Below are 57,177 nucleotides of genomic sequence, written 5' to 3'. Positions count from 1 at the left end.
TCGGCAGGTCCCTGCGGATCTTCAAGAGTGAGGTCAAGGAGATGCAGAACGACGGCAACACGTCCGCGAGCCCTGCGTCCGACCCGGCTCCGTCCGCCCAGCTGCCGTCCGCGCCGCTCGATGCCACGGTCGTGGAGACCCCGCAGCAGCCCCGCACCGAGCCGAAGTCGGCCTAGTTCACGTTTCACGAGCATCCGGGGTGAGTCGATCGCCCCGGATCACTGCTGACCAAGGCTAGGGCCCATAGTGCGAATTCCGTTCGACCCGCGTCGGAGCAGGCGCAGGACAAATCCAGACGGCACGATGTCGCTCGTCGACCATCTCTACGAGCTGCGCACGCGTCTGCTCATCGCCGTCGGCGCGATCGTGGTCACGACGCTGATCGGTTTCGTCTGGTACTCGACGTCGATCTTCGGGATCGAGAGTCTCGGCAATGTCTTGACCGGGCCGTATTGTTCCCTGCCGGCGTCGAGTCGCGCGGACTTCAGCCCAGCCGGTAGTCCCGACGACATGTGTCGACTGCTCGCGACGGGTCCGTTCGAACAGTTCATGCTGCGTCTGAAGGTCGCAATGACCGCCGGCATCGTTCTCGCGTGCCCCGTCTGGCTGTATCAGCTGTGGCGGTTCATCACTCCGGGCCTGTACGCCAAGGAACGCAAGTACGCGGTCAGCTTCGTCGTCGCGGCGTCGGCCCTGTTCGTCACGGGCGCGGTCCTCGCCTACCTCGTCGTGGCACAGGCCCTGCACTTCCTGCTGTCCATCGGCGACAACGTCCAGGTCACCGCGCTCAGCGGTTCGCAGTACTTCGGCTTCGTGATCAACGTTCTGATCATCTTCGGCGTCAGCTTCGAGATTCCGCTGCTGATCGTCGCGCTCAACTTCGTGGGTGTGGTCTCGTACGCGAAGCTCAAGGCGTGGCGTCGTGGCCTGATCTTCTCGCTGTTCGTCTTCGCGGCCGTCGCGACCCCGGGCCAGGACCCGTTCACGATGATCGCCCTGGCGGCCGCGCTCACCGTGCTGCTGGAGCTGTCGATCCAGATCTCCCGCGTGCACGACGGGCGCAAGGCACGGCGTGAGGCCGAGGACCTCGCTGCGCTGTCGGACGAGGAGGCCTCCTCCATCACGGCACCCACGTCGATCGACAACGTGTCGCCGGTGCAGCCGTCCGCGGCACCGAAGGCGACTTCCGCGCAGGACTACTCGGACACGTTGTGAGGTCACGAACTCAACTCGATGCGTTCTCGGAGCAACTGAGCTTTCCGCTCGATCCGTTCCAGATCGAGGCGTGCGCGGCACTCGAGGCCGGTCACGGCGTGCTCGTCTGCGCGCCGACCGGCGCCGGCAAGACCGTCGTCGGTGAGTTCGCCGTGCACCTGGCCCTCGACGCGGGACGCAAGTGCTTCTACACGACGCCGATCAAGGCGCTGAGCAACCAGAAGTTCGCCGAGTTGAGCGAGCGTCACGGCAAGGATGCCGTCGGCCTCCTGACCGGCGACACCAGCATCAACTCCGACGCGCCGATCGTGGTCATGACGACCGAGGTGCTCCGCAACATGATCTACGCGGAGTCACCGACGCTGCGCGGGCTCTCCCACGTCGTGATGGACGAGGTGCACTTCCTCGCCGACCGCTTCCGCGGCGCCGTGTGGGAGGAAGTCATCCTCCACCTGCCGGGCGACGTGCGACTGGTGAGCCTGTCGGCGACCGTCAGCAACGCCGAGGAGTTCGGTGCGTGGATGGAGACGGTGCGCGGCGACACGACGATCGTGGTGGACGAGACCCGCCCGATCCCGCTGTGGCAGCACATCATGGTCGGTCGCCGGCTGTTCGATCTGTTCGACGCCAAGGCGACGCCGACCGGTGGACGCGAGATGGTCGTCGACCCGGATCTCGTGCGCCATGTGAAGCAGCGCCTCGCGCTCGATCGCATGAACTCGTGGGAGCCGCGCGGGCGCGGTCGTTCGAGCGACCACCGTCCGCTGCCGCGGCCGGAGGTGATCGCCCGCCTCGACGAGGAGGGGTTGCTGCCCGCGATCACGTTCATCTTCAGTCGCGCGGGCTGTGAGGCGGCTCTCGCGCAGTGTGTTCGGTCCCGGCTGCGGTTGACGACGCCGGAACAGACCGCGCAGATCCGCGAGATCGTCGACAGGCACACGCGGGACCTGCCGCGTGCGGACCTCGAGGTCCTCGGCTACTGGGGGTGGCGCGAAGCGCTCGAGCGGGGATTCGCAGCGCATCACGCCGGGATGTTGCCGGCGTTCCGGGAGACCGTCGAGGAACTGTTCGTCAACGGCCTCGTCCGGGCCGTGTTCGCGACCGAGACCCTGGCGCTGGGCATCAACATGCCCGCCCGCTCGGTCGTGCTCGAGCGGCTCGTCAAGTACAACGGTGACACCCATGCGGAGCTCACTCCCGGCGAGTACACGCAGCTGACCGGCCGGGCCGGCCGTCGCGGCATCGACGTCGAGGGGCACGCGGTCGTGCTGTGGCAGCCGGGCGTCGAGCCGACCGACGTCGCGGGACTCGCGTCCACGCGCACGTTCCCGCTGCGCAGCTCGTTCCGGCCCGGATACAACATGTCGATCAACCTCATCGACCGAATGGGGTCGGCGGAGTCGCGGGCGCTGCTCGAGCGCTCCTTCGCGCAGTTCCAGGCGGATCGGTCGGTCGTCGGGCTCACGCGAGGGATCGAACGCAACGAGGCGGCCCTCGCGGAACTGCGGGACCGTCTGGGCGGCGTCGACGGCGAGTACTTCGAGTACGTGCACATCCGGGAACGGCTGCGCAGCCGGGAGCGCCAGCTCGAGCGGCAGAAGCGGACCGACCGGCGAGGTGCGGCGGTGGAGTCCCTGAACTCGCTGCGCCGTGGCGACGTCATCGCTATCCCGGTGGGGAAGCGGTCGGGTCTCGCGGTGGTGCTGGAGACCGACCTGGATCGCGGAGATCCGCGGCCGCTGGTGCTCACGGAGGAGAAATGGGCGGGCCGGGTCAGCGCCGCGGACTTCCCGGTGCCCGCACGGTCGCTGGGACGCATGCGGCTGCCCCGGCACGTCGATCACCGTACGGCGCGGGTGCGGCGGGACCTGGCGTCGGCTCTGCGCAGTACCGGCATCACCCCGCCGCGGAGGCTCAAGCGCGACAAGGGCGGTCGGGAGGACCCCGAGGTTGTCGAGCTCCGCAAGGCGTTGCGCGCGCACCCGTGCCATTCGCAGCCGGACCGTGAGCAGCTGAGCCGCATCGGCGAGCGATACAACAGGCTCGCTCGGGAGACGGAATCCATGCGGCAGAAGGTGGCTGCCACCACCAACTCGCTGGCGCGGACGTTCGACCGGATCGTCGCGCTGCTCACCGAGCGCGGGTTCATCGCCACCGGCGAGAACCCGAAGGCCACCGAGGATGGTCAGCGACTCGGCCGGATCTACTGCGAGAGCGACCTTCTCGTCGCGGAGTGCCTGCGTCGTGGGGTGTGGAGCGGTCTGTCGCCGGCGGAACTCGCGGCCGTCGTCTCGTCGGTCGTGTACGAATCGCGGCAGGACGCCGACGCTCCCGACCGGGGCCCGACGGTGCCGATCCGCCGAGCACTCGCGGACACGGCCCGGGTGTGGGGCGAGTTGCGGTCCGACGAGATCCGCCACAAGCTGCCGCTCACTCGCGAGCCGGATCCGGGCTTCGTGACCGCGGTGTACCAGTGGGCCAGTGAGGAATCGCTGGTGGATGCGCTGCTCGCGGCGGGTTCCGGCGGCAAGGAACTGTCGGCCGGCGACTTCGTGCGGTGGTGCCGCCAGGTGATCGATCTGCTGGACCAGGTGCATTCGACGTCGTCGGATCCGAGTGTCGCGAAGGCTGCCGCCCGGGCGGTCGGGGCGATCCGACGCGGCGTGGTCGCGGTAGCTGCGACCTGACGGTCGTCCCGACCGTCGGGTACCGACGAGGGCGGGCGAATGCGTAATGTGGCGGTGATATCTGACAAGGGAGGGGACTGGTCGTGGGCCTGACAGACGGCTTGGCGGGCGGGACCAGAGCGCACCAGTCGAGGAGGCAGTGTTCATGAACGCTCCGCAGGGACCCAACGACGCCAACCAGGCGTGGGCTCCGTCGCCGGAACAGTCCGACAATCCGGCTGCGCCGGCAGCACAGCCGGAAACGCAGGCGATGCCGACGGTGCCGACCGCACAGGCGGCACCGGAATCGCACGACCCGAATCCGTACGGGGCCAACCCGTACGCGAACGCCGGGTACCCGGCGCCGGAGCAGGGGCAGATGCCCGGCCAGTACAACCAGTACGGCCAGCCGTACCCCGGTGCGCCGGCAGCGCCCCAGTCCGCGCCCGCCGCGCAGTGGGGTGGTGCGGCGCAACAGTGGGGACAGCAGGCGCCGGGCCAGCAGGCCCAGCCCGCTCAGCAGGCGTGGAACGCCCAGCCCGCCGGTGCGCCGCAGCCGGGTTCGGCGCCGCAGTGGGGTGCACCCGCCCCGGGACAGCCGCAGTGGGGGGGAACGCCCCAGGGCGGATACCCCCAGGCCGGTGGGTATCCGCAGCAGGGGTACCCCACCCAGCAGTACGGTGCCCCGCAGCAGAACCAGTGGGGTGCACCCGTGCCCCCCGCGTCGGCGCCGTCCGCTGACAACAAGAAGGTCCTGATGTGGGTGGGGATCCTCGTCGCCGCTGTCGTGGTCGTCGGCGGAATCCTGTTCGCGGTGGGATCGTTCGGCAGCAAGACGCTCGACCAGGGTGCCGCGCAGAAGGGCGTCGAGCAGATCGTCACCGAGTCGTACGGTGCTCGCGCGGTCACCGGCGTCAGCTGCCCGTCCGGGCAGAAGGTCGAGAAGGGCGCGTCGTTCGAGTGCTCGCTGACCGTCGACGGCACCCCCAAGAAGGTGACCGTGACGTTCACCGACGACGAGGGCACCTACGAGGTCAGCCGCCCGAACTAGGCTGTCGCCGAGGCGTTCACGGGCGTTCGGTTGCCATCGCGGCCAGCAGGCGGGCAACCGAACGCTCGACACCGAGGTTCGCCGCGATGCCGGCGAGTCGCTCGGGGTCGGCCGGGGCGGTGGGCAGGGTATCGGCGCGGGACAGTTGCACCTTCGAGTCGGTCACGACCCGCACGACAGGCAGGGCCGCGTCGATGTAGTCGTCGGCCGCGGCGAGTTTCGCCCGGACCCCCTTCGCGACATCGCTGGCCGGGTCGAGCGCCGCGGCGCGCAGCCCCTCGAGCGAGCCGTGTCGCAGCAGCAGCGTCGACGCGGTCTTCTCGCCGACGCCCTTGACGCCGGGTAGGCCGTCGGACGAATCACCGCGCAGCAGAGCGAGCTCGGCGTACGCCTCGCCCGCGCGATCCGCGGGGACACCGTATTTCTCGGCGACCTCGGCGGGGCCGAACAACTCGGCCTTGGCCAGGCCCCGACCCACGTACAGCACGCGCACCGGAACGGGCTTGTCGGTCACGACCTGCAGCAGGTCGCGGTCGCCGCTGACCACCACGACCGGGTCCGTCTTCTCCTGTGCGGCAAGTGTTCCGAGCACGTCGTCGGCCTCGAATCCCTCGGCGCCTGCGGTCGCGATGCCGGCCGCTGCGAGGACGTCCATGATCATGTCGACCTGCGGCGTGAGGGTGTCGGGCACCTCCTCGGCCGATCCGTCGGACTCCTCGGCCACCCGGTGGGCCTTGTACGAGGGCACGGCGTCCACCCGGAACTGGGGGCGCCAGTCCAGGTCGAGGCACACCGCGAGCCGCGACGGCTGGGTGCGGGTGATCAGCGCGGCCACCATGTCGGTGAACCCGCGCACCGCGTTGACCGGGCGCCCGTCGGGCGCGGTCATCGACTCGGGGAGCGCATAGAACGCCCGGAACCACAGACTCGCACCGTCCAACAGCAGCAAAGGCCCACTCATGCGCACCATCCTGCCAAACGGCACTAGCCTGGATCCATGAGTTCCCACAGCGCCGGTTCCTCCGGCCCAGAAGCATCTCGGTTCCCGACGGCGGTGTACGCCGACCGACTGGCCAGAGCCGCGCAGTTCGCGGAGCGTGCTGGGCTCGACGGCCTGCTCATCACGCCGGGACCTGATCTGCGCTACCTGATCGGGTCGCGTGCCGACTCGTTCGAGCGGTTGACCTGCCTGGTCGTGCCGTCCGACGGGAATGCGCCGTCGGTCGTGCTGCCGCGGCTCGAGCTTGCGTCGCTGGGGGATTCGGCCGTGGCCGACCTGGGGCTGCCGGTGCACGACTGGGTCGACGGCGTCGACCCGTACGAGCTGGTGTCGTCGCTGCTCCCGGAGTCCCCGCGGACTGCGGTCACCGACGCGATGCCGGCGCTGCACCTGGTTCCGCTGGCCCGCCGGTTCGGCACCGTGCCGGTGCTCGCCACCGGTGTGCTGCGAGAACTGCGGATGATCAAGGACGACGCCGAGGTCGACGCCCTGCGCCGCGCGGGTGCCGCGATCGACCGGGTGCACGCCCGGATGGGCGAATGGCTGCGCCCGGGACGCACCGAGGCCGAGGTCGCGGCCGACATCACCGACGCGATCCTGGCGGAGGGCCACTCCGAGGCGGCGTTCGTCATCGTCGGGTCCGGTCCGCACGGCGCCGACCCGCACCACGAGGTCTCCGATCGCGTCATCGAGTCGGGCGACATCGTCGTGATCGACATCGGCGGCCCGGTCGAACCCGGCTACAACTCGGACTCCACCCGCACGTACAGCCTGGGCGAGCCCGATGCGGAGGTCGCGGAGCAGATCGCGGTGCTCGAGGCGGCACAGCGCGCGGCCGTCGAGGCGGTTCGTCCCGGCGTGACCGCGGAATCCGTGGACGCCGCGGCGCGCGACGTCCTCGCCGAGGCAGGGCTGGCAGACGTGTTCGTCCACCGCACCGGGCACGGTATCGGGCTGTCGGTGCACGAGGAGCCGTACATCGTCGCCGGCAACACCGTCGCACTCGAGCCGGGGATGGCGTTCAGCATCGAACCGGGAATCTACTTCCGTGGGCGGTGGGGCGCCCGGATCGAGGACATCGTCGTGGTGACGGCCGACGGGTGCGAGCCGATGAACCTTCGCCCACACGGGCTGACGGTTCTCCCTGCGTGACACGCCCTCCGGTCGGTCAGACGATGAAGTTGCCGAACGTCGGGTTCGTCTGACACAGGGGCAGGCTGCCCAGGTCGATCGTCCCGAACACGGCGGCTCGAATGTTCCCGTGGCCGGTGTACACCGTCGTCGAGTAGTACGGGTAGGCCCCTTCGAGGGGCGCGATGCCCGTCGCCCCCGTGTCGAGGTTGATCCAGGCGACGGTCACCTGCCCGGCAGCGGGGATCGGCGGTGCTGCGGGGAACGTCTCGAATCGGAGCTCACCGGGCCCGATCGGTGGCTTCTGTTCGGGCCCGGACTGTCCGCTGGCCGCGGTCAACGACATCAGGCTGCCCTGGTTGGCGCAACCGATCGTCAAGGCCGGGGGCCCGAACGGGTGCGGTGGCAGTGCATTCGCCGTCGCCGGTGCAGCCAGCGCGGCGACGACGGTCACCGGAACGGCCCATCGCAGGAACCGACGTGGACCGGATCGGTGCGTCGTCGGCAGGTGTGTCTGTCGAGGTGTCATGACCATCCCCACTCGCGTGCGCTGGTGACGTCCTCACACGGTACCGCCGTCGATGACGCCGAATCCACACTCGGTTCGGCCGAATATCGGTGTAAACCAGACGATTTCACCGATCGACGAGAATCGCCGACCCCATGACGCGCTCGACGGCGATCTCGATGACCACACGGGTCGGGTTCTCCCGAGGGGTGCGGTAGCGGGCGGCGTAGCGCTGCTCGGCATCGGTCACCGAGGCCCGATCCGACAGGACGCGGGCGGGACCCTCGAGCGTGATCCAGCGGCCCCCGTCGACCTGGCTCACCGCGCCGTACCCTCCGCGGTCGGCGTTGCGGGCCTTCTGCGACGCGTCGTTCGTGATGACCCGGACGATTCGGCGCTCCGGATCCCACGTGAAGCCCACCGCGACGACGTGCGGGGTGCCGTCCTTGCGCAACGTCGTCAGGGTCGCCAGGTGCCGTTCTGTGAGGAACGAGGTGGCCTCGGCGGTCAGGTGGGAGGCGTCGGACGGGATTCGGGGCATGCCCCGACGGTACTCGAGCGCTCCGAATCCAGGACACTGGAGTCATGAGTGACACGGAGTACGCCCCTGGATCGGTGGTGCTGCTGGGTGGTCGCAGCGAGATCGGCTTGGAGATTGTGCAGCGGTTGGCGCCGGGCCGCGTCGTCGTCCTCGCCGCGCGCCGCCGTGGTGACCTGGAACGGGAGTGCCAGATGGTGCTCGACGCCGATGCGACCGAGGTGCATTGCGTCGAGTTCGATGCCGATCGCGTCGCCGACCATCCGGCGGTGCTGTCGGCGATCGCCGAGCAGCACGGTCCCATCGGGGTTGCCGTGCTGGCGTTCGGTGTCCTGGGTGATCAGGCCCGCGCCGAGCAGGACGCCGGCCACGCGCTCGCGGTGGTCCACACCGACTACGTCGCGCAGGTCAGCGTCCTGACCCACCTCGCAAACCTGATGCGGGCGCACGGGGCCGGGCAGATCGTGGTGTTCTCGTCCATCGCCGGTGTCCGGGTGCGTCGCGCCAACTACGTGTACGGCTCCGCGAAGGCCGGCCTGGACGGCTTCGCGAGCGGCCTTGCAGACGCCCTGCACGGCAGCGGCGTCCGCTTGTTGCTGGTACGCCCGGGATTCGTGATCGGGCGGATGACGGAGGGCATGAAGCCGGCACCGTTCTCCAGCACGCCCCAGCAGGTGGCGGACGCGGTCGCGCACGGGCTGCGGAGCGGGCGGGAACAGGTGGCCGTGCCGGGCGTGCTGCGGCTGGTGTTCATCGCGATGCGGCTGATGCCGCATTTCGTCTGGCGGCGGCTGCCCAGGTGATCGAACGTGTGACCGATGAGATCTTCGTGGTGGGAATCGGCGCCGACGGATGGCTCGGCCTCTCGCCCCGTGCCCAGGCCGCCATCCGGGAGGCCGAGGTGCTGATGGGATCGACGCGCCAACTGTCGCTGGTCCCGGAGTCGCCGGCGCTGCGGGTGCCGTGGCCGTCGCCGATGGTGCCGGCGCTGCCCGGCCTGTTCGACGAGCACCGCGAGCGCCGTGTGTGCGTGCTCGCGAGCGGCGATCCGATGTTCCACGGTGTCGGCGTCACGCTCGGCCGGGTCCTCGGCCCGGAGCGGTTGCGGGTGATCGCGCACCCGTCGTCGGTGTCGCTGGCGTGCGCGCGCCTCGGTTGGGCGCTGCACGAGACGCCGACGGTGAGCCTGGTGGGGCGTCCCGTCGCGACGCTCGCCGCGAGCCTGATCGACGGCCAACGGCTGCTGGTCCTCAGCACCGACGAGCACACCCCGACCGCGGTCGCGGAGTTTCTGCGCGACCGCGGCTTCGGCGACACCGCGATGGCGGTCCTCGAGCAGCTGGGTGGTCCCGAGGAGAACGTCGCCCGGGGCGAGGCCGGGACCTGGGATCGGGCTCCGGGGGATCCGCTCAACGTGATCGCGCTCGAGCTGCGGGCGACGCCGTCGGCCCGGCGGCTCACCCGGACGCCCGGTCTGCCGGACAGTGCGTTCCAGGGGGACGGGCAGATGACCAAGCACGAGGTGCGGGCGTTGACCCTGTCGGCGCTGGCGCCGGCGCCCGGCGAGCTGTTGTGGGATGTCGGAGGTGGTTCCGGCACCATCGGCATCGAGTGGATGCGCACCGATCCGCGTTGCCGCGCGGTCGCGTTCGAGCGGGAGGACCGCCGCGTAGCGCAGATCACCGACAATGCCGCTCGGCTGGGCGTTCCCGCGTTGCGGGTGCTCGGTTCGGCACCCGCCGCGTTCTCCGACGAGGTGTCGCTTCCCGACGCGATCTTCGTCGGCGGCGGTGTCACGCAGGACGGCATGCTCGACGCCTGCTGGGAGCGCCTGCGGACGGGCGGACGGATGGTCGTCAACGCCGTCACCGCGGAATCGGAGGCGCTGGTCCTGCAATGGCATTCGCGGCTCGGCGGCGAGCTGCGCAAGTTCCAGGTCTATCGAGGCGAGCCGCTCGGCGGGTTCACCGCGTGGCGACCGCAGCTGCCGGTCGCCCAATGGTCGGTCGTCAAGCAGCACAGCACCGAAAGGGAATCGCAATGACAGTCCATTTCATCGGCGCCGGGCCCGGTGCCCCGGACCTGATCACGCTGCGGGCCTCGCGCATCATCGCCGAGAGCCCGGTGTGCCTGTACGCGGGCAGCCTCGTGCCAGCCGAACTCCTCACGCTGTGCCCGGACGACGCGGACGTGATCGACACCGCCCGCATGAGCCTCGACGAGATCATCGAGCAGATCATCGCCGCAGACGCGGCCGGGCTCGACGTCGCGCGGCTGCACTCCGGCGATCCGTCGATCTATTCGGCGGTGGCCGAGCAGGTGCGACGGCTCGATGCCGCCGGCGTCGCCTACGACATCGTGCCCGGCGTTCCGGCGTTCACCGCGGCCGCCGCCGCGCTCGGACGTGAGCTGACCGTGCCTGGGGTGTCCCAATCGATCGTGCTGACCCGGGTCTCGACGCTGTCGACGGCGATGCCGCCGGGAGAGGACCTGCGTTCACTCGGGCGCAGCGGCGCCACGATGGTGGTCCATCTCGGCGCGCACCGCATCGAGCAGATCGTCGAGGAACTGTCCGAGAACTACGGGTCCGACTGTCCGGCAGCGGTGGTCGCGTTCGCGAGCCGGCCCGACGAGGTGGTGCTGCGCGGCACCCTCGCGACCCTGGTCGACCAGGTGCACGCCGCCGGAATCACCAAGACCGCGGTGGTTGTCGTCGGTCGTGTCCTCGCGGCCGAGGGATTCCCGGACAGCTACCTGTATTCGGCGACGCGCGCCCGCACGACCCATTGAGCCCCCCGATACGGAGAGTTCTGGTCCTCGGCGGTACCCGCGAGGCGCGGATGCTCGCCGCGCGCCTCGATCCGGATCCGACGGTCGAGGTGATCTCCTCACTGGCCGGCCGAGTGCGTGAGCCGGTGCTCCCCGTCGGGGAGGTCCGGATCGGTGGCTTCGGCGGTGTGAACGGGCTCGCACAGTGGTTGCGGGACAACAGCATCGACGCCGTCGTCGACGTGACCCACCCGTTCGCAGCCCGGATCACGGCGAACGCTGCCGCCGCGACGAGGCAGATGGGCGTTCCGCTGTTGGTCCTGCGACGCGCGGAATGGAGCGCCGGCGCGGGCGATCGCTGGCACGTCGTTCCGGATCTCGGATCGGCCGCAGCTACTGTTTCGCGGCTGGGGGAGAGGGCGTTCCTCACGATCGGCCGGCAGGGCGTCGATGCGTTCGCCGACTGTCCGGGATGGTTCCTGATCCGCGCGATCGACCCGCCCCAGGTGTCGATGCCCCCACGGTCCGAGTTGCTCCTCGCCCGTGGACCGTTCACGGTCGACGACGAGATCGCGCTCATGAGAGACCGCGGGATCGACGTCGTCGTGACGAAGAACAGCGGGGGAGCGCTCACGTCGGCGAAACTCGATGCGGCCCGCGAGCTGGGAATCCCGGTGGTGATGGTTGCTCGGACACCGATCCCGGATGGGGTGGCGTCGATGTCGGACCTCGAAGCTACGGTCCTTTGGGTCTCGCAGATCGAGAAGCGTCGACACCCCGAAAGGACACGCACGTGAGCACGGAGGACATCGATACCGAGGGCGTCGCGCGCACCACTGGTCATTTCGGCGGCGTCGACTTCGAGGGTTTCTGGGACGACGGCGACTACTCGCGGGACAACTACGTCGAGCCTGCACCGAGCGACGAACTTATCGCGTCGATCGAAGCGGAGCTGGGCGGGTACCGGCTGCCCGACTCTTATGTGGAGTTGGCGCGGATGCACAACGGCGGCATGGTCGATCGAGCCTGCTATCCGATGGACGAGCCGACGAGCTGGGCCGAGGGCCATATCCAGATCACCGGGCTGTACGCGCTCGGCCGCACCGCGACCTGGTCGTTGTGCGGCGAGCTCGGATCGACGTTCAAGCGGGAGGAATGGGGGTATCCGGACATCGGTGTCGGTATCGCCGACACCCCCAGCGCGGGGCACGAACAGATCATGCTCGACTACCGCGAGTGCGGCCCGCGCGGGGAGCCGCGCGTCGTGCACGTCGATCAGGAGGACGACTACCGCATCACCCTCGTCGCCAAAGACTTCGCGACCTTCGTCCGGGGCCTGGTGAGCGAGGACGAGTTCGACGACAGCGAGGAGATGCTGCAGGCCGACCTCGAGGTCGTTCGGCAGGGCACCTTCTCTCCGATTCTCCGCCGCGCCTTGGAAGCGGCGAACCTTCCCGACGGCGAAGCGTTGATCCGTGGGCTCGCCGAGCGGATCGTGACGACCAAGGGTTTCTTCGCGCTCCACTCCGACGGGGACTCGTGGCTGATGTACGACGCCATGTTCTGGCTGTATTCCCACCTGGCCACCGCGGCGTCGTTCGAGGACTTCGTGAACCGGGCCGAGGGGCAAACCGACTACGAACGGCCCTGCTACACCCTGATGATCACCACCTCGTTCGTCGCGGACCCGTACGGCTTCTGCACTGGCGGATACGCAGAGGGGTTCCTGCGCGACTGGTGGGACGCGAAGGTGGAGCGCGGGAATCTCGTAGCTGTCGACGGTGGGTTCCGGTTCGACTCGGAGTATGCGACGCAGCTTCTCCGGGTGCTGCGGGCCTTCGCGGGCTGAGGAGATCTACCGCGGCATCAGCGCGCAGACCGGTTTGCTCAGGCGCTCGACCCGGAATGGTCAGACTTGGTAGTCGGGCGAATCGCCCAACCGCAGTGGTTCGTCGGCATATTTACCCAGCCCAGTAACGAGTGTTGAATGCGCAATCTGCGTGAACAGTTCGACCTCATCGGCTCGAACTGGCCGAGTTAGTCATCGTGGAACCCGGCTTGGTCATCCCACGGGGATTTTGGATCTGAGTATCCAGAACTGCTAGGTTGCTGAGCATGGGCAGACCACGGACGTTCGACGAGATCGCGGTGCTCGATGCCGCGGCCGCCGAGTTCCGGGTACACGGCTTCGCCGACACCTCGACCGAGCAGCTTTGTGAGGCAGCCGGCGTCCGACGCAGTAGCCTCTACAACGCCTTCACCTCCAAGGACGAGCTGTTCGTGCGCGCTTTGGAGCACTACATCGACACGATCCGCGAGCGGCAGACCGCACTCCTCGGCGACGACGGGCTCCGCGGCGCAGACCGGCTGCGGGCGCTGGTCGACCTCATCATCACTGAGGAGCAGGTGGCTGCCCACCAGGGTCACGCCGCCGGCTGCATGGTGGTGCAGAGCCTCATGAATCCCGACCTGCGCGAGCGGGATGAGCGCATCGCCCGCATCCTCGCCCGTGACCTGTACGAGCGGAGTTCGCTTCTGGCTGAGGCCATCCGTGTCGGCCAGGTAGACGGAAGCATTCCTGAGGGCGTCGATCCGGATGACGGCGCACTACTGGTCAGCACCGTCATCTCCGGGATCCGGGTCACTGCGCAGGCCGGCGTTGATGCCGAGGCCCTGCGTCGGATCGCACTCGCCGGACTCCATGCCCTCTTGAGCTAGATCCCCACCCCACCTGTCATGTCCGGGGGCTTTCGCACGTCCTCGTTTTGGATTATCAATCACAGAAAGCATTCGATATGACCCCGCCAACAAGGCACACTCCTACCAGGGCAATCCCGCTAGCGGTGTACATCCTCGCTGCAGGCATCTTCGCGATGGTGACCAGCGAGTTCGCCGTCGCCGGACTCATGCCACAGCTCGCCGATGGCCTGGGCGCGGGAATCGAGCAGATCGGCTACCTTGTCACGATTTTCGCTGTCGCGATGACGGTCGGCGGGCCGATCCTGACCATGTTGCTGTTGCGGATCCCGCCGAAGAATGCGCTGTTGACGATCATCGCCGTCTTCCTCGTCGGCAACGTCATCGCGGCACTGGCCACGACGTACGCGGTCATGACGGTCGCCCGGATCATCAGTGGCGTCGCCTCGGCGGCGTTCTTCGGCATTGCGGTGTCACTGTGCGCACGACTGGTGGACGAACGGATGCGCGGCCGAGCGAACGGTGTCGCGATGAACGGCCTGATGCTCGGTACCCTGCTCGGTACCCTGCTCGGACTGCCACCAGCGACGTTCGTCGGCGGACAATTGGGCTGGCAGGCTGCTTTTTGGACAATCTCATTGCTCACCGTGATCGCCGCGATCCTCACCCTCGCGTTCGTCCAGAACCCCGCCGACGACACTCCAGAAGAAGCGCCACGGTCGATGCGCGATGAGCTCACGGTCCTGCGAAGGCCGCAGCTCCAGTTGGCACTCATTTCCAGCACACTGATCATCGGGGCTACGTTCTCCGTGTTCAGCTTCTTCACTCCGATCCTCACCGAGATCGCAGGCTTTCCAGAGAACCTGGTCCCGCTGCTCCTGCTCGCCTACGGCGCCGCGACCCTGATCGGCAACATGGTCGTCGCCCGTTTGGCCGACCGGCACACCATCTCGACTCTGCTGGCTGGCACCGGCCTCAACGTCTTCTTCCTGACAGGACTCGGACTATTCACCGATGTCCCGCCGCTGGCGCTGTTGTTCATGCTCGGGATCGGCCTGGTCGGCGTGACGATGAACCCCGCAATGGCCGTTCGGGTGCAGCGAGCCGGCAGCACCACACCGCTGGTCAACACGATCCACGCATCGTTTATCACCTTCGGCGTCATCCTCGGTTCCGCGATCGGATCGGCCCTGATCCCGGCCCACGGGCTCCGTGCTCCCATCGCCCTGGGCCTCACCCTCGCGGTCGTCGCGGTCCTGGCGATCCTGCCTGCCCTCACGAGCGAGTATCTGCGCAGCGAACAAGGCGAGGAAGTCCACGCCAGGGACGGCGAGGGGGTCGAGGCGCGATGACACGCGCCAACGCGCCTCTCTCCATCGAGGGCCGACGACGCCTCGTCGAACGCTGCAAAGACCGTCCCATCGCTCACGTAGCGGCGGAGATGGGCAGCTCATGAGCGTGTGCATCCAAGTGGGTCAACCGTTGGCGGCAGCACGGTGAACTCGGCCTGCTCGACCGATCATCGCCCGCCGACCCGGGCACATGGTCCACATCGACGTCAAGAAGGTAGGGCGAATCCCCGGGTCTCCGGCCTCACGTCGCCGAGGTCCTCGTCTCGGGGAAGTACCTGACCTTCGCTCGCGCGATCGGGGAGTCGTCGGGTTCCGCACGTACCCCAGGGGGTGGGGAGGGGAGGAGCGCTTTCGCTACGGCCTCGACCGCGTCGCGGCCGGCCATCCCGTCGAGACGAGGTAGGGGCGTCCTTCAGAAGGGAAGAGCGGAGTACCCCAGCGCCCGCACCGTCGGCCATTCCAGCGATTCCTGCCGATTCGCTACGCACGCGGACTCTCGTCCCAGGCGCCAACATCCGTGCAGAAGTACGTCCGGGACGGAACAGAAGGAATTCCGGAACCTTCCCCGGTACCTCCCATTGACGGGACGACACCTCGGACTCACCTCTCCATCAACTCAATTCGCCGCACAGACGAGAGGGGCCGGGTTGAATACCCGTGACGGAAGGGGATCGACCCATGGATCGGGTGTGCATTGTGGGGGCAGGGCCGGCGGGGCTGTCGGCGGCTCGTGCCTTCAGGGGACTCGGAATCGAGTACGACCAGTTCGAGCGGCACAGCGACGTAGGGGGAATCTGGGATCTCGACAATCCCGGGACGCCGATGTACGAGTCGGCGCACTTTATCTCGTCACGCACGATGTCCGGGTTCCACGACTTCCCGATGCCGGACTCTTTCCCGGACTACCCGGGCAACCGGTTGATCCTCGACTACACGCGCAGTTTCGCGCGCACCTACGGGCTGTACGACGGTATCCGCTTCGACACGTCGGTCGACGAGGTGGTGCCGGACGGCGACGGGTGGTCGGTGCGACTATCGACGGGGGAGCGCCGCGGCTACCGCGCGGTGGTGTGCGCGACCGGTGTGACGTGGCGGCCGCGAATTCCGGTGCATCCGGGCAACTTCGACGGTGAGGTTCGGCACGCGGTGACGTACCGCGGGATCGACGAGTTCCGCGGCAAGCGCGTGCTCATCGTCGGTCTCGGCAACTCGGGTGCCGACATCGCCTGCGACGCAGCGGCGTCGGCGTCCGAGACGTACGTCAGCGTGCGGCGCGGCTACCACATCATCCCCAAGCACATCCTCGGGACGCCGACCGATGTATTCGCCGAGAAGGGCCCGCGACTGCCGCTGGCGGTCGAGCGTCCGCTGCTGACGGGAATGCTGCGGTTGCTACAGGGTGATCTGACGCGGTTGGGCCTGCCGCGCCCCGACCACAAGCTGCTCGAGTCGCACCCGCTGCTCAACAGTCAACTGGTTCACCATCTCCAGCACGGTGACGTCTCGATCGTCCCCGACGTGTCGCGACTGGCCGGCCCACGCGTCGAGTTCACCGACGGTTCGAGCCGTGAGATTGATCTGGTGCTGTACGCCACCGGGTACGACTGGGCGATTCCGTATGCGCCGGACGACTGTTTCGACTGGGCGCACGGGCGTCCCCGGCTCTATCTGACGGCGTTCAACCCGAGGCAGCGGAACCTGTTCGGTGTCGGCTATCTGGAGACCAACTCCAGCGCCTACACGCTGTTCGATCAGGTGACGAACGTCCTCGCCCAGTACCTCCACGATCAGCGGCACAACCCGGCGAGGGCGGCGGCGTTCGATCGCAAGATGGCCACCGATCGTCCCGACCTGAGCGGCGGGATCTCGTTCATCGGCACCGACCGACACAGCGCGTACGTCGACGCGCACGCGTTCCGCGACTACCTGGCACGCGTCCGCGCCGAGTTCGGCTGGTCGGCGCTGGAGCCGGGGATGTTCGATCCCATGAAGGTCACGGCGTGAGCCGGGCAGTCGTCACGGGCGCGGGCGGAGCGATCGGGTCTGCGATCTGCCGAGGTCTCGCGGCGCGCGGCCACGACATTCTCGCGGTGGACGTCGACGGCGCGGGTCTCGCGGCGCTCGCGGACACGTCGCCGGCCCGGATCGCTCCGCACCCCTGCGATCTGACCGATCCCATGGAGCTCGCGGCGCTGGTGTCGGCGGTGGGAGCCGACTGCGATCTGCTCGTCCACGTCGCCGGCGTCGTCGTGACGACGCCGTTCGAGAAGCTCACCGACGCCGAGGCGGACCGCGAGCTCGGCGTGAACCTGCTGGCACCCGTGCATCTGACCCGCGCGCTGTACCCGGTCCTCCAGGAGTCCCGGGGCCACGTCGTCGCGATCGTGTCGATCGGCGGGATGCTGCCGCTCGGGGAGAGCCCCGGATACAGCGCGTCGAAGTTCGGTCTGCGCGGCTTTCTGCTGGCGCTGGCAGCCCGCACGCGCGAGACCGGGGTCCGGGTGAGCATCGTCAACCCAGGTTCGGTGGACACGCCGATGCTGCGGCACGAGGCCGCGACCGGGGGATCGGCGCTGAACTTCCTCAGCACGCCTCTCGCGCCGCAACAGATCGCCGACCGGGTGCTCGGGCTGGTGGACCGCCCGCGCGTCGAGACGAACGTGCCCCGGACCGACGGCTGGATGGTGAAGACCGGAATGCTGATGCCGGGCCTGACGCTCCGGGCGCTCCCGTGGATCGCGCGGCTGGCCCAGCGGAACCTGCGCCGGTACCAGGAGCGACACGGCCTCTCGTCCGTCGCGGACTAGCCGCCGTCGACACCGATCGGGGTCATACTGATCGAGTGAATGCCGAGAGGCGGTTCAAGGTGTCGGATGTTCCGGCCGCGGCGTGGGCGTACGTCCGTCGTGCACCGGGCACGTTCGTGTGGCTGACGATCCTGTTCGTGACCAGCATCGTGATGAATCACCTGTCGCCGACCGAGCTCAACGACGTCCTGGGTAGCCGGTCGACCAATCTCCACCACCTGCAAGAGGACCCGGTCCACGTCCTGATCACCAGCGCGCTCTGGCTGGCGGGTGGTTCGTGGCTGAGCTACTTCGTGTTGTTCAACCTCTTCCATGTCCCCGTCGAGCGGTGGCTCGGGACGGTGCGGTGGCTGACCGTGGCCGTGGTCGCGCACGTCGGCGCGACGTACATCAGCGAGGGCGTGCTGTACCTGGCGATCAACCATCACCGGGCGCCGGAGTCCGCGGTGAACACCCTCGACGTCGGAGTGAGTTACGCGCTGGCCGGTGTCACGGCCGTCCTCGCCTACCGGATCGCGCCGCCGTGGCGGTACCTCTACGTGATCGGTGTCCTGGTCGTCTACGGTCTGCCGCTCTTCGGCGGTCTGACCTTCACCGACATCGGCCACTTCACCGCGACGCTGATCGGTTTCGCCTGCTACCCGCTCACCCGGGCGCGGCCGGGAACCTGGAATCCGGAGGAGTGGGCGAGCTCGATCCGTGCACGTGTCATAGCTCGCCGGTAGCGTGCCGTCCATGAGCGAACCGGTGAAGGGTCCCGCGTCCTACTTTCCGTCGATCGAGAAGACGTACGGCAAGCCGATCAGTGAGTGGCAGAGCCTGATTCGTTCGTCGGATCTGACCAAGCACATGGAGTTGGTGAACTGGCTCAAGACCGAGCACGGACTCGGTCACGGGCACGCCAACGCCCTCGTCGCGCACACGTTGAAGGAGGACGCGGCCGGCTGATCCGCCGCGCACCCGTTCTAGGTGCTGGCGATGTCGAGTCCGTGGAGTCGCTTTGCGGTGGGTGACTTCTCGACGGTGTCGGGGGTGGGTTCCGTGCCGAAGATGCGGTCGGCGGTGCCGGAAGTGGTGACGGTGAACCAGTAGTGCTCGTTGCGGTAGTGGTGGTTGCGGTGATGCCGCCACGTCGCCTTGTACAGCGCGGTCTTCGGCTTGTAGTCGGTGTGGATGAGGAAATGCGTCCACTCGTACGCCAGTCCCAGCGCCGTGATGACGATAAGGAACGTCAGCCCGAGTTCGATGCGGGGGAAGGCGAACGCCGTGATCGCGAGCAGCAGCGGCACCAGCCACACGAACACCGGCGCGGGAATGAAGTCCAGCGGGATGTTCCGCGGATCCCCGTGGTGTGCGCGGTGTTTGCGCGCGAGCAGCGGGTCGACGGTCAAGCCGGCCACGCGCTTGGGGCGCCAGTGCAGGACGAAGACGTGAATGATCCACTCGAGGACCGGGAACAGCGCGAGCATCACGAGCGGGACCAGCGCGTCGGGCCAGGTCGAGACGCCCACGGCAATCCGGGCCGTGACGGCGCCCGCAAACAGCGCGCCGATGACCCACGGACTCGGATGGCGGACGAACTCGCGTGCGGCACCGCCGAGAGTGACGTCGCGGCCGAACGCGGACGAGGTGTGACGGGTGCTGGTCATGTGCCCTCCTCGGACGCGGCCCGCGCGGCGGCGAGCGCGCCGCCCAGGAGTGTGGTCGCAGGCTCGAGCAGGTTGTGCGCCGCGGCGAACGCACCCTCGGGATCCCGACGTCGGATTGCCGCGACGACAGACCGGTAGCGGTCGATCTCGTTCACCTCGGCGGCCATCACCACCGCGAGCGCGTCGAGCATCGGTTCGTACGCGGTGCGCAGGGTGTTGAACATGAGCCGGAACGTGATCGAGTCGGCGCTGTCGACGATCAGATCCCAGAAATCGAGGGCAATGCGTTGCCGGACCACGGGGTCGTCGGTGGCGGCGAGCGCGTCGACGGCGTCGTCCAGGGTGTCCGCGGTGCTCTCGGGTGCGCGCTGCGCTGCGAGTTCCGCAACCTTCGGCCCGTTCCAGAGTCGGGCCTCGAGGATGCTGTGCGCCACCGCCGGATCGATTTCACCGCCCCGAACGAGCAATCGTGGCAGCAGATCGAGGCCCCCACGGCGTCGCAGGTCGTTGACGACCGTCGCGCCGCCCTGCCGGACGTCGACCAGGCCCATCGCGGCGATGCGGTTCAGCGCCTCTCGCACGGCGGGCCGTGAGACGCCGAGCGCCTCGGCCATCCGCCGCTCGCTCAGCAGCGTCTCACCGGGCTCGACGACGCCGCCGATCACACGGTCGAGGAGCTGATCGAATACGTCGTCGGGGATCGACCTGCGGCGCACCGGAGTGAGATCCATGTCACATAAGCTAGGTCGGGGTTCGCCAGCTGGTCAAGTGGTCAGACCAGTTTGGTCATTGGGAACGGTACCGTTGAGCGCCGCCCACCGGTCCGTCCCGGCGCAGCAGTCGATCCAGTACCGCACGAGCGGCGCTGCCGCTCACCGTGCGCGGAAGCGCGGGTTCGGGGTGCCGGGTCTCGATCGCGGGCGGGATGGGGCGCGCGGTCCAGTTCGTGGGCCACGGTGCGGCCGTGAACGTCGTCGGTTGGTCGAGATGCTGGACCGTGCCGCCGTGACCGCCGAAGGATGTGCGCACCGAGGAGTGGTCGGCAGCGACGTCGACCTCGAGGGAACCGTCGACCACCGACAGCACCCACCGGTCCATTTCCTCGAGCAGTTCGGCGGACCCGCGATCGCACGCGTCGCATCCACAATCGGGAATCTCTGCCAACCGCACCGCCGGGTCGCCCGCCGCGACCGTGACGGTGAAGATGTGGTCGCTGTCCACCGGTGTGTGCCTCGTCAACACCAGCGGCACCGCGCCGTCGGCGGCAGGAGAGAGGACGGTGTCGGTCCCGCCAGAATCGAAGGGCCGCAAGGCCCAGTCCACGTGCGCTGCTTCTCGCGCCCAGCCGCGGTCGAGCAGAACCCTCGTCCACGCCCGCGCGCGGGCCACCACGATCAGGAACTTCTCCGGGTTGCTGACTCGCTCGTACTCCGCCTCGTCCGGCGCGGCGCCGTCCCAGTACGGGTTCGGCCACCCCGGCGTGGCCGAACCGGTGACCGCGAACGCCGCGTCGACGTCGTCGAGCAGTTCGCGGATCTCACGCGAGAGCACCGATGCGTCTCCACCCCAGCCGGATTCGTGCATGCAGCGAACACCGTCGTTGTAGCGCTCCCACCACGACGTTCCCGGATCAGCAGCCACCGCTGGGACGCTACCCGTCGTCCGCAGACCCCGACAATCGCAGTTGTCTGGAAGCGCGTCTGTGACGTTCCGTCGGCGGAGAGATGGCATCGTCGACTTCATGAGCGACACGACGGGAACGGTGCGGGAGTGGAACGACGTCGAGGGGTGGGGTGTCATCGACTCCGCCGCGACCCCCGGCGGGTGCTGGGCGTTCTTCAGCGCCATCGACGGTACGGGATTCCGAACCTTGACGGTGGGTGACACCGTCGTCTTCGACTGGGAACAGGTGACCGATCAGGACGGCTACCGGTACCGAGCCATCCGAGTCGCGCAGCCCGGACAGTGACATCGCGGCGGGATTCGACTGCGACCTGTCGGCCGTCAGGGTGTGATGTACCCATGGATCGTTCAGCGGCGGACGGACGCGATTGGGACGAGCGCGGCCTTCTCATGGTTCCCGAAGTCGATGCCGGGCAGTGGATCGTGAACCGGGTGCACGGCTTCGATCACACGATCGCATCGCTGCTTCCGCCGGACTACCCGGCATACGCACGCATCTTCCATCCGGCAGCGACGGCCGGCGGCCGGACCGTGCGCTGGGCTGACGTTGCGGCCGCGAACGGTACTGCGGCGCATCCGGTCATGGAATGGGGCTCGATCGTCGGCTCTTGGGACACCCTGGGTCAGCCCGGAGTGTGGGATGACGATCCAACCCAGGGATCGCTGCCGCCGGCGACCGCCCGCGCTCTGACCACGATCCTGAGGCGTTTCACCGGCACATCCGCAACCTGCTGGTTCGGGCACTGGGAGGGCTCCGGTCACGTCTGCGCACCATCCGACTACCAACGGCTTCCTATGCCGGGGCGGGATATGGTCCTGTTCGCGGGAACCCTGGACATGGCGGACACCCAGTTCGGCGCGACACGACGGTTTCCGGTAGGGATGAGCGCACACCTGTGGTGGCCCGACGACCGCGCCTGGTGCGTGGCAACGGACGTCGACCTGATGACCACCTACCTCGGTGCTTCCGAAGATTGCATTGACGCGGTCCTTGCCGACGCGGATCTGGAAGCCCTTCCGGCGCGAACCGACCAATCGCTGACCTGGGACGGCGATACCGTCAACCCGCTTCCGACCGAGCCCGACAGCTGATCCGCGCCTACCACCACCGAACGGGAGTTCACGGCACGCGATCAGACCGTAAGCGTGTCGTGAACTCCCGTAAGGGGTGGCGCCGTACCGTCAGGCCGGGTAGTGCCGCGGCGTGAACACCGTTGTCCCGGTCGCGCTCTCGACGACGGTCGTCTGCGACGACCCGACGATCAGCAGGCACCGCATGTCGACGTCCGCGGGATCGAGATCGGCGAGTCGCACGATCTTGATCGACTCCTGCGGCCCGGCGATGTCGCGGCCGATGATCACCGGGGTGTCGGGGGAGCGGTGCTCGAGCACCAGGTCGCGCATCGCGGCGACCTGCCACGTGCGGGACTTGGACGCCGGGTTGTAGACGGCGAACGCCATGTCGGCGCTCGCGACGGCGGACACGCGCTTGGCGACGATGTCCCACGGCTTGAGCCGATCCGACAGCGAGAGCATCGCGTAGTCGTGGCCCAGCGGGGCACCGACGCGGCTCGCGACGGCGTTGGCGGCGGTCATGCCGGGCAGGATCCGGACCGGGACGTCCTGCCACTGCTCCTCGGCGGCGACCTCGAGCACGGCGGCGGCCATCGCGAACACGCCGGGATCGCCGGACGAGACGACCGCGACCCGCGCGCCGCGCTTCGCCATGTCCAGTGCCATCGCGGCCCGCTCGGCCTCGACGCGGTTGTCGCTGGCGTGTCGGCGCTGACCGGGCCGGGCCGGGACCCGGTCGATGTACGTGGTGTATCCGACCAGGTCGGTCGCGCGGGCGAGTTCCTGCCGGACCTCCGGCGTGGTCCAGGCCTGGTCGCCCGGTCCGAGTCCGACGACGACCACCTCACCGCGCGCAGGCTCGGGCTCGACGCGGTTGTTCACGGGGCTGGGCACGATGGCGATCGAGAAGTACGGCACGTCGGCGTCGTCGACCTCGTCGGCCGCGGCGACCCGCTGCCGGTCGGTGCTGGCACGCTCGACGTAGTAGGCCTCGTCGATCCGCCCGGAGTCCTTCAGCGCCTGGCGCACCGCGGGATACGTGCGGCCGAGCTTCATGATCGCGGCGGCGTCGGTCTCGCGCAGGCGTCGGGTCAGCTCGTCCTGCGGCAGGGTGCCGGGCAGGACCGTCAGCACCTCCTCGCCCTCGACCAGCGGCTCGGCCAGGGCGGCGGACGCGGCGCTGACGGCGGTGACGCCGGGGATGACCTCGGCCTCGAACCGGTCGGCCAGACGCTTGTGCATGTGCATGTACGAGCTGTAGAACAGCGGATCGCCGGCGGCGAGGAGCGCGACGCTGCGGCCGGCCTCGAGATGCGCGGCCAGGCGCTCGGCGGCCTGCTCGTAGAACTCGTCCATCGCGCCCTGGTAGCCGCCGGGATGGTCGATCGTCTCGGTGGTGACCGGGTACACCAGGTGTTCCTCGATCTGGCCCTCCCGCATGTACGGGGCGGCGACCCCGCGCGAGATGCTGCGCCCGTGCCGGGCACTGTGGAAGGCGACGACGTCGGCCTCGCCGATCACGCGGGCGGCCTTGACCGTCATCAACTCCGGGTCGCCGGGTCCGATGCCGACGCCCCACAACTTGCCGGCGGCGCTCATTCGATCTCGCTCGCAATCGCGTTGAGGGCGGCCGCGGTGATCGCGCTGCCACCCCGGCGTCCCCGCACCACCAGGTACTCGAGGCCGGCGGGATGCTCGATCAGCGCTTCCTTGGACTCGGCCGCACCGATGAAACCGACGGGTCCGCCGACGATCGCGGCGGGCCGCGGCGCGCCGGCCTCGATGAGGTTCAGCAGATGAAACAACGCGGTGGGCGCGTTGCCGATCGCGACGACCGCACCGTCGAGCTTGTCGCCCCACAACTCCAGCGCCGCGGCCGAGCGGGTGTTGTCGATTGCCTTGGCCAGCACCGGAACTCGCGGATCGTCGAGCATGCACAGCACGTCGTTGTCGCGGGGGAGACGCTTGCGGGTGACACCGGCGGCGACCATCTTCGCGTCGCACAGGATCGGCGCGCCGCGGCGCAGCGCCTCGCGGGCGTCGGCGACCACGTTCGGGGTGAACGCGACGTCGTCGACCAGATCGACCTGACCGCTCGCGTGGATCATCCGGACGACCGCCTGCGAGACGTCGGCGGGGAACCGGGCGAGGTCCGCCTCGGCGCGGATGGTTGCGAAGGACTGGCGATAAATCTCCGCACCGTCGCGGATGTAGTCGATCATGCGCCACACGATAGAGGCATCACGACGACCCGTTTTCCACCCGGTAACCGTCGGGGTCGGCGACCACGTCTGTTACCTCGCCGCGTGGGCGACCGCACTTGCGATCGCACCCGGACCAGTGCTGACGGCCGTCGGCCGGCAGGTCGTCGTTCTCGATGGCCTCCCGGGCGTCGGCCCGCACGTCGGTGTGCGACTTGGCGCAACCCGGCTGTCCCGCACACGCGCTGACCTGCAGATACGGCGAGTTCTCGTCGAAGATCAGGCCCATCGGCGCCAGCACCCGAACCACCTGCTCGGCGGCCCACTCCTCGAGGTCCGGCAGCAGCACCGACCGCCACGGTGTGACGACGATCGGCTTCTCGACGGCGGCGAGGAACTCCGCGAGTCGGGCCGGGAGCGTGCCGAACGCAAGACCGGCGGCGAGCGTGACGCCGCCGTGGGGCTGGTCGAGCCAGCCGATCGGGCCGCGTTCGACCGCGGCGGGCAGGCCCACCGGGTTGCCGTACTCGAGCCCGAGGTGAGCCAGTACGCGCTCGGTGCCGCCCGGCACCTCGCTGAGCCGCCACGCGTCGCCACGGATCTCGGCGAACGTGCGCGCCGCCGCCAGCAGCACGTCGACCGCCTTCGCCTCCGCGAGCCGGGCGCCGGTGTCCTCACCGGCGAGGACCAGCGCGAACCGGCCGTCGTCGAGCGCGTGGACACCGAAGTCGCCGCGCAGGCCCGAGATGTCGCCGCGGCCGTCGTCGATCGTGAACAACGTGCGGCCGGGCAGCGCGGCCAGCGCCGGATCGGCGCACAGCGCCCGGTCGAGGTCGTCGACCAGGCCGCGGACGTCGGCGAATCCGCCGATCCGGCCGGACAGCGGGGAGGCGAGGATGTTGCGCACCCGCTCGTGGGTGGTCGACGGCAGCAGCCCGGCGTCGGCGATCCGTCGGGCGAACTCGTCCGGGTCGCTCACCGCACGCAGCTGCAGGTTCCCCCGGGAGGTCAGTTCGATCTCACCGTTGCCGAGATCGCGGGCGGCCTCGGCCAAGGCCTGGAGCTGCTGCGACGTGATCACTCCGCCGGGCAGGCGGACGCGGGCGAGGGGACCGTCGGCGGCCTCGTGAACCTGGAGAGCACCCGGACACTTGTCCGGGCCGGAGCGTGGAGATGGCACGTGTCCAGGCTAGAGAAGTGCGGCGGTCGGTGCGCACGCGCGTGACCGGTAGGATCACCGGCGACCGCGGCAGGATGAGGAAGCCGGTGAGATTCCGGACGGTCGCGCCACTGTGAAAGTCAGACCCTCTTCCGCCGCCCGAACCGCTTCGACGAGTCCCGACTTGCTCGAACCCTGCCGTGGGGCGCGAAACCCCGGAAAGGCTGCACCAGTGATCCTGCTGCTGTCGACGTCCGACACCGACCTGCTCAGCGCCCGCGCGAGCGGCGCCGACTACCGCTGGGCCAACCCGGCCCGCCTGCTGGTCGACGAGGACCTGCCGGGGCTGCTCGACGGCGTCGACCTCGTGGTGGTCCGCATCCTCGGTGGACGCCGGGCGTGGGAGGACGGCATCGACGCGGTGCTCGCGTCGGGGCTGCCGGCCGTGGTGCTCGGCGGCGAGCAGGCCCCCGACGCGGAGCTGATGGAGTGCTCGACGGTGCCCGCGGGTATCGCCGCCGAGGCACACACCTATCTGGCCGAGGGCGGCGCCGACAACCTGCGCCAGCTGCACAACTTCCTCTCGGACACGGTGCTGCTCACCGGGCACGGCTTCGAGCCGGCCGTGCACCTGCCGAACTGGGGCGTTCTCGAGCGCGACACCCGCGCGATCGACGGTCCGACGGTCGCGGTGCTCTACTACCGCGCCCAGCACCTGGCCGGGAACACCACGTACGTCGAGGCGCTGTGCCGGGCGATCGAGGACGCCGGCGCGAACCCGCTGCCGATCTTCTGCGCGTCGCTGCGCACCGCGCCCGCCGATCTGCTCGAGACGTTGGGCCGCGCCGACGCGATGGTCGTGACGGTCCTCGCGGCCGGCGGCACCAAGCCCGCACACGCGCAGGCCGGTGGCGACGACGAGGCGTGGGACGTCGCCGAACTCGCCGCCCTCGATGTGCCGATCCTGCAGGGTCTGTGCCTGACCAGCAGCCGGGAGGCGTGGGAGGCCAACGACGACGGCATGTCCCCGCTCGACGTCGCGACGCAGGTCGCGGTGCCCGAGTTCGACGGCCGCCTGATCACCGTGCCGTTCTCGTTCAAGGAGATCGACGCCGACGGGCTCACCGCCTACGTGCCGGACGCCGAGCGCGCCGCCCGCGTCGCCGGGATCGCGGTTCGCCACGCACGGCTGCGGCGGATCCCGAACCCGGACAAGAAGATCGCGCTGATGCTGTCGGCGTATCCGACCAAGCACGCCCGCATCGGCAACGCCGTCGGCCTGGACACCCCGGCCAGTGCGATCGACCTGCTCACCGAGATGCGCACCGCCGGATACGATCTCGGGCCGCTCGACGGCGACGATGCGCTGCCCGGTCTGGCGGCGAAGGACGGCGACGCGCTCATTCACGCGCTGATCGCCGCCGGCGGTCAGGACCCGGACTGGCTCACCGCCGAGCAGCTCGAGGGCAACCCGATCCGCATCTCCGCCGCCCGCTACCGCGAGTGGTTCGCGACGCTGCCACAGGACTTCCGCGAGGGCGTCGAGGAGCACTGGGGCGCCGCGCCCGGCGAGCTGTACGTCGACCGCTCGTCCGATCCCGAGGGCGAGATCGTCATCGCCGCCATCCGCGCCGGCAACGTCGTGCTGATGGTGCAGCCGCCGCGCGGGTTCGGCGAGAACCCGGTCGCGATCTACCACGACCCGGACCTGCCGCCGAGCCACCACTACCTGGCCGCCTACCGCTGGATCGGCGCGAACACCGAGCAGGGTGGGTTCGGGGCCGACGCGATCGTGCACCTGGGCAAGCACGGCAACCTCGAGTGGCTGCCCGGCAAGACGCTGGGCATGTCGGCGTCGTGCGGCACCGACGCCGCGCTCGGTGACCTGCCGATGATCTACCCGTTCCTGGTCAACGATCCGGGCGAGGGCACCCAGGCCAAGCGCCGCGCCCACGCGACCCTGGTCGACCACCTGATCCCGCCGATGGCGCGCGCCGAGAGCTACGGCGACATCTCCCGCCTCGAACAGCTGCTCGACGAGCACTCCAACATCTCCGCACTCGACCCGGCGAAGCTGCCCGCGATCCGCCAGCAGATCTGGACGTTGATGCGCGCCGCGAAGATGGACCACGACCTGGGCCTGGCCGAGCGTCCCGAGGAGGACGTGTTCGACGACATGCTCATGCACGTCGACGGCTGGCTGTGCGAGATCAAGGACGTCCAGATCCGCGACGGCCTGCACATCCTGGGCCGCGCGCCCGAGGGTGACGCCGAGGTCGAGTTGGTGCTGGCCATGCTGCGGGCGCGGCAGATGTGGGGCGGCGAGCAGTCCGTTCCCGGCCTGCGGGAGGCGTTGGGGCTCAGCGAGGCCGGCGACGAGGACCGTGGCCGCGTCGACGAGGTCGAGGCGCAGGCGCACGCCCTGCTCGCGGCGCTGGCCGAGACGGACTGGGATCCCGCTGCCGCCGACCGGCTGTCCGACGACGACACCGTCCGGCAGATCCTGCGGTTCGCCGCGACCGAGGTGGTGCCGCGGCTGCGGCAGACGTCCGGCGAGATCGCGCAAGTGCTGCACGCGCTCGACGGCGGCTTCATCGCGGCGGGCCCGTCCGGGTCGCCGCTGCGCGGGCTGATCAACGTGCTGCCCACCGGACGCAACTTCTACTCGGTCGACCCCAAGGCGGTGCCGTCGCGGCTGGCGTGGGAGACCGGTCAGGCGATGGCCGAGTCGCTGGTCCAGCGCTACCGCGCCGACCACGGCGAGTGGCCCAAGTCGGTGGGCCTGTCGGTGTGGGGCACGTCCGCGATGCGCACCTCCGGCGACGACATCGCCGAGGTGTTCGCGCTGCTCGGTGTCCGCCCGGTGTGGGACGAGGCGTCGCGCCGTGTCACCAGCCTCGAGGTGATCGACCTCGCCGAACTGGGCCGCCCGCGCATCGACGTCACCGTCCGCATCAGCGGCTTCTTCCGGGACGCGTTCCCGCACGTGCTGGCGCTGCTCGACGACGCCGTCCGCCTGGTCGCCGGGCTCGACGAGTCGCCTGAGGACAACTACGTCCATGCCCACGCGCAGGCGGACCTGGCCGAGCACGGCGACGACCGCCGCGCCACCACCCGCATCTTCGGCTCGAAGCCCGGCACGTACGGCGCCGGTCTGCTGCAGCTGATCGACTCGAAGAACTGGCGCGACGACGCCGACCTCGCACAGGTGTACACCACGTGGGGCGGCTACGCATACGGCCGCGGGCTCGACGGCGTCCCGGCGTCCGACGACATGCGCAGTGCCTACAAGCGGATCGCGGTGGCGGCCAAGAACACCGACACCCGCGAGCACGACATCGCCGACTCGGACGACTACTTCCAGTACCACGGCGGCATGGTCGCCACCGTCCGCGCGCTCACCGGCACGGCGCCTGAGGCGTACATCGGCGACAGCACCCGCCCCGACGCGGTCCGCACCCGGACACTGTCGGAGGAGACCGCCCGCGTCTTCCGGGCCCGCGTGGTGAATCCGCGCTGGCTCGAGGCGATGCGCCGGCACGGCTACAAGGGCGCCTTCGAGATGGCCGCGACGGTCGACTACCTGTTCGGGTACGACGCGACCACCAACGTCGTCGCGGACTGGATGTACGAGAAGCTCGCCGAGACGTACGTGCTGGACGAGCAGAACCGCAAGTTCATGTCCGAGTCGAATCCGTGGGCGCTGCACGGCATCTCCGAGCGCCTGCTCGAGGCCGTCGAGCGGGACATGTGGGAGGAGCCGTCACCCGAGGTGCTCGAGGGCCTGCGGCAGGTCTACCTCGAGACCGAGGGCGAGCTCGAGGGGGAGTAAGCCGACGTAGGCGGTGGGCCTGCTCCGGGATTCGGAGCAGGCCCACGGCGCTACTTTCGCCAGAACAGGTGGTGCGTGACGCCGCTCGGGCTGGGCACTGTTTCCAGATGGAATCGGTCGAGCAGTTCGTCCGGGCTCTCCCACAGGCGCAAGCCGGTACCGAACGTGATCGGGGAGACGGCTACGTGCATGGTGTCGACGAGGTCGGCGTCGAGGAACTCCCGGATGGTGGTGACCCCGCCGCCGAGTCGGACGTCCTTGCCCTGCGCCGCGTCCTTGGCCTGATCGAGGATCGTTGCCGGGTCGCCGTCCACGAAGTGGAACGTGGTCTCGCCGCGCGTGATCGACGGCCGGGAGTGGTGGGTCAGGACGAACACCGGCGTGTGGAACGGCGGCTCCTCACCCCACCAGCCTTCCCACTCCAGGTCCTCCCACGGTCCGCGCTGCGGCCCGAACTTGTTGCGACCCATGATCTCGGCGCCGATGTTGCGGGAGAAGTCGCGGGTGAAGTAGTCGTCCAGGCCGCGGCTGCCGCCGGGATCGGTGCGCATGGGCCAGCTCGCCGTCGCGCCCGCCCAGGTGAACATCGCACCGGGGTCGAGGCCGAACGGACTCTCGAAGGTCTGGTTCTTACCGCAGGCGATGCCGTCGCTCGAGACGTTGAAGTTCTGGACCCGTAGCAGCTGACTCACGTGATGCTCCGCTCTCGAAGGAGGTGTTACGAGAAGACAGACTCCCCGCGTCGACGAAACTCATCATGACGTGGTCACGTGCCGGCCGTGTGGATACGAGAGTGACCGTTCTGTCGACGGATCCCGGGGCGTGCGACCATGGAGAAGTCGACGCTCTACGCCTGATGCTGACCGGAGGCCGTGGCGATGGACGACTGGACGGGAAGCGAGTACCCGCGGGTCGTGGTCGAGACCGAAAACGGCCGCACAAGCTACAGTGCGGGCAAAGCGGTACGCATCGGCCGGGATCCGCAGTTGGAGATCACGATCGTCGATCCTGTGGTGTCGCGCGAGCATGCGCGGCTCAGGTGGGATGAGGGATGGCAGCTCGTCGACTCCGACAGCAAGAACGGGATCTACGTCGACGGCGAGCGCCGAGAAAAGGTACCCGTCACGGACACCGTCCTCGTCCGCCTGGGTGACGCGGTCGAGGGACCCACCGTGCGGATCTCGATCGAAGATCCCGACGCAACGCGACGGGACGTGGGCAGTCGATGGGACGAGTCGACGATCGACGTAGGGGCCTCGATCGCCCCGCCCGCGGCACCGCGCGAGACCATCCCGGCGGGAGCCCTCACGATCGGACGGTCCCCCGACAACGACATCGTCGTCCGGGATGTGCTGGCCTCACGCCGTCACGCGATAGTCCACAATGGGCCGTCCGGCCTCGAAATCGAAGATTTGGGGAGCGTCAACGGAATGTTCGTCGGCGGTGCCCGGGTGACGCGCGCACGGCTGACCGACGGCGACGTCGTCACCATCGGCAACACCGACTTCAGCGTGCAGGAAGGCCGTCTCGTTCCACGACAGGCGACAGCGTCGACCGCCGGCGGTCTACGCGTGGACGGCGTCGGACTCACCATCGAAGGTGGGCGGCGACTACTGGAAGACGTCACCTTCACGGCGGGACCCGGCAGTCTCACCGCGGTGATCGGGCCCTCCGGCGCGGGAAAGACCACGGTCGCCAAGATCATCTCCGGTTCGGAAGGCCCCACGGAAGGCGTCGTCGAATTCGAAGGGCGCAGCGTGCACACCGACTATTCGGTACTGCGCTCCCGCATCGGCATGGTCCCTCAGGACGACGTCGTCCATCGGCAGCTGACCGTCCGGAGGGCCCTCGGCTACGCCGCGGAGCTGAGACTGCCGCCGGACACCACCCGGGCCGACCGTGAAGTGGTGATCGCAGGGGTACTCGACGAACTGCAACTGACCGAGCACGCCGACACCCGCGTCGATCGCCTCTCCGGCGGGCAACGCAAACGCGCATCGGTCGCGCTGGAGTTGCTCACGGGCCCTTCCCTGCTCATCCTCGACGAACCGACCTCGGGTCTCGACCCCGCGCTCGATCGACAGATCATGGCGACCTTGCGCGGCCTCGCCGATTCGGGCCGCGTCGTTGTCATCGTCACGCATTCGCTGTCGTACCTCGAGATGTGCGATCAGGTGCTGCTCCTCGCTCCCGGCGGCAAGACCGCGTACGTGGGACCGCCCGACCGAGTCGGGAGCGCGCTCGGCCATACCGACTGGGCCGACATCTTCGCCCGCGTCGCATCCGACCCGGACGGGGTGTTCGCCGAGTACCGTGCCACCCGCCCGGTGGTGGAGGCGCCACCACCGACCCCACCCGGGCCGCTCGGCTCTCCCGCGCACACCTCGAGGCGCAAACAGCTCAGCACCGTCGCCCGCCGCCAGGTTCGGCTGATCCGCGCCGACAGGGGCTACCTGATCTTCCTGTCGCTGCTTCCCTTCGTGCTCGGTGGCCTGGCCCTGCTCGTGCCGGGCGACACCGGGTTCGGGCCGTCTGGTGCCGACGTATCCGGCGAACTCACCCAGATCCTGGTGGTGCTGATTCTCGGCGCCGCCTTCATGGGCTGTTCACTGACCATCCGCGACCTGGTCGGTGAGCGCATGGTCTATCAGCGCGAACGTGCCGCCGGGCTGCTGCCGTCCGCGTATCTGACGGCGAAGATCGTCGTGTTCTGCGCCGCCGGCATCGTGCAGTCGGTGGTCATGGTGCTGATCGTCTTCGTGGGCAAGGGTTTCCCGGGCCACGGCAGTGTGCTCCCCTCGGGCTCCGTCGAACTGATCCTGGACATCGCCGCCACCACCTGCTGCTGCGTCGTGGTCGGATTGGCGTTGTCGTCGGTGGCGCGCTCGAGTGAGCAGGTGCTGCCGATGCTGGTGGTCACGATCATGGCGCAGCTGGTGATGTGCGGAGGATTGATCACGATCACCGGACGCGCCGTGCTCGAACAGGTCGCGTGGCTGTTTCCGTCACGTTGGGGGTTCGCGGCCGCCGCCTCGACGGTGGACCTGGCCACGAATGCCACCGGCACCGAGCCGGACACGCTGTGGCAGCACACCGGATCGTGGTGGCTGCTCAGCATCGCCATGCTGGTGCTCATCAGTTGCGTGCTCGCAGTCGTCACCTACAGCCGGCTCCGTTTGCGCCGTCAGTAGAGGTCGTCAAGCTCTGCGAAATAGCTGCCGCGCACCGTCTTCGAACTCCGGGGGTAACGCGCCTATAGCCGGCGGTCGAACGCGAGCTTCGGTTCGGCGGTGGGGATGTCGACGGTGTACGTCCGCAGCCGCACCGAGTCCGCACTCAGGTCCATCACCATGAAGCCGAGGTCGTCGAAGTTCTGGTAGAGGTGCGCGCGGTCGGGTCGGGTGGACTTGCCGTGGCTGTCCTTGCCGGCCGCACCCGAGACGATCTGCCGGGTGCCCTTGGATTCGACGGTCGGCTCGAGAACCTGCAGCGTGTGGTCGTGTCCCGAGAGGATGAACTGGCAGCGCCCGACGACGTGGTCCTCGTAGAACCGCTTGGCGTGGATCCCGTTCATCGGTTCGAGAGGGATCCCGTCGTACTCGCCGGCGTCACCGTGCGATCCGTTGCTCAGGTACGGGTGATGGGCGCACGTGATCTTCCACTTCGCCGGGGACGCAGCGATCGCCGCGTCCAGCCAGGCCCGCTGCTCGTTCATGAACTGTCCGTCCGCCGCCCAGTATGGCACGAACAGAGGAGGCAGATAGGCGGCGACCGGGTTGAGGTCGAGGACGAAGAACTCGACGATCGGGTTCTCCTCGGGCACCCGCACCGAGTAGTAGCGGTAGGGCATCCACCACTTGCGGGAGGTCCCGTGGTAGTCCACCTCGTCGTTGCCGCGCAGCAGCCAGCCGCCGTCACCGGGGAAGAGGGCGGTGTTGTCGTGATTGCCGAGGGCCATCACCCACGGGAAGTCCAGACCGTGGTTCGGGTCCTCGAACTTGGTGGCGAACTGGGCGTCCCGGTCGCCGTTCGGTCCGGCCTCGTAGAGGTTGTCGCCCAGTCCGAGCGCCATGCCGAACGGCTCGGCCGCGTGCACTTTGCGCATCGCGTCGGCGACCGCCCACTGCGCAGGAGTGCCGGTGCCGGCGTCGCCGGTGACTAGCACCCGGATGTTCGACGTCGTGGGGAACGCGAACTTGCCCGGGGCCGGGGCCGCCGCGGCCGCGGCGGTGGGCGCCATCGTCATCATCGGGACGGCGGCGGCAGCCATACCGGCTCCCGCGAGGAAGCTGCGGCGGTTGATCGGGTTCATCTCGGTCACGATGTCACAGCAAACCCGAGGATGGACGAGCGTTCAAATGAAAACGCCGGAACCGCACAGATGTTCATTCGTCGTTCATCCGATCGGCAGCAGGACCCGTACATTGAATGCATGGCTGTCACGCTGAGCGAGATCGGTGCCGCGAAGTACGTTCTGCTGACCACGTTCCGGAAGGATGGTTCCGGAGTGCCGACCCCCGTCTGGGCGGCGATGGACGGCGACCGAATGCTGATATGGACCGAAACGAAGTCGTGGAAGGTCAAGCGGATCCGTCACACGCCACGAGTCACGGTGGGCGCATGCGACGCGCGCGGCAACCCCAAGGGCCCGCAGATCGACGCGACCGCCGCCGTCCTCGATGACGCCGGCACCGAGCACACCCGCGCGGAGATCATCCGCAAGTACCGCGTCCTCGGATGGCTCCTGGTCAAGGGCAGTCTGCTGCGTCGCGGACGGGCCGGAACCGTGGGCGTGGCCGTGATGGTCGGCGAGGAACGCTGAGCGACATCCCACCGTGCGGCCACCGGCCGGCCTTGCCCCGGTAGATCAGATCTCGAAGCCGGCGACCGCGTTCCCGGTGAGGGGATTGTGTTCGCGTGCATAGATTTCCAGGGTGGCGGGGTTCTTGTGCCCGGTCTGCCGCATGACTTCGTGGGCCTGGGCACCATTGCGGAACGCCTGGGTGACGAACCCGGCGCGCAGGGAGTGCCCGCCGAGATTCGCGATCTTGGCGGGGGAGAGTCCGGCGTCGGCGGCGGCGCGGCGGATCACCCCGTGGATTCCCTGCCCGGTCAGGGCGCTGTCACCGATGTTCCCGTTCACGCGCAGCGGCCGGAACACCGGCGATGTCGCGACGTCGGGGACGAGGTCGGGATAGGGGACGTGGCAGATGTGCGTGCCGAACGTGTCGGGGGCACCGAGCAACTGGGCGATACCGGCGCGGCCACCCCGATGGTGAGCGAGGACGACATCGAGCCACCGTCGGTACACGCACGGCGGGCAGGTGCGGTGCCCGACTGCGAACGGGGTGGCCTTGACCATGCCGCCGCCGACCTGGTCGGTCTTCGATCGACGCACCAGGATGTGCAGCCCGTCCTGGGGGTGGAGGGTGATGTCGCGCAGTTGCAGGCCGGACAGCTCGGAGCGGCGGAAGGCACCCAGGAATCCGATCAGGATGACCGCCGAGTCACGGCGTTCTCGCAGTTGGTCCTGCCACGTCTCCGCGTTCTGACGCATCGTGGCGAGGATGTAGCTGATCTCGTCCCCCAGTAGTGGCGCGACGCGTTTGGTCGGGCGCTCCCCGGCGGCGGCGTAGGTGCGACGCAGGCCGGCCAGCGTGTCCTTGACGATCTGAGCCTGCCCGGGCGCGGGGCGGGCGCAGGCTCGGTGCCAGTAGTTGATCGACGCCACCCATCGGGTGAGCGTGTTCGTCGCGTACCGGCGTTCCCCGGTGCCGGTGCGCTGTTCGGCGTGCTCGGTGAGATAGTCGGCGACGGTATGGGGGTGCGCCGGCATCGGCACCTGCCCGCGCTCCGCGCACCAGCTGCGGAACTTGTCCCAGTCCGTGCGGTAGTTCCGGGCGGTCGATGGAGAGTGCCGCTGCTCGAGGGCGGCGACGATCCGGGCCTCGGCGGACGCGGACAGCACCGGGACGGCAGGTTCGAGCCCGGGCCCGGTCGATGCCGCCGGGCGTTCGGGAACGGCAGGCAGAGCGGGCACGACACCGACCGTGTCGACCTGTTCACTCACACCCGTGCTCCTCTCGTGTCCGTCGAGTGAGCCTACCGAGTAGAACCGACAGTTCCGTATGTCCGGCGGGGCGTCCCATAACTGTCACCGTGACGAAATGTCGCCATGTCCGAGTCGGGGCCGTCGACGCGCCGTGGTGGCGAGATTGCCCCCGTGGCTTCCCGATTCGGTGATGGCGCTAACTGCCATTAGCGTGAGTAGGGCTCTCCGGCACCGCGTGCGCACGTGACCGCGTCGGCCTGAGCGCCCATTCCTTGGCGGAAGTCGCGGGATTCCGCGGATCGGACGCAGGGGTGGCGCCCAGGCCGACCGTGGTGGCAGCTTTCGGAGTTCGACCGCCGACGGCGCTTGGGCGGAATCGACTGAGGGGGAACAGGTTTTGGGTTCGGGTGGCGCCCGCGAGGCGCTGGACGGCAGTGCGATTCCGCGGCCGTCGAGCTGCGCAGCGACTCCTCGGTCGGGAGCACACCACGCGCCGCAGACCGTGCGCTACCACCGCGAGTTGTGGCACGATTTCGCAGGTGACCAGCAGACCCGACGAAGCGCAGCGCCTGCGCGACCTGGCGCTGCTACGCCGCGTACGCGACCGGATCGACCGGGAGTACGCGCAGCCGCTGGACGTCGAGGCGCTGGCCCGCGGCGTGCACATGTCGGCCGGACATCTCAGCCGGCAGTTCCGGCTCGCGTACGGCGAGCCGCCGTACGCCTACCTGATGACGCGGCGCATCGAGCGTGCGATGGCGCTGCTGCGGCGCGGCGATCTCAGCGTGACCGAGGTCTGCTTCGCCGTCGGCTGCTCGTCGCTGGGCACGTTCAGCACCCGTTTCACCGAGCTCGTCGGCGTCTCGCCCAGCGTCTACCGGGATCAGGAGCGGCCCGCGACGGAGATGCCGTCGTGCGTGACGAAGCAGGTCACCAGACCGGTCAGGAATCGAGAAGCGTCCGCCGCGGGCGGCACCTAGCGTGGTGGCCACAGCCCCCACCTGCACACACGCCGCCACCGCCACAGATGGAGACCCGATGAGCACGGATACCCCGCACGCCGCCGACAGTCACGACCTGATCCGCGTGCACGGTGCACGCGAGAACAACCTCAAGGACGTCAGCGTCGAGATCCCGAAGCGTCGGCTGACGGTGTTCACCGGTGTGTCCGGCTCGGGCAAGAGTTCCCTGGTGTTCAGCACGATCGCGGCCGAGTCGCAGCGGATGATCAACGAGACCTACAGCGCGTTCGTGCAGGGCTTCATGCCCACCCTGGCGCGCCCCGACGTCGACGTGCTCGAGGGGCTGACGACGGCGATCATCGTCGACCAGGAACGCATGGGCGCGAATCCGCGCTCGACGGTCGGCACCGCCACCGACGCCAACGCGATGCTGCGCATCCTGTTCAGCCGGCTCGGGAAGCCGCACATCGGCTCGCCGCAGGCCTTCTCGTTCAACGTCGCGTCGGTGAGCGGGGCGGGGGCGATCTCGGTGGAGAAGGCCGGACGGACCGTCAAGGAGCGTCGCAGCTTCAGCATCACCGGCGGCATGTGCCCGCGCTGCGAGGGCATGGGCAGGGTCTCGGACTTCGACCTGACCGCGCTGTACGACGACAGCAAGTCGCTCAACGAGGGCGCGCTGACCATCCCCGGTTACAGCATGGACGGTTGGTACGGCCGCATCTTCCGCGGCTGCGGCTTCTTCGACCCCGACAAGCCGATCGCCAAGTTCACCAAGAAGCAGCTCAACGATCTGCTCTACAAGGAGCCGACCAAGGTCAAGGTCGAGGGCGTCAACGTCACCTACGAGGGCCTGATCCCGAAGATCCAGAAGTCGTTCCTGTCCAAGGACCGCGAGGCGATGCAGCCGCACATCCGGGCATTCGTCGACCGCGCGATCACCTTCCAGACCTGCCCCGACTGCGAGGGCACCCGGCTGAGCGCGGAGGCGCGGTCGTCGAAGATCGACGGGGTCAGCATCGCCGACGTCTGCGCCATGCAGATCAGCGATCTCGCCGAGTGGGTGCGCGGGCTCGACGAGCCGTCGGCGGCGCCGCTGCTGAAGTCGCTGGGGGAGACGCTCGACTCGTTCGTCGAGATCGGGCTCGGCTACCTCAGCCTCGACCGCCCGGCGGGCACGCTGTCCGGCGGCGAGGCGCAGCGCACCAAGCTGATCCGGCACCTCGGGTCGTCTCTCACCGACGTCACCTACGTGTTCGACGAGCCGACGATCGGCCTGCACCCGCACGACATCGCGCGGATGAACGACCTGCTGCTGCAGCTGCGAGACAAGGGCAACACGGTGCTGGTCGTCGAGCACAAGCCCGAGGCGATCGCGATCGCCGACCACGTCGTCGACCTCGGCCCGCGCGCCGGCACCGAGGGCGGCGAGATCGTCTTCGAGGGCACCGTCGACGAGCTCCGGACCAGCGGCACCCTCACCGGCAAGCACCTCGACGACCGTGCGGCGCTCAAGCCGTCGGTGCGGACCTCGTCGGGAGCCCTGGAGGTGCGCGGCGCCGACACCCACAACCTGCGCGGCGTCGACGTCGACATCCCGCTGGGCGTGCTCGTCGTGGTGACCGGCGTGGCTGGGTCGGGCAAGAGCTCGCTGATCGGCGGGTCGGTGGCCAGGCGCGACGGCGTGGTGTCGATCGACCAGGGCGCGATCAAGGGCTCGCGGCGCAGCAACCCCGCCACCTACACCGGGCTGCTCGACCCGATCCGCAAGGCGTTCGCCAAGGCCAACGGCGTCAAGCCCGGCCTCTTCAGCGCCAACTCGGAGGGCGCGTGCCCCAACTGCAACGGCGCCGGGGTGGTGTACTCCGACCTGGCGATGATGGCCGGCGTCTCGACCCCCTGTGAGGTGTGCGAGGGCAAGCGCTTCCAGGCCGAGGTGCTCGACTACACGTTCGGCGGCAAGGACATCGCCGAGGTGCTCGGGATGTCGGTCGCGCAGGCCGAGGAGTTCTTCGGCTCCGGCGAGGCGAAACTCCCTGCAGCTCACAAGATCCTGGCGCGGCTGGCGGACGTCGGGCTCGGGTACGTCAAGATCGGTCAGCCCCTCACCACGCTGTCCGGCGGCGAGCGCCAGCGGCTCAAGCTGGCCACCCACATGGGGGAGAAGGGCGACGTCTACATCCTCGACGAGCCCACCACCGGTCTGCACCTCGCCGACGTGGAGAACCTGCTCGGCCTGCTCGACCGTCTCGTCGACTCCGGCAAGTCGGTGATCGTCATCGAGCATCACCAGGCCGTGATGGCGCACGCCGACTGGATCGTCGACCTCGGGCCCGGCGCGGGTCACGACGGCGGCCGGATCGTCTTCGAGGGCGCCCCTGCCGACCTGGTCGCCGACCAAACGACGCTCACCGGCAAGCACCTCGCGGACTACGTCGGCGGCTGACCGGGATCACGGCAATTCGGTGATCGTCAGCCGACCGGCCGGGCCGCGTGCTTCAATTCGCCCATGCGAAAAGCACTGCCCGCAGTCGCGTTGATCGCTATCTGGTTGGTTGCCGGCGCCGCACCCGCCGGCGCCGCCTCGTCTGTGGGCGCGCCGCAGCCATCCTGGTCCGGGGAGTACTCGGTCAAGCGCTTCGCGGCGACCAAGACCGGCACGAGTCTGGCGGCCCGGCAGTGGGAGCCCGACTTCGCCGACACCTACACGTTCGAGACGAGTTGTTCGGGCGGGACCTGCGTGGCGACCGTGATCGACGGGCCCAAGCCGGCCAACCCGACCCTCCCGCAACCGGCGCGATACACGTGGGACGGGACGAGCTGGGTCCATCCCTACGACTGGCAGTGGGACTGCTGGCAGGGCGAGGGCGTGCCCAAGGTGTGGGCGCCGGCGCACTCGGTGGCGTACTACACCCCGCAACGAGACGGCACGCTGGTCGGCTCGTGGCGCACCGACATCGCGAGCGGCCCCTGCGAAGGCTCGGTGATCATGAAGGTCGCGGCCTACCCCGTCGATCCGTCTCCCGGATCCGTCGGCAGCAGCAGCTGAGCCCAGCGGCGGCGGTGGTCCGAGACTACGGCGGCGCGCGCCGCGACACCGGCGGCAGGAACTCGGCCTCGAGGGTGCGGGCCCACCAGGCGCCGCTCTCGCGGCGTTCGTCGCGGGTGGTGAACCGGTAGCGGTACAGCCGCGCCCGGATCACCGCCGGCGGCGCGTCCGGGAACGGGTTGTGATGCAGCAGCTTCAACAGCGCCGTGTCCCCGTCGAGCAGGCGCTCGACCAGCCCGCCGAACCACGCCGTGGCGTAGCCGGGGGAGATCGCGGCGAACCACATCAGCCAGTCCAGCCGCAGGTGATACGGGGCGAACTGGTGGGGACGGCGACGCAGATCGCCCGGCTTGCCCTTGAACTCGTACGCTGACCATTCGCTCTCCGCCGTCGGATACTCGTCGCGGCACCCCTCGAGCACGATCTCGCGTCGCGTCTTCGTCACGTGCCCGAACGCCCCGTACGTGTTCACGAGGTGCCACGGATCGAACGACGCGTTCATCATCTGGTGGCTGGAGAAGAGGTTGCGTGCGGGACGGTAGCTCAGCGCCGCGACGGCGATCGTGACCGCGACGACGATCACCGCGAACCACACCGGTGCCGGGGCGATGTCCGACGGCGCCGCGACCGGCAGAATCGCCTCCCAGAACCCGTTCGGCAGCACCGACAGCCCCAGCACGATCGCGAGCCAGTTGAGCCACGCGAAGTTGCCGCTCGCCACCAGCCACAGCTGGGTCACGATCATGATCGCGGCGGCCCCGCCCGCCACCGGCTGCGGCACGAACAGGAAGAACGGCACGATCAGCTGGGTGACGTGGTTCCCCGCCACCTCCACCTTGTGCAGCGGACGGGGCAGTCGGTGGAAGTGCCAGCTCAGCGGGCCGGGCATCGGCTGCGTCTCGTGGTGGTAGTACAGGCAGGTCAGGTCGCGCCAGCACGGATCGCCGCGGATCTTGATCAGACCGGCGCCGAACTCGAGCCGGAACAGCAGCCAGCGCAGCAGCAGCAGCGTCAACAGCGGTGGCGCGGTGTGCGCGTTGCCGACGAACACCGCGAGCAGCCCCACCTCGAGCAGCAGTGATTCCCACCCGAACCCGTACCAGACCTGCCCCACGTTGACGATCGACAGGTACAGGCCCCACAGCGCCAGCCACCCGAGCATGCACAGCGGCAACGGCAGCAGGTCCAGCAACCCCAGCAGCGCGGCCGCCGCCAATCCCACCCCGGTCCACGCGGCGGCCGCGAAGAACCGGTCCGAGTAGTGCAGGTGGAAGATGCTCGGCGACCGCTGCCAGCGGGCCCCGGCGAGGAACCGGCGGATCGGCAGGATGCCGCCGTCCCCGATCAGCGGCCGGAACTGGTCGACCGCGACGAGGAAAGCGCACAGGTAGATGACGGCCAGCGCCTCCTTGAAGAGCAGCCGCCCCAGCCAGTATTGGTCGGCATCGAACCAGTCCACGACAAGGTCCCCTTGTCGCGGACGTTACTCGGGGCGTCGGCGGTGGGCCAGGGCCGGCCGACTCACGCCAGGTGCGGGAGCACCTCCTTCTCGAGCAGTTCCAGACCGGACGTGTCGTATGCGGCCTCGGGAACGTAGAAGATCGCGTACTCGAGGCCCTGCTTCTTCAGCGCGGTGAGGTTCTCGACGATCTGCTCCGGGGTGCCGACCGCCGGCATGCCCCGGAACGCGTCGAGGTAGGCGTCGGCCCGCTCCGGCCCGACGACCGGTGCGAGGCGGGCGCGCACGGCGTCGAGCCGCTCGCGCACCTCGGCCTCGGTGCGGCCGATCGCCAGGTTGTAGTTCGCGGACCGCACGATCGCGTCGAAGTCGGTGCCGACGTCGGCGCAGTGTTCGCGCAGGATCCGCGACTTGTGGGCGAAGCCCTCGGGGGTGCCGTCGAAGTTCGTGTACTGCGCGTACTTCGCGGCGATCTTCAACGTCACCTTCTCGCCGCCACCGGCGATCCACAGCGGGATTCCGCCGTCCTGCAGCGGAAGTGGACGCACGATCGCGCCGTCGACCTGGTAGTGGCGGCCGTCCAGCGTCGCGGTGCCGGTGGTCCACGCCTGCCGGAGGATCTGCACGCCCTCGTCCAGGCGGCCGAGCCGCTCGCCCGCCGACGGGAATCCGTAGCCGTAGGCGCGCCACTCGTGCTCGTACCAGCCGCCGCCGATGCCCATCTCGATGCGGCCGCCGGAGATGATGTCGGCGGTCGCGGCGACCTTCGCGAGGTAGGCGGGGTTGCGGTAGCTCATCGCGGTGCACATCTGGCCCAGGCGCACGCGCTCGGTGACCGCGGCGAACGCCGACATCAGCGACCACGCCTCGTGGGTGGCCTCGTCGGTGGGCGCGGGCACGGTGTGGAAATGGTCGTAGACCCAGATCGAGTCCCACGGCCCGCGGTCGGCCCGCAGCGCGAGATCACGCATCACCGGCCACTGGTCCGCCGGGTCGATGCCGACGAGATCGAGCCGCCAGCCCTGGGGTACGAACAGTCCGAAACGCATCTCGGTCCTTGTCTGTCGAGGGGAAGTGTCCGGGCGCCGGCCGAACTACGGCATCGCGTCCACGTAGAACCACCGTCCGTGCTCCCGGACGAATCGGCTGTGCTCGCGCATGGATCCGCGTTCGCCGTGGTCGGCGTAGTGGGCGACGAACTCGACTGTGCCGGTGTCGTCGAGCAGCCCGCCGCCGGCGGTGCGGAGCACGTCGAGGCGTCGCCACACCAGATCCGGGTCCAGCTCCAGGGTCGTCGGACGGGTGCTCGGATGCCAGGTCCGCAGCAGGTAGTCGGCGTCGCCGACCGCGAACGCGGCGTACCGCGAGCGCATCAACTGCTCCGCCGTGGGGGCGTCGGCGGTGTCGTCGTGGAAGCGGCCGCAGCACTGCCCGTACTGCTCCCCGGACAGGCAGGGGCAGCGGTCCTCGGGACCGATCGGTGCCATCACTTCTCCCTCACTGAGCCTGGCTCACCGACGACATGTGGAAGTCCGGAATCCGCATGGGCGGCATCGCGGTTCGCGTGAACCAGTCCTTCCACTCCCGCGGCAGGGTCGGCTCGGTGGCGCCGACCTCGGTCGCGCGGCGCAACAGATCGAGGGGGCTCTCGTTGAACCGGAAGTTGTTGACCGCCGCGGTGACCGCACCGTCCTCGACCAGGTACACCCCGTCGCGGGTCAGTCCGGTGAGCAGGGCGGTCGCCGGGTCCACCTCGCGGATGTACCACAGCGTCGTGAGCAGCAGGCCTCGTTCCGTGCCGGCCACCAGGTCGTCGAGCGTCGCGGCGCTCCCGCCGGTGAGCAGCAGGTTGTCGCCGGGCACCGCGACCGGCGCCTCGAACTCCGCGGCGGCCGCGCGCGGATACGCCAGCGCGTGGATGACGCCGTCGCGGATCCAGTCGACCCGGGCGGCGTCCATGCCGTTGTCGAACACCGAGACCGTGTCGGACGACGCGGTGGTCGCGACGAACGGCGAGTACGCGAGTCGGTCGGCGCGCGGATCCGAGTACAGGGTCAGCGGGATGTCGGTGAGCCGCTCGCCGACGCGGGTGCCGCCGCTGCGGGAGAGCGCGGTGTGCCCCTCCTGCGCGCCGCGGCCCTCCATCGCCCACATCAGCGGGATCATCAGGTCCGACACCGCCGACGGCGGCAGCACCGTCTCGTAGCGTCCGGCGGGCAGCGCGACCGTCCGCGCGGACCAGTCCAGCCGGCGGGACAGCTCCGACAGCAGGTCCGGGACGGACACGTCGGCGAAGTCGAGGCTGGCCGTGCCCACCCAGGCGCTCGCGTCGCCGCGCTTGCCGTTGATCTCGATCGAGCCGGTCGGCTGGGTGTACCGGCGCCGGATGCCGGTCGACGTCCCGAGCCAGGTGCTGTGCATCTGGTGGTGGGCGAAGCCGTACAGCCGGTCGGCGCCGTCGAACCCGTCCGCCAGACCGGGCACGAGCGTCTCGAACACCCCGACCCCCGTCGCCGCGGCGCCGTCCGACCATCCGGCGTCCGCGCCGTCACCGGTCAGCAGGTCCATCGCGTCCTCGGCCGGCGGCGCCGAGCGGGCGGCCGCCTCGCTGGCCCGCACGACGTCGACGATCGCGTCCGCGTCGACCGTCGAGGACGTCACCGCGCCGACCCTCGCGGTACCGTCGTCGGAGCGGATCACCGACAGCACGGTCCAGGACCGCGACGTCGAGACCCCGTTGGTGGTCATCGAATTGCCGGCCCAGCGCAACGACGCCTCGCTCGCGTCGGTGACCAGCACCATCGTCTCGTCGGCCGTGGAGAGGGCCAGCGCCTTCTCGACGAGTTCCTGTGCGGCGATCATCGCCCGCCCTCCGTTCGGGTGTTGAGCACGCCCACGCCGCGGAACAGCGCCGACGGGCAGCCGTGGCTGACCGCCGCCACCTGGCCGGGTTGCGCCTTGCCGCAGTTGAATGCGCCGCCGAGACGCCACGTGGACGGCCCGCCGACCGCCTCCATCGCGCCCCAGAAGTCCGTCGTCGTCGCCTGGTACGCGACGTCGCGCAGCTGCCCGTCGAGCCGGCCGTCCCGGATCCGGAAGAACCGCTGGCCGGTGAACTGGAAGTTGTAGCGCTGCATGTCGATCGACCAGCTCTTGTCGCCGACGACGTAGATGCCGTCCTCGACGCGGGAGATGAGGTCCGCGGTGGTGGTGTCGGCGACCGGATCGGGCTGCAGCGACACGTTCGCCATCCGCTGGATCGGCACGTGGTGCGCCGAATCGGCGTACGAGCACCCGTTGGAGCGGTCCAGGCCGAGGCGGGGCGCGAACACCCGGTCGAGCTGGTAGCCGACCAGCGTCCCGCCCCGCACCAGGTCCCAGCGTTGCGCGGCGACGGCGTCGTCGTCGAACCCGACGCTCGCGAGCCCGTGCGGCTCGGTGCGGTCCGCGGTGACGTGCATGATCGGCGTGCCGTACCGCAAGGTGCCCAGCAGGTCGGGCGTCGCGAACGACGTCCCCGCGTACGCGGACTCGTATCCGATGGCGCGATCGTATTCGGTTGCGTGGCCGATGGATTCGTGGATGGTGAGCCACAGGTTGGTGGGGTCGATCACGAGGTCGGTCGGGCCCGCCGTGACGCTCGGCGCCGCGATCTTCTGCGCGAGCAGCCCGGGGATCTCGGCGAGTTCGGCATCCCATTCCCAGCCGGTGCCGGTCACGTACTCCCAGCCGCGACCCACCGGCGGGGCGAGGGTGCGCATCGTCTCGAAGGTGCCGGCCTCGGCGTCCACCGAGACGGCCTCGAGCTCGGGATGCAGCCGCACCCGCTGCTGGGTGATCGTCGACCCGGCCAGGTCGGCGTAGAACGTCTGCTCCTTGACCTGCAGGCAGTTCGCGGTGACGTGGTCGATGCCGTCGGCGTCGAGCAGGCGCCGCGAGTAGTCGGCGAGCAACCCGACCTTGTCGGCGGTGGCGACCGTGAACGGGTCGGTGGCGTAGCCCGACACCCAGGTGACGTCCCGGTACGCGGGTTCCGGTGCGAGCACCACCCGTTCGCGGTTGAGGCTGCGCAGCGCGCGGGCCACCTCGACGGCCTCTGCCGCGACGGCCGCCGCCCGCTCCGGGGTCAGCTCGGCGTGCGACGCGAACCCCCAGGTTCCGTCGACCACGACGCGCACCGCGAATCCGGACTCGGCGCCGTCCTGCACGGACTGGACCTTGCCGTCCCGCAGCCGCAGCGACTGGGTCACCAGGCGGTGCACCCGCAGATCGGCGTGCTCGGCGCCGGCGGCCCGGGCGACGGACAGCGCGGCGTCGGCCAGGGCATGCAACGGCAGGGTGGTGAATTCGGGGTCGACCGGGTGGTCGGACGCGGCTGCGGGCGGGACGGCGCCGTGAGTGACGATCACGAGGCCAGCCTAGTCGGCGTCTCGACGTCGACAGGCATCCAACAGAATCGGTCGTGGACGATCGCCGACGACGAACGCCCTGGATGGTCGTGCGCGCCCCTCTACACTCGTCGTATGGGGCTGCTCTGGGCGATGACACTGCCTGGCCTGGCTTGCCTACTGGTCGTCCTGGCGTTCGTCGAAGTCGCGTGGAATCGCGCGACCGGCCGCGGACTGCTGCCCTGGTTTCGCCACCGCAAGTCCCGCAGCGTCGCCGCCACCGGGTTCGAAGAGGTCGCGGCCCTGTTCCAGGGTTCGAAACACCACGAATTCGAGCAACGCCAGACCGAATTGATGCACCGCGAGGACGGGACGGACGGGGCGCCGCCACGGATCCGCGTGGATCTGGAATCAGGTTCGGTGCGGGTCAGGCGATCCGACGACCCTGAGTGACTTCCCTTCGCAGCCGATCACCGCCGAGTCCTGGTACGCCGAATCACCGAATCTGTGGCCGGATTCGAGCCCGGTAGTGTCCGCGCCGATATCCAGCGTGCACGAGGAGACGGCGTGAATCCGGGAGTGATCGGCCAGGCGATCGGGGCGTTCGCGGACCAACATCGACGACCTGCTCGTTCTCGCCGTCTTCTTCGGGCAGGCGCCCGGCCATCGCGGAGCCGCCATGCGGGTCGTCGCAGGCCAGTACCTCGGATTCATCGCGATCCTGGCGGTCTCGATCGCGACCGCGGTCGCCGGATCGGCGCTGCTGCCACCCGAGGTGCTCCCGTACCTCGGGCTCGTGCCGCTCGCGCTCGGGCTCCGGGCCGGGTGGAGCGCCTGGCGTACCCGCCGCAGCGAACCCGACGACCCCGACCCGTCGGCCGGGGCCGAGACTCGAACGGGCCCGGGAATCTGGGAGGTGGCTGCCGTCACCTTCGCGAACGGCGGCGACAACATCGGCGTCTACGTGCCGATCTTCGCTGTCGCGTCGGTGCCCACGATGTCGCTGTTCGCCCTGGTCTTCCTGATCTGTGTGGCGCTCTGGTGCCTCGCCGGCCGGTACTTCGCGTCCCATCCGGTCATCGCCCGGATACTCACCCGCTGGGGTCACGTCATCCTGCCCGTAGCCCTGGTCGCGATCGGCCTCACGATCCTCATCGAAGGCGGCGCCTTCGGCATCTAGGCTGGCGCCGTGTTTCGATCCCTCCGGTCCAGGCGATCCGACGACGCGCGTGCGCCCTACGATCCGCGAGAGCTGTTGCGCGCCTACGAGCGTCACGCGACCCGTGAGGTCCGGCCCGGCGGCGACTTGCTGATCGGGATTCCGCTGCGCGACGGGAACACCCTGGAGGTCACCGTCCCGGACCCGTCGGCCGACTGGATCGACTCACGAGTTCGCGGGCTCTGCACCTCGCTGGGCGAGATGGACCGGCGCGCCCAGCGCACCCTGCGCGGCGAGTTCTGCATCGGCTGGATCGAACTCGACTCGACGCACCACGGCACCATCGACTACTGGGCGATCGGCGTCAACAGCGAGTACGCCGTCGACATCGCGTGGACCGGCAACGGCTGGGAAGAATCGCCGACCGCGACGGATTGACGCGCGCGCCGCCCAGACCCCGCTGGTAGGTTGTGCGGCCGTGGATGATTCGGTGTCCGTGGGCTTCGACGGTGTCGAGCGCGATCATGTCCGGCCGTTCCTGAAGGGCCTCGGTTTCCGGAAGCGCGCGCTCGTCTTCACCCGCGTGCGCGACGGCCTGACCGATGTCGTGTCCTTGCAGCGGTCCTCGGGGAACGCCGGCGGCAACGTGCGTTTCTACGTGAACTGCGGCGTCTACTCCCCGGAGTTCGCGACCACGATCGGCGAGGCGGTCACCGAACGCCCGCGCGAGGTCGACTGCCAGTTCCGGTGCCGCCTCGAAAGCCTGGCGCCGGCGGCTCCGCCGTGGTTCGAGCTCACCGAGGACACGCCCGCCGAACCGCTCGGCTCCGCGGTGGTCGCGGCGCTGGCGACGGCGGTGCCCGCGCTCGGCGACATCGACACGACCGACGCGCTCGCGGCCCGCATCAGCGGCGGCGTGGCGATCGAAGCGTTCCGGTATCGCGTGGCCACCGAGGACTGGGAGTCCGCGCGAGCGCTCTACCGGTCCATCCGCGCCGAGTTCGGCGGAGCGGCGCGCTGGCCGCGGATCGACGACAACCTCAGGCGCCACGTACCCGAGCCGAATCTCGCCCTGGTCACGTCCCCGTAGCGGTCGCGCGGGCGACGACCTCCTACGCTGCTGGCCATGCGGAGGTTCAGTCTGTGGCTGCGGGAGCGGCCGATGGTTGCCGACGCGATGCTCGCGGGGCTGCTGTTCGCGCTCGAGGTCGCGTCGGCGTTCGGTCGGACGGCGCCGGTGCTGTACGTGCTCACCGGTGCCGGGCTGTCCCTGCCGATCGCGTGCCGGCGCCGCCACCCGCGGGCCGCGGCGACCGCCGTGCTCGTCATGTCGATCGTCTGCACCCTCACGCTGTACGCGACCGGTGAGCTGAACACCGAGGAGGGCTCGCATCCCGCGGTGTTCGCGCTCGCGGTGTCGCTCTACAGCCTCGTGGCGTACGTGGGCCGGCGCGCGGCGGCGTACTACGTGATCGGGCTCGTGATCGACGCCGCCGTGTCGCTCCGTCTGTTCGACGAGGATGTGCTCGCGCTCTCGATCTTCTGGACGCTCGCGTACGCGCTGTCGTGGATCCTCGCCGAGTTCATCGGCGCCCGCCGCGCCTACGACGAGGAGGTCGCCGCGCGGCTGGCGGTCGCCGAACTCGAGCGGGATCGTCGAGCGGACGACGCCGTCTACGCCGAGCGCACCCGCATCGCCCGCGAACTGCACGACGTCGTGGCGCACGCCGTGAGCGTCATGATCGTGCAGGCCGACGGCGCGTCGTACGCCCTGCGCCGCGACCCGGAGAAGGCCGAGCGGGCGCTGTCCAACATCGCCGGGACGGGCCGGGAGGCGTTGGCCGAACTGCGCCGCACCGTCGCGCTGCTGCGCACGCCCCAGACCCCCGCGGAGATGCCGCAGCACGGGACGGCGGGAGTCGCGCGGGTGGTCGAGACGATGCGCGAGGCCGGGCTGGCGGTGGAGCTGACCCAGTCGGGCGCCATCGACGACGTCCGTCCGGCGGTGAGCCTCGGCGTGCACCGGCTGGTGCAGGAGTCGCTGACCAACGTCCTGCGGCACGCGGGCGCCGACCCGAAGGCGTGGGTCCACGTCGCCCGCCGCGAGAACGACGTGCTGGTCGAGATCGTCGACAACGGCAGTGCGCGGTACGGCAGCAGCGGACGCCGCCGAGCCGCCCGCGCCGGGCTCGACGGCAGCGGCAACGGACTCGTCGGCATGCGGGAGCGGGTCGCGGTCCTCGGCGGCACCCTAGAGGCCGGTCGACGGCGCGACGGCGGATGGACCGTCCGTGCCGAACTACCGCTCGACCCCGATCGATGAACGTGCAACCGGGCCGCGCCACCCACTAGATTCGTTCCGTGCCGATCTCCGTTCTTCTCGTCGACGACCAGGAACTCATGCGCATGGGCCTGACCATGGTGCTCGACGCACACGACGACATCGTCGTGGTGGGGGAGGAGGGGGACGGCGCGGCGGCGATCCGCTCCGCGCGCGCCCTGCAGCCCGACGTCGTGCTCATGGACGTGCGGATGCCCGTCGTCGACGGTGTCGCGGCGACCGAGCGGATCCTCGAGTCCGGCGGCCCCACCAAGGTGCTCGTGATGACCACGTTCGACCTCGACGAGCACGCACTGGCCGCGCTGCGGGCCGGTGCCAGCGGATTCCTGCTCAAGGACACCCCGCCCGAGGACCTGGTCTCGGCGATCCGCAGCGTCGCGGCCGGGGACGCGGTCGTCTCCCCGCGGGTGACGCGGCGCCTGCTGTCCCGCTTCCTGCGCGACGACCTGCCGCCGTCGCGTGATCCCGCGATCCTCGATGTCCTCACCGACCGGGAACGCGAGGTGCTGTGCCTGGTCGCGGGCGGCCTGTCGAACTGCGAGATCGCCGCGAAGCTGTACCTGTCCGAGGCGACGATCAAGTCGCACGTGGGACGGGTGCTGGCCAAGCTGGGACTGCGGGACCGCGTCCAGGCCGTCGTCCTGTCCTACGAGACGGGCCTGGTGCGGCCCGGAGCGGGATCGACGCAGCGTCGGGCGTAGCGCGGCGCGATCGTCACGAGACAACTGCGTCGACAGCCTCAGCCCGACGGCGACGTCTCGAGTCGGCGACGAACCGGGCTGTCACGACGGCGGCGGCCACCGCGGCGGCCGCGAACACGATCCCTTGTGCCCACGCCGCGGCGGGGTTCGCCGCCGAAGCCCCCGTGCTGGGTGGCAGCACGAGCATCTGCACGGCGGCCCCGACCGGTACCGTCAGGCCGGCCAGCAAGCCGATCACTCCGGCGTCGTTGATGCTCGCGCCCACGGCTCCGAGGGGGAGCCCCAGGACTGCGGCGGCGATCGACCACTGAACCAGCTCGGGTCCGTACAGGGCCAGCGGCTCCTCGCGCAGGATCGAATCGGATAAGTAGTACACGGTCGTGGCGGAGATGAGGGCCAGTGCGCCGGCGGCCGCGCCCGACATCCGGACTCCCGTCAGCGCCCCCGCGACCACTGCGAGCGCCGCCCATGCCCACCCGGCGTCGAGAAGAAGCGTGGTGACCTCCGCCGTGGACGCCCAGCCCGTGCCCGCGATCCGACTCCCGATGGCGCCCATCGGCGAGGCCACCTCGTTCATCACCGAGGTCACCGCACCGAACCCCGACCCCAGCACGAGGGCGACGACCACGCTTCTCCTGATGCTCACGCCGCGACGATACGCAGGGCGGAATACAGAAGGATTCCTCCCGTCGTCCGGGAGGAATCCTTCGGAGGGCATGACCGTCTACGCGGTGAACTGGCCGACGGTGCCGAGCGCGGTGCAGGTGGTGCCCGACTGGTACTTCACCTGACCGAACAGGGCGGCCAGGACGTTGCCCTCGCCGGTGTCGACGGTCTTCGACAGCGTGGGCACGTTCGCGAGCGAGTCGTCGAGCGGCACGACCCCACCCTTGAGAGTGGTGGTGTTGAACCAGGCGACCTGCAGATCCGATTCCTTGGGGATGTCGAGGTGGGCCGGGACCGCCTGGAAACGCAGCTTGCCGCGCTCGATCCACGGCGGGAGCGGGAAGTTGGGGCCGGCCTGCGCGCTCGCGACGGTCACCGTCATCGGGTTGCCGGCGACCCCGCACCCGAACGTCGGCGCCGGGAACAGGAAGTCCTTCGCGGTGGTGACGCCGACCTCGTGGCCGGTGGCGCCCTCGATGATCTCGGTGACGCCGGGGGTTCCGAGCAGGCCACCGAGCAGATCGGACGCCTGCGGCACGTTCTTCGTCAGCTCGCCGAGCAGACCCTGCAGGGTCGGGGGAGCGGCCGGCGCGGGAGCGGCCACGGCCACCCCGGAGAACACGACGGCGCCGGCCGCGGTGGCGGCGACGGCGGCGGAGAGCCGGACGAGCAGTCGGCGCGCGGGGCCCCGCTCGGATCGTCGTGACATGTGGACTCCTCCCTGAGGGATCGGCCCTCCCAGCCGATCGGTTCTGGTACTGCACCACGCGAGAAGTCTCTACGTCAACTTTAGGGTTAGACCGTTACGGGATCGAATCCGAGCGCCTGGGAGCATTCCGGGGCCGTCGCTCGTTGAGCAGTCAGAGCACCCGCCACACCCACGGCCGGCGCCCGCCACCGAAAGGACCCACCATGATCGCCCTGCTGTTCGTTCTCTACGTAGTGGTGGAGGTCGGCGCCCTGATCTGGGTGGGTTCCACGATCGGCGTGCTGTGGACGGTGCTGCTCCTGATCGCCGGATCGGCGGTGGGCATGGTGCTGGTCAAGTCCCAGTGGCGTGTGGTGATGGACGGGTTCCGGCGCGCGTCGCGCGGGGAGGGGTCCCCGACGGGCGCGGTCGCGGACGGCGCGATGGTCGCCGCCGGTTCGGTGCTGATGTTCGTGCCCGGACTGGTGACGTCGGTGCTCGGTCTGCTGATGCTGCTGCCGCCGACGCGGTGGGCGCTGCGTCCGGCGGCGGTCCTGCTCGCCGGCAAGAAGGCGAGCGTCACGCTCACCGGGGTCGAGTTCGCGTCGCGGGCCGCCGGGGCGCGGCGGGGCACCGTCATCGACGGCGAGGTCGTGGACGTGTACCCCGACTTCGGGCCCGACAGCCCGACCCAGGGACCCCGCGCGCTGCCGTAACAGGCAGACTGGACGTCCGTGAGTACCCAACTGTTGGTCGACGGCCGTATCTACAGTCCCAGCGCACCCGACGCGACCGCGATGGCGGTCACCGACGGCGTCGTGGTCTGGGTCGGCGAGGACCGTCCGGGCCGCGCGCTGCATCCCGACGCGGAGATCGTCGAACTCGACGGCGCCTTCGTCACCCCCGGTTTCGTCGACACGCACGTCCACGTGACCGCCCTCGGCCTGCAGTTGACGGGTCTCGATCTCAGCGGCGCCCGCGACAAGGCCGAGTGCCTGGACCTGCTGCGCCACTTCGCGCGCGAACGCGACGACGCCGTGATCTGGGGTCAGGGCTGGGACGACACCCGCTGGCCTGACGCCGCGCCGACCACGGCCGAACTCGACGAGGCCGCGCCCGGCCGCGCCGTGTACCTCACGCGCATCGATGCGCATTCCGCGCTGTGCTCGACCCCGCTGCGGCAGTCCGCGTCCGGGCTGGCATCGGCCGCCGGCTTCTCGCCCGACGGGGCGCTGACCGGCGACGCGCACCACGTGGCCCGCGCGCAGGCGCGCGCCCTGGTGACTCCGGCGCAGCGCGCGGCGGCCCGCACCGCGGCCCTCGACCATGCTGCGGCGCAGGGCATCGTGGCCGTCCACGAGTGCGGCGGCCCCGACATCGGTGGCCTCGACGACTTCCGCGAACTGCTGGCGCTGTCCCACGGCGTCGAGGTGCGCGGCTACTGGGGCGAGGCCGTCGACTCCCCGGAGGCGGCCACCGAACTTCTCGCCCGGACCGGCGCGCACGGCCTCGGCGGCGACCTGTTCATCGACGGCGCCCTCGGCTCGCGGACGGCGGCGCTGCTCGATCCGTACCACGACTGCGCCGGCCACCACGGCAACAACTACCTCGACGTCGACGCGGTCGCCGCCCACGTGCGCGCCTGCACGCTCGCGGGCATCCAGGCCGGATTCCACGTGATCGGCGACGCCGCCGTCACCGCCGCCGTCGCGGCGTTCGCGACCGTCGCCGGTGAGCTCGGCGGCCCGGCGCTCGCCGCCCGCGGCCACCGGCTCGAGCACCTCGAGATGGTCACCCCGGAACAGGCGGCGCAGCTCGGCGGGTGGGGTGTGATCGCGAGCATGCAGCCGGTCTTCGACGCGCTGTGGGGCGGGCCCGACGGCATGTACGCGCAGCGCCTCGGCGCCGACCGGGCCGCGGGGATGAACCCGTTCGCGCCCATCGCCGCGACCGGGATGTCGCTGGCATTCGGTTCGGACGCCCCCGTGACCCCGATCGAGCCGTGGGCGATGCTGCGCGCGGCCGTCCACCACCACACTCCCGGCAGCGGCGTCTCGCCGCGCGCCGCGTTCTCGGCCGCGACCCGCGGCGCGTGGCGTGCCGGTGGTGTCCGGGACGGCATGGCCGGCACCCTGACACCGGGCGCGCCCGCGTCGTACGTGATCTGGGACGCTGACGAGCTGGTCGTCTCGGCCCCCAAGGACTCGGTGCAGCGGTGGTCCACCGACCCCCGCTCCCGCGTGCCCGCCCTGCCGCGGCTCGAGGACGGCGCCCGCACGCCGGTGTGCCTGCGCTCGGTGCACCGCGGAGTCACCGTTCATGAGCAGTGATGACCGCGGCGGCCGACGGCCGCTGACCGCGACGCTGCGCGATTGCGTCCTGGCGGTCGCGGCCGGCCTGCTGCTGTTCGCGAGCTTCCCGCCGCGGACACTGTGGTTCCTGGCGCCGCTCGGTGTCGCACTGCTGACCGCGGTGCTCACCGACTACGGGCGCCGCGGCCGAACCCTGAGGGCCGGCTTCGGCTACGGCTACCTGGCGGGTCTCGCATTCCTCGTCGCGCTGCTGCCGTGGGTCGGGGAGTACGTCGGGCCGCTGCCGTGGCTGGCCCTGTCCGCGGCCGACGCGGTGTTCATCGGTCTGTTCGGTCTCGGTGCGGTGCTCGTCGCGCGACTCCGTGCGCCGCTGTGGGTGGTGGCGCTCGCGATCGCCGCGGTGTGGAGCCTCACCGAATGGCTGCGCTCGTCGGTGCCGTTCGGCGGATTCCCTTGGGGGCGGCTCGCATTCGGTCAACCCGAGGGCTGGCTGCTGCCGTTGGCGGCGCTGGGTGGCGCACCGCTGCTCAGCTTCGGGGTGGCCCTGACCGGCGCCGGCCTCGCCGTGCTGGCGTTCGTCGTGGCCCGGCGCGCCTCGGTGCGGTCGCTGATCGGCCCGGTCGTGGTCACCTGCGCCGCGTCGGTCGTCGCACTGGCGACGGTGCCTTACGTGCACGCCGACGCCGACGCCGACGGCGACCGGACGATCACGGTCGCCGCGATCCAGGGCAGCGTGCCCCGGTTGGGGCTCGAGTTCAACGCGCAGCGTCGCGCGGTGCTCGACAACCACGTCCGACGCACCTTCCAGCTCGCCGACGACGTCGCCGCCGGCCGGCAGCCGCAGCCCGACGTGGTGGTGTGGCCGGAGAACGCGTCGGACATCGACCCGCTCCGGAACGCCGACGCCGCCGCCGAGATCACCGCGGCGTCGGAAGCGGTGGGGGCGCCGATCCTCGTGGGCGCGGTCCTGGTCAATCCCGATCACACCACCACGAACTCGGTGATCGTCTGGAACGGCGATCAGGGCCCGGGCGAGCGCCACGACAAGCGGATCATCCAGCCGTTCGGCGAGTACCTGCCGTACCGCGACTTCTTCCGGCACTTCTCGTCGTACGCGGACCAGGCCGGCAACTTCGTGCCCGGACACGGCAACGGTGTCGTGACCGCCGCCGGCATCCCCATCGGTGTGGCCACCTGCTACGAGGTGGCGTTCGACCGCGCCCTCACCCAGTCGGTGCGGGACGGCGCGCAGCTGATCGCGGTGCCGACGAACAACGCGACGTTCGGCGACACCGAGATGACCTACCAGCAGCTCGCGATGTCGCGGGTGCGGGCCGTCGAGCATCGCCGGGACGTCGTCGTCGCGGCCACCAGCGGTGTGAGCGCGATCATCGGCGCGGACGGTTCGGTCCAGCAGGAGACCGCTCTCTTCGAGCCGGCGGCCCTCGTGTCGCAGGTCTCACTGCGTACCGGTACTACGCTGGCAACTCGGCTCGGCCCGATTCCGGAGGTTCTCCTGTGTCTCGGGGCCGTCGTCGCCCTCGTGTTCGCCGCCGTGCGCGGCCGTCGGGGCGGCGAGTCGACGAGCACGACGACGCAGCGGGCGGATTGCGCCGTCCCGGATACGAACGATGCGCCGGCCAGCACCGGTGGGGAGGATCTCGATGTCAGCGGCGACAGGGGGAAGCACGCAGCCCAGCGCACGGACCCTGGTGATCATTCCGACGTATGACGAACGCGAGAATCTGCCGCTGATCGTCGGTCGGCTCCACGCCGCGCTGCCGGGCGCCCATGTGCTGGTCGTCGACGACGGCAGCCCCGACGGCACCGGCGTCCTCGCGGACGAGCTGGCGGCGGCCGACGTCGCCGGGCGCATCCATGTGATGCACCGCACGGAGAAGAACGGCCTCGGCGCCGCGTACATCGCCGGGTTCCGCTGGGGACTCGCGCGGGACTACACCGTGCTCGTCGAGATGGACGCCGACGGCAGCCACGCGCCCGAGCAGTTGCACCGGCTGCTCGAGAAGGTCGACGCCGGCGCCGACCTCGTCCTGGGGTCGCGGTACGTGCCGGGCGGCACCGTCGTCAACTGGCCCAAGCACCGCGAGTGGCTGTCCCGCGGCGGCAACCTCTACTCGCGCCTCGCGCTGGGCGTGAAGATCCGGGACATCACCGGCGGCTACCGCGCGTACCGGCGTGCGGTCCTCGAGGCGCTCGATCTGGGCCCGGTCGAATCGCACGGCTACTGCTTCCAGGTGGACCTGGCGTGGCGCGCGATCAACGCAGGTTTCACGGTCACCGAGGTTCCTATCACGTTCACCGAGCGTGAGCTCGGCGAGTCGAAGATGAGCGGCAACATCGTCCGCGAGGCACTGCTGAAGGTGACCCAGTGGGGTCTGACCAAGCGGCTCGGGAAGGCGAAGGCGCTGGTCGGGTCGTCACGCTAGCGGTCCTCGCGACCGCCGAACCATGGTTTCCACCCGTGCGCCCCGTGGGTGCTCTCCCGTCACAGGCGAGGCATCGACGGGGCTCGAGTGCGTTCGAAGCGCCTAGCATGGTGTAACGGACCCGGCAGGGCGCTCGATCTAACTTGTGGTGTGCACCACTCTGCATCGGAACACGATCGAGAGGTGAAGTGGTGACAAGTCCATCAAGTCCCTTTGACGACCCCCAGGCCGACTACCTGGTGTTGGTGAACGAGGAGAACCAGCACTCGTTGTGGCCGGCGTTCGCCGACGTTCCCAACGGCTGGGTGATAGCGCACGGGAGGGCGTCTCGCCACGCCTGTGTCGACTACATCGACCGCAACTGGACGGACCTCCGGCCGAGCGCTGCGCTGGCCGCGGGGGAGCGTGATCCGTCGCCCGACTAGGCGGCTCGATCGCGCCACGCGACACCCTCGATCCGACCCCCTTTCGCGGGGGTCCGGACCATTCGGACCGAAGGGTCATTTTTACCTATCTACCAGGCCAAATGGGGATTCGAAGCGGAGCTGGGAAACCATCCGAGCGCCGAAAGGATCTTGATATGGTGTGGTCCCGATGCAACCGGGGCATTCTGCTCTCAGGGGGCGAGTAAATGAAGATGCCAGGATCTCGGGAACCGGACGCACACGGTTCCGATACTCCGAATCTTCCGGCCGAGGCCTTCCCGCTTTCCTCGGCTCAGCGGAGTATGTGGTTCGCACAGCAGCTCACGCCCGGGGTGCCGATATTCATCGCCCAGTACGTGGCGCTGCACGGCGACCTCGACATCGATCTGCTCCACGACTGCGCGCTGATCGCGGCGGAGGAATTCCAGTCGCCCTACCTGCGTCTGGTCGAGATCGACGGCGAACCGTGGCAGCTCCTGGATCGCAACGTCGACACCACGATCGACGTGGTCGACCTGCGCGATCGCCCCGATCCGATGGTGGCCGCACAGGAATGGATGGACCACGACTACTCCGTCCCGGTCGACCTCGCCCGGGACCGACTGATCGCGTTCACGGTCCTGCGGGTGGGCGACCGAGACTATTTGTGGTACAGCCGAATTCACCACGTCGCCCTCGACGGCTTCAGCGGAATGACGATCGCGAATCGCATCGCCGCGCTGTACACGGCCGCCGTCGAGCATCGTGAGGCCGAGCCGAATCGCGCCCTGGATCTACGCGAACTGCTCGAAATCGACCGGAAGTATCGGGCGTCCAGCCGCTTCCAGGCCGACCGCGAGTACTGGGCCGACCACATCGCGGGTATCGAGTCCGGCTCCACCCTCGCCCGGAACGACGGCCCGCTCACCGCGGTCAGCCGGTACCGCAGCGCACCGCTGCCCGCGTCCGTGATGGAGGCACTCGACACCAGCGACCGCCGGTTCGAGGCCACCCCGGCGGCCGTCCTGATCGCCGCCTTCGCCTGCTACCTCGCCCGGATGACCGGGCGGACGGACGTTTTGGTCAACATACCGGTTTCGGCCCGCACGACGGCCCCCCTGCAGCGCTCGGGCGGCATGCTCGTCAACGTCGCACCGCTGCGCGCGACGGTGCTGCCCAATGACACCGTCGCCGACGTCGTGGGCCGGATCCAGCTCGAG

General features: G+C 69.6%; 55 protein-coding genes and 1 pseudogene (2 of these 56 only partly in view). 37 read left to right on the top strand and 19 right to left on the bottom strand.

The window, feature by feature from the left end; all coding sequences use genetic code 11:
* The 4 genes from tatA to ABI214_RS02120 all read left to right on the top strand — a co-directional run.
* On the top strand, positions 1-176 hold the 3' portion of the coding sequence (tatA, locus tag ABI214_RS02135; protein WP_348605686.1) for a Sec-independent protein translocase subunit TatA. It extends 97 nt beyond the left edge of the window; only the last 176 of its 273 coding nucleotides appear in the window; its start codon lies beyond the left edge, outside the window; it ends in the stop codon at positions 174-176.
* Between the two features lie 70 nt (positions 177-246).
* On the top strand, positions 247-1,215 hold the full coding sequence (gene tatC / locus ABI214_RS02130) for a twin-arginine translocase subunit TatC (RefSeq protein WP_348605684.1): 969 nt from the start codon (positions 247-249) through the stop codon (positions 1,213-1,215).
* Entirely contained in the window at positions 1,212-3,902 is a 2,691-nt protein-coding gene (locus ABI214_RS02125) for a DEAD/DEAH box helicase (RefSeq protein WP_348605681.1), read from the top strand. Before tatC ends, ABI214_RS02125 begins: the two co-directional genes overlap by 4 nt.
* A gap of 145 nt (positions 3,903-4,047) precedes the next feature.
* Positions 4,048-4,932 (top strand): DUF4333 domain-containing protein, encoded by an 885-nt coding sequence (locus tag ABI214_RS02120; protein ID WP_348605680.1) that lies wholly within the window; start codon positions 4,048-4,050, stop codon positions 4,930-4,932.
* Positions 4,933-4,948: 16 nt separating this feature from the next.
* On the opposite strand, the gene ABI214_RS02115 is transcribed toward ABI214_RS02120, so the two are convergent.
* On the bottom strand, positions 4,949-5,893 hold the full coding sequence (locus tag ABI214_RS02115) for a 5'-3' exonuclease (protein ID WP_348605678.1): 945 nt from the start codon (positions 5,891-5,893) through the stop codon (positions 4,949-4,951).
* Positions 5,894-5,929: 36 nt separating this feature from the next.
* Between ABI214_RS02115 and ABI214_RS02110 the strand changes: the two genes are divergently transcribed.
* Positions 5,930-7,084: a M24 family metallopeptidase gene (locus tag ABI214_RS02110; protein WP_348605676.1), complete on the top strand. Its 1,155-nt coding sequence runs from the start codon at positions 5,930-5,932 to the stop codon at positions 7,082-7,084.
* A gap of 16 nt (positions 7,085-7,100) precedes the next feature.
* Here the strand turns inward: ABI214_RS02110 and ABI214_RS02105 are convergent, their stop codons facing one another.
* Together ABI214_RS02105 and ABI214_RS02100 are read right to left on the bottom strand one after the other, a co-directional pair.
* A complete protein-coding gene (locus ABI214_RS02105; RefSeq protein WP_348605674.1) occupies positions 7,101-7,592 on the bottom strand; it encodes a hypothetical protein in 492 nt (163 codons plus the stop codon).
* 106 nt (positions 7,593-7,698) lie between these two features.
* Positions 7,699-8,112 carry a TIGR03618 family F420-dependent PPOX class oxidoreductase gene (locus ABI214_RS02100; RefSeq protein ID WP_348605672.1) on the bottom strand — a complete coding sequence of 138 codons (414 nt, stop codon included), beginning with the start codon at positions 8,110-8,112 and terminating at the stop codon, positions 7,699-7,701.
* A gap of 44 nt (positions 8,113-8,156) precedes the next feature.
* On the opposite strand from ABI214_RS02100, the gene ABI214_RS02095 reads away from it, so the two are divergent.
* The 12 genes and pseudogenes from ABI214_RS02095 to ABI214_RS02040 all read left to right on the top strand — a co-directional run bounded on the left by ABI214_RS02095 (position 8,157) and on the right by ABI214_RS02040 (position 18,682).
* Positions 8,157-8,912: an SDR family NAD(P)-dependent oxidoreductase gene (locus tag ABI214_RS02095; protein WP_348605670.1), complete on the top strand. Its 756-nt coding sequence runs from the start codon at positions 8,157-8,159 to the stop codon at positions 8,910-8,912.
* A gap of 8 nt (positions 8,913-8,920) precedes the next feature.
* The gene (gene cbiE, locus ABI214_RS02090; protein ID WP_348605668.1) at positions 8,921-10,153 is read left to right on the top strand and encodes a precorrin-6y C5,15-methyltransferase (decarboxylating) subunit CbiE; all 1,233 of its coding nucleotides are present in this window, start codon (positions 8,921-8,923) and stop codon (positions 10,151-10,153) included.
* A complete protein-coding gene (cobM, locus tag ABI214_RS02085; protein ID WP_348605666.1) occupies positions 10,150-10,899 on the top strand; it encodes a precorrin-4 C(11)-methyltransferase in 750 nt (249 codons plus the stop codon). Before cbiE ends, cobM begins: the two co-directional genes overlap by 4 nt.
* Before the next feature lie 8 nt (positions 10,900-10,907).
* Positions 10,908-11,675 carry a cobalt-precorrin-6A reductase gene (locus ABI214_RS02080; protein ID WP_348611142.1) on the top strand — a complete coding sequence of 256 codons (768 nt, stop codon included), beginning with the start codon at positions 10,908-10,910 and terminating at the stop codon, positions 11,673-11,675.
* Positions 11,672-12,727 (top strand): SMI1/KNR4 family protein, encoded by a 1,056-nt coding sequence (locus ABI214_RS02075; protein WP_348605664.1) that lies wholly within the window; start codon positions 11,672-11,674, stop codon positions 12,725-12,727. The genes ABI214_RS02080 and ABI214_RS02075 overlap by 4 nt, the downstream gene beginning before the upstream one ends.
* A gap of 266 nt (positions 12,728-12,993) precedes the next feature.
* The gene (locus ABI214_RS02070; RefSeq protein WP_348605661.1) at positions 12,994-13,596 is read left to right on the top strand and encodes a TetR/AcrR family transcriptional regulator; all 603 of its coding nucleotides are present in this window, start codon (positions 12,994-12,996) and stop codon (positions 13,594-13,596) included.
* 125 nt (positions 13,597-13,721) lie between these two features.
* A complete protein-coding gene (locus ABI214_RS02065; protein ID WP_348605659.1) occupies positions 13,722-14,927 on the top strand; it encodes an MFS transporter in 1,206 nt (401 codons plus the stop codon).
* Positions 14,924-15,100 (top strand): annotated as a pseudogene (locus ABI214_RS02060) (helix-turn-helix domain-containing protein); the annotation flags it as partial. The gene ABI214_RS02065 and the pseudogene ABI214_RS02060, both read left to right, overlap by 4 nt.
* A gap of 505 nt (positions 15,101-15,605) precedes the next feature.
* The gene (locus ABI214_RS02055; protein WP_348605657.1) at positions 15,606-16,931 is read left to right on the top strand and encodes a flavin-containing monooxygenase; all 1,326 of its coding nucleotides are present in this window, start codon (positions 15,606-15,608) and stop codon (positions 16,929-16,931) included.
* Entirely contained in the window at positions 16,928-17,734 is an 807-nt protein-coding gene (locus ABI214_RS02050; protein WP_348605655.1) for an SDR family NAD(P)-dependent oxidoreductase, read from the top strand. The genes ABI214_RS02055 and ABI214_RS02050 overlap by 4 nt, the downstream gene beginning before the upstream one ends.
* A gap of 35 nt (positions 17,735-17,769) precedes the next feature.
* The gene (locus tag ABI214_RS02045; RefSeq protein WP_348605653.1) at positions 17,770-18,459 is read left to right on the top strand and encodes a rhomboid-like protein; all 690 of its coding nucleotides are present in this window, start codon (positions 17,770-17,772) and stop codon (positions 18,457-18,459) included.
* A gap of 10 nt (positions 18,460-18,469) precedes the next feature.
* Positions 18,470-18,682: a DUF4287 domain-containing protein gene (locus ABI214_RS02040; protein WP_348605651.1), complete on the top strand. Its 213-nt coding sequence runs from the start codon at positions 18,470-18,472 to the stop codon at positions 18,680-18,682.
* Between the two features lie 17 nt (positions 18,683-18,699).
* Here ABI214_RS02040 and ABI214_RS02035 read toward each other — a convergent pair whose 3' ends face one another.
* From ABI214_RS02035 to ABI214_RS02025, 3 genes are read right to left on the bottom strand one after another with little or no spacing between them, the layout of a single operon-like run.
* A complete protein-coding gene (locus ABI214_RS02035; protein ID WP_348605649.1) occupies positions 18,700-19,383 on the bottom strand; it encodes a sterol desaturase family protein in 684 nt (227 codons plus the stop codon).
* Complete coding sequence (locus ABI214_RS02030) at positions 19,380-20,114, bottom strand: FadR/GntR family transcriptional regulator (RefSeq protein ID WP_348605647.1); 735 nt, start codon at positions 20,112-20,114, stop codon at positions 19,380-19,382. Before ABI214_RS02030 ends, ABI214_RS02035 begins: the two co-directional genes overlap by 4 nt.
* 55 nt (positions 20,115-20,169) lie before the next feature.
* Positions 20,170-21,024 (bottom strand): DUF6226 family protein, encoded by an 855-nt coding sequence (locus ABI214_RS02025; protein WP_348605645.1) that lies wholly within the window; start codon positions 21,022-21,024, stop codon positions 20,170-20,172.
* A gap of 100 nt (positions 21,025-21,124) precedes the next feature.
* On the opposite strand from ABI214_RS02025, the gene ABI214_RS02020 reads away from it, so the two are divergent.
* Both ABI214_RS02020 and ABI214_RS02015 read left to right on the top strand, forming a co-directional pair.
* Entirely contained in the window at positions 21,125-21,352 is a 228-nt protein-coding gene (locus ABI214_RS02020; protein WP_348605643.1) for a cold-shock protein, read from the top strand.
* A 53-nt stretch (positions 21,353-21,405) separates the two neighbouring features.
* Positions 21,406-22,158, top strand: coding sequence for a hypothetical protein (locus ABI214_RS02015; protein WP_348605641.1), 753 nt, complete (start codon positions 21,406-21,408; stop codon positions 22,156-22,158).
* A 90-nt stretch (positions 22,159-22,248) separates the two neighbouring features.
* Here ABI214_RS02015 and cobJ read toward each other — a convergent pair whose 3' ends face one another.
* Genes cobJ through cobG form a run of 3 tightly spaced genes read right to left on the bottom strand, consistent with a single transcriptional unit; the run spans position 22,249 to position 25,521 of the window.
* Positions 22,249-23,739, bottom strand: coding sequence for a precorrin-3B C(17)-methyltransferase (cobJ, locus tag ABI214_RS02010; protein ID WP_348605639.1), 1,491 nt, complete (start codon positions 23,737-23,739; stop codon positions 22,249-22,251).
* On the bottom strand, positions 23,736-24,362 hold the full coding sequence (locus tag ABI214_RS02005) for a precorrin-8X methylmutase (RefSeq protein ID WP_348605637.1): 627 nt from the start codon (positions 24,360-24,362) through the stop codon (positions 23,736-23,738). Before ABI214_RS02005 ends, cobJ begins: the two co-directional genes overlap by 4 nt.
* Positions 24,363-24,381: 19 nt before the next feature.
* A complete protein-coding gene (cobG, locus tag ABI214_RS02000; protein ID WP_348605635.1) occupies positions 24,382-25,521 on the bottom strand; it encodes a precorrin-3B synthase in 1,140 nt (379 codons plus the stop codon).
* 211 nt (positions 25,522-25,732) lie between these two features.
* Between cobG and cobN the strand changes: the two genes are divergently transcribed.
* Entirely contained in the window at positions 25,733-29,332 is a 3,600-nt protein-coding gene (cobN, locus tag ABI214_RS01995) for a cobaltochelatase subunit CobN (RefSeq protein WP_348605633.1), read from the top strand.
* A gap of 50 nt (positions 29,333-29,382) precedes the next feature.
* On the opposite strand, the gene ABI214_RS01990 is transcribed toward cobN, so the two are convergent.
* Positions 29,383-30,024, bottom strand: coding sequence for a dihydrofolate reductase family protein (locus ABI214_RS01990; RefSeq protein ID WP_348605631.1), 642 nt, complete (start codon positions 30,022-30,024; stop codon positions 29,383-29,385).
* Positions 30,025-30,210: 186 nt separating this feature from the next.
* Between ABI214_RS01990 and ABI214_RS01985 the strand changes: the two genes are divergently transcribed.
* Positions 30,211-32,523, top strand: coding sequence for an FHA domain-containing protein (locus ABI214_RS01985; RefSeq protein WP_348605629.1), 2,313 nt, complete (start codon positions 30,211-30,213; stop codon positions 32,521-32,523).
* Positions 32,524-32,585: 62 nt separating this feature from the next.
* Here the strand turns inward: ABI214_RS01985 and ABI214_RS01980 are convergent, their stop codons facing one another.
* The gene (locus ABI214_RS01980) at positions 32,586-33,653 is read right to left on the bottom strand and encodes a metallophosphoesterase (protein WP_348605627.1); all 1,068 of its coding nucleotides are present in this window, start codon (positions 33,651-33,653) and stop codon (positions 32,586-32,588) included.
* 111 nt (positions 33,654-33,764) lie between these two features.
* Between ABI214_RS01980 and ABI214_RS01975 the strand changes: the two genes are divergently transcribed.
* Entirely contained in the window at positions 33,765-34,154 is a 390-nt protein-coding gene (locus ABI214_RS01975; protein ID WP_348605624.1) for a PPOX class F420-dependent oxidoreductase, read from the top strand.
* A 45-nt stretch (positions 34,155-34,199) separates the two neighbouring features.
* Here the strand turns inward: ABI214_RS01975 and ABI214_RS01970 are convergent, their stop codons facing one another.
* Positions 34,200-35,402, bottom strand: coding sequence for a site-specific integrase (locus tag ABI214_RS01970; protein ID WP_348605622.1), 1,203 nt, complete (start codon positions 35,400-35,402; stop codon positions 34,200-34,202).
* 521 nt (positions 35,403-35,923) lie between these two features.
* Here ABI214_RS01970 and ABI214_RS01965 point away from each other — a divergent pair.
* From ABI214_RS01965 to ABI214_RS01955, 3 genes are all read left to right on the top strand, one after another.
* Positions 35,924-36,364 carry a helix-turn-helix transcriptional regulator gene (locus tag ABI214_RS01965; RefSeq protein ID WP_348605620.1) on the top strand — a complete coding sequence of 147 codons (441 nt, stop codon included), beginning with the start codon at positions 35,924-35,926 and terminating at the stop codon, positions 36,362-36,364.
* A 58-nt stretch (positions 36,365-36,422) separates the two neighbouring features.
* On the top strand, positions 36,423-38,789 hold the full coding sequence (locus ABI214_RS01960) for an excinuclease ABC subunit UvrA (RefSeq protein ID WP_348605618.1): 2,367 nt from the start codon (positions 36,423-36,425) through the stop codon (positions 38,787-38,789).
* Between the two features lie 63 nt (positions 38,790-38,852).
* On the top strand, positions 38,853-39,392 hold the full coding sequence (locus ABI214_RS01955) for a hypothetical protein (protein WP_348605616.1): 540 nt from the start codon (positions 38,853-38,855) through the stop codon (positions 39,390-39,392).
* Between the two features lie 25 nt (positions 39,393-39,417).
* Here ABI214_RS01955 and ABI214_RS01950 read toward each other — a convergent pair whose 3' ends face one another.
* From ABI214_RS01950 to ABI214_RS01930, 5 genes are all read right to left on the bottom strand, one after another.
* Positions 39,418-40,851, bottom strand: a complete 1,434-nt coding sequence (locus tag ABI214_RS01950) for a lipase maturation factor family protein (protein ID WP_348605614.1) — start codon at positions 40,849-40,851, stop codon at positions 39,418-39,420.
* Positions 40,852-40,913: 62 nt separating this feature from the next.
* On the bottom strand, positions 40,914-41,900 hold the full coding sequence (locus tag ABI214_RS01945; protein ID WP_348605613.1) for an LLM class F420-dependent oxidoreductase: 987 nt from the start codon (positions 41,898-41,900) through the stop codon (positions 40,914-40,916).
* 45 nt (positions 41,901-41,945) lie between these two features.
* A complete protein-coding gene (locus tag ABI214_RS01940; RefSeq protein ID WP_348605611.1) occupies positions 41,946-42,338 on the bottom strand; it encodes a YchJ family protein in 393 nt (130 codons plus the stop codon).
* A 10-nt stretch (positions 42,339-42,348) separates the two neighbouring features.
* Positions 42,349-43,713 (bottom strand): metallopeptidase TldD-related protein, encoded by a 1,365-nt coding sequence (locus ABI214_RS01935; RefSeq protein WP_348605609.1) that lies wholly within the window; start codon positions 43,711-43,713, stop codon positions 42,349-42,351.
* A complete protein-coding gene (locus ABI214_RS01930) occupies positions 43,710-45,260 on the bottom strand; it encodes a TldD/PmbA family protein (protein ID WP_348605607.1) in 1,551 nt (516 codons plus the stop codon). Before ABI214_RS01930 ends, ABI214_RS01935 begins: the two co-directional genes overlap by 4 nt.
* A gap of 114 nt (positions 45,261-45,374) precedes the next feature.
* Here ABI214_RS01930 and ABI214_RS01925 point away from each other — a divergent pair, with 114 nt between their 5' ends.
* From ABI214_RS01925 to ABI214_RS01900, 6 genes are all read left to right on the top strand, one after another.
* On the top strand, positions 45,375-45,692 hold the full coding sequence (locus ABI214_RS01925; protein ID WP_348605605.1) for a DUF6191 domain-containing protein: 318 nt from the start codon (positions 45,375-45,377) through the stop codon (positions 45,690-45,692).
* 163 nt (positions 45,693-45,855) lie between these two features.
* Positions 45,856-46,419 (top strand): cadmium resistance transporter, encoded by a 564-nt coding sequence (locus ABI214_RS01920; RefSeq protein ID WP_348611137.1) that lies wholly within the window; start codon positions 45,856-45,858, stop codon positions 46,417-46,419.
* A 9-nt stretch (positions 46,420-46,428) separates the two neighbouring features.
* Complete coding sequence (locus ABI214_RS01915; protein WP_348605603.1) at positions 46,429-46,836, top strand: hypothetical protein; 408 nt, start codon at positions 46,429-46,431, stop codon at positions 46,834-46,836.
* A gap of 40 nt (positions 46,837-46,876) precedes the next feature.
* Positions 46,877-47,488 carry a DUF4304 domain-containing protein gene (locus ABI214_RS01910; protein WP_348605601.1) on the top strand — a complete coding sequence of 204 codons (612 nt, stop codon included), beginning with the start codon at positions 46,877-46,879 and terminating at the stop codon, positions 47,486-47,488.
* Positions 47,489-47,524: 36 nt separating this feature from the next.
* On the top strand, positions 47,525-48,721 hold the full coding sequence (locus ABI214_RS01905) for a sensor histidine kinase (protein ID WP_348605599.1): 1,197 nt from the start codon (positions 47,525-47,527) through the stop codon (positions 48,719-48,721).
* A 38-nt stretch (positions 48,722-48,759) separates the two neighbouring features.
* A complete protein-coding gene (locus ABI214_RS01900) occupies positions 48,760-49,440 on the top strand; it encodes a response regulator transcription factor (RefSeq protein WP_348605597.1) in 681 nt (226 codons plus the stop codon).
* A gap of 13 nt (positions 49,441-49,453) precedes the next feature.
* Here the strand turns inward: ABI214_RS01900 and ABI214_RS01895 are convergent, their stop codons facing one another.
* A complete protein-coding gene (locus tag ABI214_RS01895; protein WP_348605595.1) occupies positions 49,454-50,086 on the bottom strand; it encodes a hypothetical protein in 633 nt (210 codons plus the stop codon).
* Between the two features lie 78 nt (positions 50,087-50,164).
* The gene (locus ABI214_RS01890) at positions 50,165-50,815 is read right to left on the bottom strand and encodes a hypothetical protein (RefSeq protein WP_348605593.1); all 651 of its coding nucleotides are present in this window, start codon (positions 50,813-50,815) and stop codon (positions 50,165-50,167) included.
* Positions 50,816-51,018: 203 nt separating this feature from the next.
* On the opposite strand from ABI214_RS01890, the gene ABI214_RS01885 reads away from it, so the two are divergent.
* From ABI214_RS01885 to ABI214_RS01860, 6 genes are all read left to right on the top strand, one after another.
* A complete protein-coding gene (locus tag ABI214_RS01885; protein WP_348605591.1) occupies positions 51,019-51,510 on the top strand; it encodes an FxsA family protein in 492 nt (163 codons plus the stop codon).
* 18 nt (positions 51,511-51,528) lie between these two features.
* Positions 51,529-53,124 (top strand): amidohydrolase, encoded by a 1,596-nt coding sequence (locus ABI214_RS01880; RefSeq protein WP_348605589.1) that lies wholly within the window; start codon positions 51,529-51,531, stop codon positions 53,122-53,124.
* Complete coding sequence (gene lnt / locus ABI214_RS01875) at positions 53,114-54,838, top strand: apolipoprotein N-acyltransferase (protein ID WP_348605587.1); 1,725 nt, start codon at positions 53,114-53,116, stop codon at positions 54,836-54,838. The genes ABI214_RS01880 and lnt overlap by 11 nt, the downstream gene beginning before the upstream one ends.
* Positions 54,771-55,553 (top strand): polyprenol monophosphomannose synthase, encoded by a 783-nt coding sequence (locus ABI214_RS01870; RefSeq protein ID WP_348605584.1) that lies wholly within the window; start codon positions 54,771-54,773, stop codon positions 55,551-55,553. The genes lnt and ABI214_RS01870 overlap by 68 nt, the downstream gene beginning before the upstream one ends.
* 191 nt (positions 55,554-55,744) lie before the next feature.
* Positions 55,745-55,978 carry an MbtH family protein gene (locus ABI214_RS01865; RefSeq protein ID WP_348605582.1) on the top strand — a complete coding sequence of 78 codons (234 nt, stop codon included), beginning with the start codon at positions 55,745-55,747 and terminating at the stop codon, positions 55,976-55,978.
* A gap of 206 nt (positions 55,979-56,184) precedes the next feature.
* On the top strand, positions 56,185-57,177 hold the start of the coding sequence (locus ABI214_RS01860) for a non-ribosomal peptide synthase/polyketide synthase (RefSeq protein ID WP_348605579.1). The gene runs 25,923 nt beyond the window's last position; 993 of the gene's 26,916 nt are visible here — the first part of the coding sequence; its start codon is at positions 56,185-56,187; its stop codon lies beyond the right edge, outside the window.

The sequence above is a fragment of the Prescottella soli genome (genome assembly GCF_040024445.1).
Lineage (GTDB): Bacteria > Actinomycetota > Actinomycetes > Mycobacteriales > Mycobacteriaceae > Prescottella > Prescottella soli.
This window is presented reverse-complemented; position numbering and strand designations above follow the sequence as displayed.

What these genes read in the sequence shown, in the direction of transcription:
- ABI214_RS02120 (WP_348605680.1), top strand. Translation starts at nt 4,048, where the DNA reads ATGAACGCTCCGCAGGGACCCAACGACGCCAACCAGGCGTGGGCTCCG.
- ABI214_RS02115 (WP_348605678.1), bottom strand. Translation starts at nt 5,893, where the DNA reads ATGAGTGGGCCTTTGCTGCTGTTGGACGGTGCGAGTCTGTGGTTCCGG.
- ABI214_RS02110 (WP_348605676.1), top strand. Translation starts at nt 5,930, where the DNA reads ATGAGTTCCCACAGCGCCGGTTCCTCCGGCCCAGAAGCATCTCGGTTC.
- ABI214_RS02105 (WP_348605674.1), bottom strand. Translation starts at nt 7,592, where the DNA reads ATGACACCTCGACAGACACACCTGCCGACGACGCACCGATCCGGTCCA.
- ABI214_RS02100 (WP_348605672.1), bottom strand. Translation starts at nt 8,112, where the DNA reads ATGCCCCGAATCCCGTCCGACGCCTCCCACCTGACCGCCGAGGCCACC.
- ABI214_RS02095 (WP_348605670.1), top strand. Translation starts at nt 8,157, where the DNA reads ATGAGTGACACGGAGTACGCCCCTGGATCGGTGGTGCTGCTGGGTGGT.
- cobM (WP_348605666.1), top strand. Translation starts at nt 10,150, where the DNA reads ATGACAGTCCATTTCATCGGCGCCGGGCCCGGTGCCCCGGACCTGATC.
- ABI214_RS02070 (WP_348605661.1), top strand. Translation starts at nt 12,994, where the DNA reads ATGGGCAGACCACGGACGTTCGACGAGATCGCGGTGCTCGATGCCGCG.
- ABI214_RS02055 (WP_348605657.1), top strand. Translation starts at nt 15,606, where the DNA reads ATGGATCGGGTGTGCATTGTGGGGGCAGGGCCGGCGGGGCTGTCGGCG.
- ABI214_RS02040 (WP_348605651.1), top strand. Translation starts at nt 18,470, where the DNA reads ATGAGCGAACCGGTGAAGGGTCCCGCGTCCTACTTTCCGTCGATCGAG.
- ABI214_RS02035 (WP_348605649.1), bottom strand. Translation starts at nt 19,383, where the DNA reads ATGACCAGCACCCGTCACACCTCGTCCGCGTTCGGCCGCGACGTCACT.
- ABI214_RS02030 (WP_348605647.1), bottom strand. Translation starts at nt 20,114, where the DNA reads ATGGATCTCACTCCGGTGCGCCGCAGGTCGATCCCCGACGACGTATTC.
- ABI214_RS02020 (WP_348605643.1), top strand. Translation starts at nt 21,125, where the DNA reads ATGAGCGACACGACGGGAACGGTGCGGGAGTGGAACGACGTCGAGGGG.
- ABI214_RS02015 (WP_348605641.1), top strand. Translation starts at nt 21,406, where the DNA reads ATGGATCGTTCAGCGGCGGACGGACGCGATTGGGACGAGCGCGGCCTT.
- cobJ (WP_348605639.1), bottom strand. Translation starts at nt 23,739, where the DNA reads ATGAGCGCCGCCGGCAAGTTGTGGGGCGTCGGCATCGGACCCGGCGAC.
- ABI214_RS02005 (WP_348605637.1), bottom strand. Translation starts at nt 24,362, where the DNA reads ATGATCGACTACATCCGCGACGGTGCGGAGATTTATCGCCAGTCCTTC.
- ABI214_RS01985 (WP_348605629.1), top strand. Translation starts at nt 30,211, where the DNA reads ATGGACGACTGGACGGGAAGCGAGTACCCGCGGGTCGTGGTCGAGACC.
- ABI214_RS01975 (WP_348605624.1), top strand. Translation starts at nt 33,765, where the DNA reads ATGGCTGTCACGCTGAGCGAGATCGGTGCCGCGAAGTACGTTCTGCTG.
- ABI214_RS01960 (WP_348605618.1), top strand. Translation starts at nt 36,423, where the DNA reads ATGAGCACGGATACCCCGCACGCCGCCGACAGTCACGACCTGATCCGC.
- ABI214_RS01955 (WP_348605616.1), top strand. Translation starts at nt 38,853, where the DNA reads ATGCGAAAAGCACTGCCCGCAGTCGCGTTGATCGCTATCTGGTTGGTT.
- ABI214_RS01945 (WP_348605613.1), bottom strand. Translation starts at nt 41,900, where the DNA reads ATGCGTTTCGGACTGTTCGTACCCCAGGGCTGGCGGCTCGATCTCGTC.
- ABI214_RS01940 (WP_348605611.1), bottom strand. Translation starts at nt 42,338, where the DNA reads ATGGCACCGATCGGTCCCGAGGACCGCTGCCCCTGCCTGTCCGGGGAG.
- ABI214_RS01935 (WP_348605609.1), bottom strand. Translation starts at nt 43,713, where the DNA reads ATGATCGCCGCACAGGAACTCGTCGAGAAGGCGCTGGCCCTCTCCACG.
- ABI214_RS01925 (WP_348605605.1), top strand. Translation starts at nt 45,375, where the DNA reads ATGGGGCTGCTCTGGGCGATGACACTGCCTGGCCTGGCTTGCCTACTG.
- ABI214_RS01905 (WP_348605599.1), top strand. Translation starts at nt 47,525, where the DNA reads ATGCGGAGGTTCAGTCTGTGGCTGCGGGAGCGGCCGATGGTTGCCGAC.
- ABI214_RS01890 (WP_348605593.1), bottom strand. Translation starts at nt 50,815, where the DNA reads ATGTCACGACGATCCGAGCGGGGCCCCGCGCGCCGACTGCTCGTCCGG.
- ABI214_RS01885 (WP_348605591.1), top strand. Translation starts at nt 51,019, where the DNA reads ATGATCGCCCTGCTGTTCGTTCTCTACGTAGTGGTGGAGGTCGGCGCC.
- lnt (WP_348605587.1), top strand. Translation starts at nt 53,114, where the DNA reads ATGAGCAGTGATGACCGCGGCGGCCGACGGCCGCTGACCGCGACGCTG.
- ABI214_RS01870 (WP_348605584.1), top strand. Translation starts at nt 54,771, where the DNA reads ATGTCAGCGGCGACAGGGGGAAGCACGCAGCCCAGCGCACGGACCCTG.